Source organism: Clostridium sp. DL-VIII, from assembly GCF_000230835.1.
Lineage (GTDB): Bacteria > Bacillota > Clostridia > Clostridiales > Clostridiaceae > Clostridium.
The window spans coordinates 6,376,279-6,433,949 of the sequence record NZ_CM001240.1 but is presented as its reverse complement, the minus strand read 5'-3'; the positions used below and the strand labels follow the sequence as shown (position 1 = coordinate 6,433,949).

General features: G+C 27.2%; 45 protein-coding genes, 1 pseudogene and 1 riboswitch (2 of these 47 only partly in view). Of the genes and pseudogenes, 40 read left to right on the top strand and 6 right to left on the bottom strand.

What is annotated here, in order from left to right; all coding sequences use genetic code 11:
- A protein-coding gene (locus tag CDLVIII_RS28930; protein ID WP_009173027.1) for a hypothetical protein crosses the window boundary here: on the top strand, positions 1–406 show its 3' portion. 311 nt of this gene lie to the left of the window's left edge; 406 of the gene's 717 nt are visible here — the last part of the coding sequence; the start codon falls outside the window, past its left edge; the stop codon is at positions 404–406.
- A gap of 307 nt (positions 407–713) precedes the next feature.
- The gene (locus CDLVIII_RS28925; RefSeq protein WP_009173026.1) at positions 714–1,787 is read left to right on the top strand and encodes a hypothetical protein; all 1,074 of its coding nucleotides are present in this window, start codon (positions 714–716) and stop codon (positions 1,785–1,787) included.
- 1,814 nt (positions 1,788–3,601) lie between these two features.
- Here CDLVIII_RS28925 and CDLVIII_RS28920 read toward each other — a convergent pair.
- Positions 3,602–3,994, bottom strand: a complete 393-nt coding sequence (locus CDLVIII_RS28920; protein ID WP_009173024.1) for a helix-turn-helix domain-containing protein — start codon at positions 3,992–3,994, stop codon at positions 3,602–3,604.
- A gap of 232 nt (positions 3,995–4,226) precedes the next feature.
- Here CDLVIII_RS28920 and CDLVIII_RS28915 point away from each other — a divergent pair, with 232 nt between their 5' ends.
- The 24 genes from CDLVIII_RS28915 to CDLVIII_RS28800 all read left to right on the top strand — a co-directional run bounded on the left by CDLVIII_RS28915 (position 4,227) and on the right by CDLVIII_RS28800 (position 31,384).
- Positions 4,227–4,424: a helix-turn-helix transcriptional regulator gene (locus CDLVIII_RS28915; protein ID WP_009173023.1), complete on the top strand. Its 198-nt coding sequence runs from the start codon at positions 4,227–4,229 to the stop codon at positions 4,422–4,424.
- Between the two features lie 113 nt (positions 4,425–4,537).
- Positions 4,538–5,251 carry a single-stranded DNA-binding protein gene (locus CDLVIII_RS28910; protein ID WP_009173022.1) on the top strand — a complete coding sequence of 238 codons (714 nt, stop codon included), beginning with the start codon at positions 4,538–4,540 and terminating at the stop codon, positions 5,249–5,251.
- Between the two features lie 234 nt (positions 5,252–5,485).
- Positions 5,486–6,199 (top strand): LytTR family DNA-binding domain-containing protein, encoded by a 714-nt coding sequence (locus tag CDLVIII_RS28905; protein WP_009173021.1) that lies wholly within the window; start codon positions 5,486–5,488, stop codon positions 6,197–6,199.
- A gap of 26 nt (positions 6,200–6,225) precedes the next feature.
- Positions 6,226–7,419: a GHKL domain-containing protein gene (locus CDLVIII_RS28900; protein ID WP_009173020.1), complete on the top strand. Its 1,194-nt coding sequence runs from the start codon at positions 6,226–6,228 to the stop codon at positions 7,417–7,419.
- A 268-nt stretch (positions 7,420–7,687) separates the two neighbouring features.
- A complete protein-coding gene (locus CDLVIII_RS28895; protein WP_009173019.1) occupies positions 7,688–8,425 on the top strand; it encodes a cell wall-binding repeat-containing protein in 738 nt (245 codons plus the stop codon).
- A 41-nt stretch (positions 8,426–8,466) separates the two neighbouring features.
- Positions 8,467–9,342, top strand: coding sequence for a hypothetical protein (locus tag CDLVIII_RS28890; RefSeq protein WP_009173018.1), 876 nt, complete (start codon positions 8,467–8,469; stop codon positions 9,340–9,342).
- 167 nt (positions 9,343–9,509) lie between these two features.
- Positions 9,510–9,797, top strand: a complete 288-nt coding sequence (locus tag CDLVIII_RS28885; protein WP_009173017.1) for a hypothetical protein — start codon at positions 9,510–9,512, stop codon at positions 9,795–9,797.
- Positions 9,798–9,926: 129 nt separating this feature from the next.
- Positions 9,927–10,574: a cell wall-binding repeat-containing protein gene (locus CDLVIII_RS28880; RefSeq protein WP_009173016.1), complete on the top strand. Its 648-nt coding sequence runs from the start codon at positions 9,927–9,929 to the stop codon at positions 10,572–10,574.
- A gap of 362 nt (positions 10,575–10,936) precedes the next feature.
- Entirely contained in the window at positions 10,937–12,436 is a 1,500-nt protein-coding gene (locus CDLVIII_RS28875; RefSeq protein WP_009173015.1) for a DEAD/DEAH box helicase family protein, read from the top strand.
- A gap of 1,299 nt (positions 12,437–13,735) precedes the next feature.
- Positions 13,736–14,368: a recombinase family protein gene (locus CDLVIII_RS28870; protein WP_009173014.1), complete on the top strand. Its 633-nt coding sequence runs from the start codon at positions 13,736–13,738 to the stop codon at positions 14,366–14,368.
- Positions 14,361–15,167, top strand: coding sequence for a heteromeric transposase endonuclease subunit TnsA (locus tag CDLVIII_RS28865; RefSeq protein WP_009173013.1), 807 nt, complete (start codon positions 14,361–14,363; stop codon positions 15,165–15,167). The genes CDLVIII_RS28870 and CDLVIII_RS28865 overlap by 8 nt, the downstream gene beginning before the upstream one ends.
- A 17-nt stretch (positions 15,168–15,184) precedes the next feature.
- A complete protein-coding gene (locus CDLVIII_RS28860) occupies positions 15,185–17,311 on the top strand; it encodes a Mu transposase C-terminal domain-containing protein (RefSeq protein ID WP_009173012.1) in 2,127 nt (708 codons plus the stop codon).
- Complete coding sequence (locus CDLVIII_RS28855; RefSeq protein WP_009173011.1) at positions 17,304–18,932, top strand: ATP-binding protein; 1,629 nt, start codon at positions 17,304–17,306, stop codon at positions 18,930–18,932. Before CDLVIII_RS28860 ends, CDLVIII_RS28855 begins: the two co-directional genes overlap by 8 nt.
- Positions 18,929–20,203, top strand: a complete 1,275-nt coding sequence (locus CDLVIII_RS28850; protein ID WP_009173010.1) for a TnsD family Tn7-like transposition protein — start codon at positions 18,929–18,931, stop codon at positions 20,201–20,203. The genes CDLVIII_RS28855 and CDLVIII_RS28850 overlap by 4 nt, the downstream gene beginning before the upstream one ends.
- 242 nt (positions 20,204–20,445) lie before the next feature.
- Complete coding sequence (locus CDLVIII_RS28845) at positions 20,446–21,510, top strand: DUF262 domain-containing protein (RefSeq protein ID WP_009173009.1); 1,065 nt, start codon at positions 20,446–20,448, stop codon at positions 21,508–21,510.
- A gap of 1 nt (position 21,511) precedes the next feature.
- Positions 21,512–22,267: an MAE_28990/MAE_18760 family HEPN-like nuclease gene (locus CDLVIII_RS28840; protein WP_009173008.1), complete on the top strand. Its 756-nt coding sequence runs from the start codon at positions 21,512–21,514 to the stop codon at positions 22,265–22,267.
- Between the two features lie 32 nt (positions 22,268–22,299).
- A complete protein-coding gene (gene yhdJ / locus CDLVIII_RS28835) occupies positions 22,300–23,058 on the top strand; it encodes an adenine-specific DNA-methyltransferase (RefSeq protein ID WP_009173007.1) in 759 nt (252 codons plus the stop codon).
- Positions 23,059–23,187: 129 nt separating this feature from the next.
- Positions 23,188–24,309 carry a 3'-5' exonuclease gene (locus tag CDLVIII_RS28830; RefSeq protein WP_009173006.1) on the top strand — a complete coding sequence of 374 codons (1,122 nt, stop codon included), beginning with the start codon at positions 23,188–23,190 and terminating at the stop codon, positions 24,307–24,309.
- A gap of 32 nt (positions 24,310–24,341) precedes the next feature.
- Complete coding sequence (locus CDLVIII_RS28825; protein WP_009173005.1) at positions 24,342–25,121, top strand: hypothetical protein; 780 nt, start codon at positions 24,342–24,344, stop codon at positions 25,119–25,121.
- A 43-nt stretch (positions 25,122–25,164) separates the two neighbouring features.
- Entirely contained in the window at positions 25,165–25,599 is a 435-nt protein-coding gene (locus CDLVIII_RS28820) for a hypothetical protein (RefSeq protein ID WP_009173004.1), read from the top strand.
- Between the two features lie 72 nt (positions 25,600–25,671).
- Complete coding sequence (locus tag CDLVIII_RS28815; protein WP_009173003.1) at positions 25,672–27,396, top strand: hypothetical protein; 1,725 nt, start codon at positions 25,672–25,674, stop codon at positions 27,394–27,396.
- 139 nt (positions 27,397–27,535) lie between these two features.
- Positions 27,536–28,264 (top strand): hypothetical protein, encoded by a 729-nt coding sequence (locus CDLVIII_RS28810; protein WP_009173002.1) that lies wholly within the window; start codon positions 27,536–27,538, stop codon positions 28,262–28,264.
- Between the two features lie 205 nt (positions 28,265–28,469).
- On the top strand, positions 28,470–30,419 hold the full coding sequence (locus tag CDLVIII_RS28805) for an AAA family ATPase (RefSeq protein ID WP_009173001.1): 1,950 nt from the start codon (positions 28,470–28,472) through the stop codon (positions 30,417–30,419).
- On the top strand, positions 30,413–31,384 hold the full coding sequence (locus CDLVIII_RS28800) for a hypothetical protein (protein WP_009173000.1): 972 nt from the start codon (positions 30,413–30,415) through the stop codon (positions 31,382–31,384). The genes CDLVIII_RS28805 and CDLVIII_RS28800 overlap by 7 nt, the downstream gene beginning before the upstream one ends.
- Before the next feature lie 603 nt (positions 31,385–31,987).
- Here the strand turns inward: CDLVIII_RS28800 and CDLVIII_RS29590 are convergent.
- Both CDLVIII_RS29590 and CDLVIII_RS28790 read right to left on the bottom strand, forming a co-directional pair.
- Positions 31,988–33,610, bottom strand: a complete 1,623-nt coding sequence (locus CDLVIII_RS29590) for a 3'-5' exonuclease (RefSeq protein ID WP_009172999.1) — start codon at positions 33,608–33,610, stop codon at positions 31,988–31,990.
- Between the two features lie 134 nt (positions 33,611–33,744).
- The gene (locus CDLVIII_RS28790) at positions 33,745–34,476 is read right to left on the bottom strand and encodes a hypothetical protein (RefSeq protein WP_009172998.1); all 732 of its coding nucleotides are present in this window, start codon (positions 34,474–34,476) and stop codon (positions 33,745–33,747) included.
- Between the two features lie 476 nt (positions 34,477–34,952).
- Here CDLVIII_RS28790 and CDLVIII_RS28785 point away from each other — a divergent pair, with 476 nt between their 5' ends.
- The 4 genes from CDLVIII_RS28785 to CDLVIII_RS28770 all read left to right on the top strand — a co-directional run bounded on the left by CDLVIII_RS28785 (position 34,953) and on the right by CDLVIII_RS28770 (position 41,654).
- Positions 34,953–39,359, top strand: a complete 4,407-nt coding sequence (locus CDLVIII_RS28785) for a DUF3883 domain-containing protein (protein ID WP_242836043.1) — start codon at positions 34,953–34,955, stop codon at positions 39,357–39,359.
- An 80-nt stretch (positions 39,360–39,439) separates the two neighbouring features.
- Positions 39,440–40,078, top strand: a complete 639-nt coding sequence (locus CDLVIII_RS28780) for a hypothetical protein (RefSeq protein WP_009172996.1) — start codon at positions 39,440–39,442, stop codon at positions 40,076–40,078.
- A 65-nt stretch (positions 40,079–40,143) separates the two neighbouring features.
- A complete protein-coding gene (locus CDLVIII_RS28775) occupies positions 40,144–41,049 on the top strand; it encodes a hypothetical protein (protein WP_009172995.1) in 906 nt (301 codons plus the stop codon).
- Between the two features lie 116 nt (positions 41,050–41,165).
- Positions 41,166–41,654: a hypothetical protein gene (locus tag CDLVIII_RS28770; protein ID WP_009172994.1), complete on the top strand. Its 489-nt coding sequence runs from the start codon at positions 41,166–41,168 to the stop codon at positions 41,652–41,654.
- A gap of 1,278 nt (positions 41,655–42,932) precedes the next feature.
- Here the strand turns inward: CDLVIII_RS28770 and CDLVIII_RS28765 are convergent.
- Both CDLVIII_RS28765 and CDLVIII_RS28760 read right to left on the bottom strand, forming a co-directional pair.
- Positions 42,933–43,754 (bottom strand): TIGR03943 family protein, encoded by an 822-nt coding sequence (locus tag CDLVIII_RS28765; protein WP_009172993.1) that lies wholly within the window; start codon positions 43,752–43,754, stop codon positions 42,933–42,935.
- A gap of 67 nt (positions 43,755–43,821) precedes the next feature.
- Positions 43,822–45,438, bottom strand: a complete 1,617-nt coding sequence (locus CDLVIII_RS28760; RefSeq protein WP_009172992.1) for a permease — start codon at positions 45,436–45,438, stop codon at positions 43,822–43,824.
- A gap of 175 nt (positions 45,439–45,613) precedes the next feature.
- Between CDLVIII_RS28760 and CDLVIII_RS28755 the strand changes: the two genes are divergently transcribed.
- The 9 genes and pseudogenes from CDLVIII_RS28755 (at position 45,614) to CDLVIII_RS28720 (ending at position 56,240) form a co-directional block, all read left to right on the top strand.
- Positions 45,614–46,516, top strand: coding sequence for a zinc ABC transporter substrate-binding protein (locus CDLVIII_RS28755; protein ID WP_009172991.1), 903 nt, complete (start codon positions 45,614–45,616; stop codon positions 46,514–46,516).
- Positions 46,517–46,690: 174 nt separating this feature from the next.
- The gene (locus CDLVIII_RS32710; RefSeq protein ID WP_009172990.1) at positions 46,691–46,816 is read left to right on the top strand and encodes a hypothetical protein; all 126 of its coding nucleotides are present in this window, start codon (positions 46,691–46,693) and stop codon (positions 46,814–46,816) included.
- Between the two features lie 174 nt (positions 46,817–46,990).
- The gene (locus CDLVIII_RS28750) at positions 46,991–48,043 is read left to right on the top strand and encodes a CobW family GTP-binding protein (protein ID WP_009172989.1); all 1,053 of its coding nucleotides are present in this window, start codon (positions 46,991–46,993) and stop codon (positions 48,041–48,043) included.
- A 459-nt stretch (positions 48,044–48,502) separates the two neighbouring features.
- Positions 48,503–48,702: riboswitch (cobalamin riboswitch) on the top strand.
- A 152-nt stretch (positions 48,703–48,854) separates the two neighbouring features.
- On the top strand, positions 48,855–49,757 hold the full coding sequence (gene cbiQ, locus CDLVIII_RS28745) for a cobalt ECF transporter T component CbiQ (protein WP_009172988.1): 903 nt from the start codon (positions 48,855–48,857) through the stop codon (positions 49,755–49,757).
- A gap of 12 nt (positions 49,758–49,769) precedes the next feature.
- Positions 49,770–49,967: pseudogene (locus CDLVIII_RS28740) on the top strand (ATP-binding cassette domain-containing protein); the annotation flags it as partial.
- Between the two features lie 115 nt (positions 49,968–50,082).
- Positions 50,083–51,288 carry an IS701 family transposase gene (locus CDLVIII_RS28735; protein WP_009172986.1) on the top strand — a complete coding sequence of 402 codons (1,206 nt, stop codon included), beginning with the start codon at positions 50,083–50,085 and terminating at the stop codon, positions 51,286–51,288.
- Positions 51,289–52,213: 925 nt separating this feature from the next.
- Positions 52,214–52,705, top strand: coding sequence for a GNAT family N-acetyltransferase (locus CDLVIII_RS28730; protein ID WP_009172985.1), 492 nt, complete (start codon positions 52,214–52,216; stop codon positions 52,703–52,705).
- A 407-nt stretch (positions 52,706–53,112) separates the two neighbouring features.
- Positions 53,113–53,931, top strand: coding sequence for a nitroreductase family protein (locus CDLVIII_RS28725; RefSeq protein ID WP_009172984.1), 819 nt, complete (start codon positions 53,113–53,115; stop codon positions 53,929–53,931).
- A 302-nt stretch (positions 53,932–54,233) separates the two neighbouring features.
- A complete protein-coding gene (locus CDLVIII_RS28720; RefSeq protein ID WP_009172983.1) occupies positions 54,234–56,240 on the top strand; it encodes a methyl-accepting chemotaxis protein in 2,007 nt (668 codons plus the stop codon).
- 180 nt (positions 56,241–56,420) lie between these two features.
- Here the strand turns inward: CDLVIII_RS28720 and CDLVIII_RS28715 are convergent, their stop codons facing one another.
- A complete protein-coding gene (locus CDLVIII_RS28715; RefSeq protein WP_009172982.1) occupies positions 56,421–57,113 on the bottom strand; it encodes a 5'-methylthioadenosine/adenosylhomocysteine nucleosidase in 693 nt (230 codons plus the stop codon).
- A 377-nt stretch (positions 57,114–57,490) separates the two neighbouring features.
- Between CDLVIII_RS28715 and CDLVIII_RS28710 the strand changes: the two genes are divergently transcribed.
- A protein-coding gene (locus CDLVIII_RS28710; RefSeq protein ID WP_009172981.1) for a tRNA threonylcarbamoyladenosine dehydratase crosses the window boundary here: on the top strand, positions 57,491–57,671 show its beginning. It continues 581 nt past the right edge of the window; the window shows 181 of its 762 coding nt (coding positions 1–181); the start codon lies at positions 57,491–57,493; the stop codon falls past the right edge of the window.

Genomic DNA, 57,671 nt, shown 5'->3' with positions numbered 1-57,671 from the left:
TAAAGTAATAAAGAAATATATTCTTCATAGAGGTGTAGTAAATCAAGACTATTCAGAAATTAATAAAAAGTTTCTCACAGAAATATTTAATATCAAAAATGGACAAGATTCGTATTATAGAATTAATAATTATATCGAATTCGAAGTGAATAATGAATTTATGAATAAGAGTTTGCTAAATTACTTCGAAGAAGATGTAATAAAAATAAATGAACCATATGAAATTAGTTCCGTAGATGATTTTGTAAACATAAAAATAGATTCTACACGGGTAAAAGAAATTTTAAAAGAGGAAGATGACATTAAAATGACTATAAATTTATATTCAAAGGTATCTGTAAATATAGATAAAGAGATGGAAAATAATGAAATTTATAATTTGAAGATGAATGTAATTAATATTTAATGACATTTGAAAAATTGCTAACAGCAATCATAAATAGATATTTTTGAAGAAAATATGGAGTGAGCTTTAGTATGCTTAGTGATTAATATTGAGAATTTGTGATGAGGTTAATGTTATTAATTCAGGATTTGAGGATAAGGAATGATAAATATAATTATATCAAATATCAATAATTTGCTACACTAACTAGTTATAGGTAAAAGTTTTTCAATAAAAATAAAATGAGTGATTATTAAATATTTTAGTAGAAGAAGATGACAGTAGAAATATAAATGAAAAATAAATAAGTTAATGGAGGAATTAAATTATGGAAAATCAGAATAATTTACATTACTTTGATACAGTGCCTCATCTTGCAGAGTTAGTATCAAGAAAAGAAAGACTTTATAAAATAGTTGATTTAATCTTTAAAGGAAATGAAATAGAATATAATAGATATGGGAAAGAAAGTAAATTCTATGATCATCCATTTGGAAATAGAGGTAATATTAATCAAAAAAAATACTATAATAGAGTTATAGCAATAACAAGTGACCCTAACAAAGGTAAAGAAAATATGTGTATTCTAATAGATGAGTTAAAGAAAGAATTTCCTTACGCATATGATGCTGTAGCAGTGAGAAAAATAAAAAAACTTGGTGAATATCGCTTGGCACTCTACAAAAAATCTGGATATAGAAATGGATCAAATAATGATACTCACGATAATATGTTAATGTTCTTTATATTTTCAATATATTTGGAGAATAAATATGATGAAACAGACCTATTTTTTCAGCTTTTTGTTAAAAATTGCAATGATATAATAGAAATGTATGGTGAAAAAAGTTATGTTAAGATTAATAAAGAGGATTTGAAAATTCTTAATAATAGATATAAGGAAATGGATAAAAAACTAGATTTCAATATAAGTGCAAGTATGAAATTATATAATATATATGATAAGCAAAAAATTAATAAAGATTGGATAATTAGATATGTAATAGGATTAAATGAGGCGTTTTTTAGACAACAATTAGATTTAGATAATGTTGTAGATAAGTTTTTAACTAAAAAAGAGATTATGGAATTGATGCACATATGTTATTGTATAAATGAGGAAGATTTTTATGATGATGAAAAATTAAGTTTATGGTTAATTTCAGCAGGAGAAATGGTATATCTAGCAAAAGCATATAATGAAGCAAAAAAAATTATTGATGAAAATGATAATGAAGATTTATTAAATGAACTTCGAATAGAGAAAGATAAGTATACTGATATTAGAAACAAATTAATTGCTCAAGAAAAAATAATGTATAACTTGGGAGAAGAGAATAAAAAATTATATAAAGAAAATGAAAGACTTAAGTCAGAAGTAGAAGAATTAAAAAATAGCTAAATTTTATCTATAAATAGTTAAAATCATAAGACATAAAAGTTAGATTATTTAATAAATTATAAAAAAACTTGGAAAATAATAGGTGACTTATAAATAATATAAATAGAGTAGTTAATATTATTACAAGCAGGAATTAATGTGTAGGATAAATTTGAAGATTGCTTCGAAGTAGTATTATCTATGATGCCATCTTTAAAAAGTTTAATAATAATAATTTTTTGTGGATAAGAACATAGCAATATGTTCTTATTTGCATTTTTAGATTATATAAAAATTTGGTCATTAGGAGTGAGTAAACTTTTTTGATAAGTAACAATATGATTGTCTAAGTTTTGCGATACTTTTATTATAAGTCTATTTCTTATAGGTAAAAATAAGAGCAGCGTATTTAATAAAATTTTTCTTAATAATATCTTTCGCTTGATTCTAAGCGTAGAAAAATAACGCATATTATCACCTCTTTTAACTAAAATTTACTTTAAATTACAATATTATTATGAATTATGCATAATTATTTGTCAATATGAATTGATAGGAAATTGATTTTATATAGTTTATGAAATTGTATAATAAAATGATTAAATAAAAAAATGCTTGAAATATGTACATCAGGGTTTAACATCCAGAAAAAGCCAATTACTGTTTGCTTTCTTATTTATTATTGGTTTGCTAAATAAGAAAAGTAGGATACCTGAAATGTTAACAAGGAAAAGTTTTATATGATTTAATGTTGAGGGAAGAGAAGAAGAAACAATAATATCCATAAAAAGGCAGCCAGTTATTGCTTTCTTATATACTACTGGTTTGCTAAATAAGAAAAGTAGAATATATGAAATGTTAATAAGAAAAAGTTTTATATGAGTTAATATTGAGGAAGAGAAGAAGAAATAATAATATCCATAAAAAGGTAACCGATTATTGCTTTCTTATATACTATTGGTTTGCTAAATAAGAAAAAGTAGAATCTAAGAAATATTAATAAAGAAAAGTTTTATAAGGTTTAAGCTTTATTGAAGAGCGCAGAAATAATAGTATCCATAAAAAGGTAACCAGTTTTTGCTTTCTTATATATTTCTAATCTGCAAATAAGAGTTGTGACGTAGAAGTAAAGTCATTATATAGTAATATACAATATATGAGATAATAGAGAAATCTATCCTAAAAAAATAGATAATTATTACTATCTCTTATATATTCCTAGTTTGTTAAACAAGAAATAAACAACCTAAAAAGCAAACCAAAAAATGCTTTCCTTATAGGGAAGCAAATAAGGCATGCTCTACCGAATTGCAAGGTTGCTCCCTTCAAATCACTACAAAATGGCTATTTAACTTCAAAAAATCGAAAATAATTGGACTTTTTCGCAAATAAAGTGGGTTTTTTCGAAAAAAAGAATTTATATATGAGAAAATAATATGAAGTTATCGTGATAGCAAGGTTAAATGTTCTTATATATTATTGGTTTGCTAAATAAGAACTAATCCGTATTGACTTAAGAAAGTTTTTAGAAGAATTATCTATTATAAGTTTAAATTTATAAAAAAACTAAATAATTATAAATTTTTTAGAATAATTCTAGAAATTTATATAAAATTAAATTGATTTTAAAATTATATAATATCTTGAGAAAAGATTCAAAAATATAAATAATTTCTTTAAAAGTTCTAATTATTTAAAAAATATTAGAAAAAATTTTTATTTGTTAAGAAGTATTAAAAAATATTCTAAAGTTTATTAAAAGTTTTAAAAAAATGAAATATGCACAATAAAGTGACGGAAAATCGTATCAAAATAAGCCAAAAAATAAAAAGAAGTTATTTTTTTAAAGTATCATATTCGGATAATTTAAGTTCTAACATGCCTTCTATTTTTAGTTTGTCGTCATTTTTTAATTTTCTAAATAAATTAATTAATTCTATCTCTCTATTAGATAGCACCATGCTGTTGTTATGTGGATTGTAAATATTAGTTTTAGAATTGAGAGATTCTTTCCCAGTAAGAAGCCAATCAGTAGATACATTAAAATAGTTTGCAATAGCAAGAATAGCATCCGATGCAGGCTTAAACCTATCCTTTTCATAATTGCTCAAATTTCCTCTACTAATTCCAGTAGCATCTGCTAATTCCTGTTGGGTAACTTTATGAATTACTTGTCTTAGAAATCTAATTCTTTCGCCAATAGTAGTAACATTCTCTAATTTATGCATAAAAGGTTCTCCTTCATTATAGTTATTAAAAAAAGTATTAGTTAGAAAATATTTTGCTTGATATAAAGCAAAATACACGTGACAATGTTTGAAAACAAGCGTATAATATATTTAATAAAGATACGAAGTTACAGCATTATTTTAACACAAAAAATGTTGATAGTAACAAATATTGAACAAATAGTTTTGGTAATATTGATTAGGAAATAAGTAATGGAGGAATTTTTATACAATGAGATGTGAAAATAAATCTGTATCTAAATTTGGGCTTGAAGTTAGAAAAAGGCTTTTAGAGTTAAATATGACTCAAAGACAGTTGGCAGCAGAACTTAAGATGAATGAACACTATCTTACAGATATATTGAATGGAAGACGTTCAGGGAAGAAATATAAAGCAAAAATAATAGAAGTATTGAATATCGATTTATAAGAAAGATTCAGTAATAAGTTTAAAAAGTGTAAAACTGAATTAGTATTATAAGTATCTTATTATCAAAGAAGAATATAAAAAACTTAAAGATATAAAAGAAGGATGTGTTAATTATGGCTAAGAAAAACTGTGTTCATATTATGGGATATGTGGACAGGCTCGTTCAAGAAAATGAAGGAAAATTATACTTTACAGTGAAAATAAGAAAGAATAAGAATAAGTTTGTATACCCAACTGTAGAAATATATACAAAAAAATTTCCAAATTGGATTGAATTAGCCAAAGAGAAGATGGTTATTATAGAAGGGTCAATTAAAACTGATAGTAAAGAAGTTATAGTGGATTGTCCTAAATGTGCAAGAAGATATAAAGACAGACAAGTAATTACGACTATTGTTGCTCAAAAAATGTTTATTGTAGATGCAAAAACTGAAGAATCTTATATTAATAAAGTAATGATACTTGGAGCTGTGTGTAAAGAAGTGGATTTTAAATATATGGAAAGTACTTATTCGAAAGTTGCAAACATGAAATATCAAATTGCAGTAAACGGAAAAGAAGCAACTGATTCTAATTATCCTTGGATTTCTACCTTTGCCAAGCAAGCAGAAGAAGATAAAAAAAGAATACAAGTGGGTTCTCAAATAATGGTGGAAGGGGAACTAATAACAAGGTATATAAATAAAGAATATTCATGTGAATGTGGGCAAATAGTAAAGAGTTCGTATGGTCAGACAGAAGTTTCAGGAACTGCAGTTGAATATTTAAATAATTGCAAATTTGATGAGGAAGAAGGGAACAGATTAAAGAAAGCTATTAGTCTGTAAAAATAAATTAAAATTATTTTAGTTGGTGAAAGAATGGTGAGAATGTATTGAGTAATAAGGAAACTAATAATAAGGCAAATGTATAGTTCGAATTGTTCTTATAAGTAAATATGAACAAAAACATAAATTTAATACTCTTATGATAAATCTGTTTTGTGATATAATACTTGTAGTAATAATTGGATAATATGTATTATTACTGTTACAAATGAAAGCATTTTATGGGGGTATACAATGGTAATAGCAATTTGTGACGATGAACCAATCATATTAAATGACATAATGCTTAAGGTTGAGGAAATCATTGATGAGTATGGCTATATTGGAGAATTTTATAGTTTTAATAATGGGGAAGAACTATTAAAAAATTTAGAGAATAATTTAGTATCTTTTGATATTTATATTTTAGATATTAGCATGAAGCATATTAATGGAATAGAAGTAGCAAGGAGAATCAGAGATTTTGATAAAAATGCAATTATAATATTTCTAACAAGCCATCAAGAATGGATGCCAGAAGCATTTGATGTACAAGCATTTCATTATTTGTTAAAGCCAATTAATGAAGTAAAGTTAGAAGCTGTTTTCAAAAAGATTGTGAATTATTTTACTGATAGAAAAGTATTGTATTATTTTAAGCAAGGAAAAAAGTTACATAGTATTCCATATAAAAATATTTATTATTTTGAGAGCGACAAACGGAAAATAAAGATTGTTACTGATAATGATGCATACTATTATTATGATACTATTTCTAATGTACAAAAGATTGTAGGGGAAGAATTGTTTACTCGTACACATGTAGCTTATTTTGTAAATATGGACTATGTACGAAAGTTTGATGGTAAAGATGTGACTTTAGAAAATGGGGTTAGTATTCCTGTTAGCAAGAAATATGTAGAAGAATTTAATAAGAACTTTATGAAGTATTTGAAGAAAAGAGTTTAAATCTTTTATTATGGGAGATTAACAATATGGAAATTAATAAAATAGGAATACTAGAAGAATATTATGTTAAAGTAACTAGGTTAGTAATAAATATTATTATAATAAGTATTTGTATTGGCTCTATATTATTTCCTTCTTTTAAAGTTTTAGGATGCTTTAACACAATGAAATGGAGTAGTGTTATAATCTTTAATTTAGTGATAGCATTCCCGGAAATATTTATATTTAGATGGTTATATAGAAATGTAGTGGTTGATGGCAGGTTAGTATCTAAAATATTTATAAGGGTGAAACAAGTTTTATCTATTGTTATTTTTATAAATTATTATGGATTTACGTTATTGCTTCCAACAGGAGAGTTTTGGTATGTATCATTTTATTTTATTATTTTGGCAGCGTTTTTTCTTGATATAAAAATGGCTGTAAGAATTACTGTAGGTTTAATTATATCTATGTTTTTAGTTTGTATTATTAACCCACTTAATGTGCCTAGCCAAGAAATCTTATTACAAGAAATGCTTATGCGTATTTCCATAATTGGTTTAACTACAGTTGGAATAATGTATTTAGTACATTTTGCAGGTAATATTCTACTAAATGTGAAAATGGAAGAGGCAAAATATAAAGAAGATTATTATGAGAAAGTTGAAGAGAATCAAAAAAACATAAGGGAAATTAGACATAATCTTATAAATCAAATCATCGTATTAAAGAGTCAGGTCAATGAAGGTAATGTAAGTGAAGCAAATAAAATAATGGATGACATTATTTTTGAAACTCAACAAAATGGATGGGGGATATACACAGAGAATGTTCCGATAAATGCTATATTAAATGCTAAAATTAATCAGGGAGAATTATATGGAGTACAGTGGGAATTAGATGTAAAAGTTCCGAAGGATTTAAATATTGATATGAGAGATATTGGTACAGTGTTAGGTAACACGCTAGACAATGCCATTGAGGCTTGTAGTATGCTTGAAAATGATGATAAATTAATTAATGTTAATATATATTGCAAAAACAGTAATATGACTATCTATATTAAAAATCCAAAGAATGTAACTGGAACAGCAATTAATACATGGAAGAAGGATAAAGATAATCATGGATTAGGGTTAAAAAGTGTTAGAAAAATTGTTAGCAAGTATAATGGGATTATTACAAATGAAGATAAAAACACTTATTATGAAGTAAATATTATGATGTGGAACGTTTAAATTAATTGTTACAATAAATAGACTAATTGTTACAATTCGACTAAATTTTATGGAAAATATTATACATTGTTTTATGTAAAGAAAATACGTAAAACAATGTATTTTTTTATATAAAATACAATTTTAATTTCATTTATATTAGTGATAACAGAAATTTAATGAAATCTTTATAAAAGATAGATTATAAATTAAAAAAGTATATAAATATAAAACCAAAAAAATTGAAGGTATCTAATACATGAAAGTGGATTTGAAGGAGGAAATAATAATGAGTAAAACTTTAAGAAGAATATCAAGAGGCTTAGCAATTATGATTCTTACAATAGCATCTGCATCAGTGACAGTATTTGCAGCAAATCAAGAAGGTTGGATACAAAACTCTGACGGAACTTGGAGTTATAACAATAATGGAAGTCTTTATAAATACACATGGCTGCATTTAAATGGACAGAAATGGTATTACTTTGATGGAAGTGGGAAAATGACAACTGGGTGGTTTAAAAACAATGGTGAGTGGTATTATTTTTATTCAGATGGTTCTATGGCCAGTAATACAATAATCGATGGATATAGATTAAATGCTAGTGGGCAGTGGGCAAATGATAGTGGCAATGTAGTTGAAGACAGCAAAAAGATAGATCCTGTTGGAACTGCTCCCGGACATGGAACGCTAGCAATAAATTATGACAATGTACAAGTCTTTAGAGATGAAGCAACGACAGAGGTATGGATGTGGATTCCGGGAGGACCTTGGACTTTAGATACAAGTTTAAGCACTGTACCTAAAAAAGAAGAAGGTAAAAGTGATGATCTTTTAAATGGAGTAGCCAGCTCTATAGATTATACCAATTATTCATATACGACTACAGCAATGGCACTAAAAGGGCATGAATATGTGATTGCTGTTAAATGGAAGCCAAGATACAGAGGGGTTACAGTTGAATTCTATAAGGATAATTATTCAATTGGTAAAGAAAACGAGTTGCTTTTTACGAAAGATATTTAGATTAGTAAAGCAAAAAGATAATTTAAAGGGAGAAAGTAATAATGAAAAGGAAGCAAATAATAAGTAATTTATTAAGTATTACATTAGCATTATCTGTTGTAGGATGTGGGAATGTAATAAATAAGGGGGAAGAAAGTGTAAGTCAACGAATAGAAGCAGATGCAATAAAAGAAGAAGCCTTTACTACTATACCAGAAGAAAAATTAGTTACAGATTATATGAAAAAACAATTAGCACATGATGTATCTTTTATAGAAGATGGGAATCAGTTTATCAATCTATATTTTTTTGATAAGCAGCCTACAGATTCTACTTTAATTTCTAGGTATGGCTTAGAATATAATACACAAACAATATATAAGGCTAAAGATCTACATTTTAAATATGCTGACTTATATGATGCTGGAATGACTACTTTGTATACACAGCTACACATTAAGAATGAAACAGGAGATAAGTTTGTTAATAATAAATTGCTCAAACAAATAGTCGGTTATTTATCTGATATTTGGAATAGCCAAAAAAATGATGATTATGTTTTAGCAGAAGAATTTCAAGAAAAAAATTCAAATGAAGCTTTTCAAAAGTATTTAAAAGAAAATGATATAGAGATAAAAGATATAACTTATCCTACATTTGTTACAGGGTTTAATTATGTTGTGGGAGCAGATGTTGCCACAGTAAAAGTTAATATAAAAGGAACGCAAAATAAAAAGGAGTTTGAAAAAACTTTGGCTTTAGATTTTTATTTTGCTCCAAGCAAAGATATTAGAACTTGTGTGAAATTAGATGATGAATTAAGTGATAAAGATTTCGAGATAATGGCAGTGTCAACTGGAACAGTTCCAGCAGATCAGTTCGATACTTTTTTTAAATATGATATAAACAAGGCAAAGGAGAAATTTGGAATAAGTTAGATATCATTATATTCAAGGTATATTTTGATTAGTAAGAAAAAGAAAATTAAAAGTGTAGATAAAAAATTATATTACATGAACGAACATGATGTGATGTTACATGCTACTTATGTAATTAAGCACCATATTAATAAAAATTAAATTGAGTTATATGAGGAGAAATGCTTATGATGAAAACAAATAAAATATTTCTAGGATTATCAACATTAATAGTTGCAGGGCTGTTGTCTACTGCCATACAGTCGTATGCTTATGAGAAAAAGAAGATAACAATACATCCAGTAAATGAATTGGGAGAGCAAATCCACAATAATATTGAAACAGCAGCGATGAAAACAGATTATGGGGTTAGATGGAATAATAAATGGTACTATATAAAATCAGATGGCACAATGGCAACAAACACTTATATAGGTGAGTACTATGTAGATGCCAATGGTGAGTGGGTAGGATAATGTGCAATATATTCTATTTAATTAAGGTACAATTGCAAAATTGTAAATGGCTATTATGGCGAATTGAAGGCAGATTTAGTATGAGTATAAAAAAAAATATGAAAATCTAATTTTTGAGGAGGAATAAAAATGATAAAAAAAACAAATAAGTTAATTGCAAGTTTACTAATAACTTTATCTATAGTTTCATTATTTCCAACAATAAATGCTTTTGCTGAAACAAAGTTTTCACAATCAGAAAACGACCAGTATAAAAATTTTTTAGACACAGAATGCACCAAAACCGATAATTTAGGTGTCTACATAAGAAAGTCAGATGGAAAGTATTTCGGAAGATGTACTGTGTCTGGTTCAGATGATGTAAAAGTGTCAAATGAAACAGTAGATGGAGATAACTACTATGCTTCTTCTGACGGAAGCTTAGTTAAGAACACATGGGAATCGCTTTATAACGGATACGTTTATAAGTGGCATTACTATGGATCTGATTATCAAGAAGTAAAATATCAATATAAAACAATTGATGGTAAAAAATACTACTTTGATAAAAATGGGTATTTAAGTACTGGATGGAAAAAAAGAACTGCAGACGAAAATATCAAAGCTAATGCAAATGATAAGCATTGGTACTATTTTGGAGAAGATGGTTCAATAACAGAAGGTTGGATTCAAAGTGGGGGTAAGTGGTATTACATTTATTCTGATGGTCTAATGGCCTATGATACAACAACACCTGATGGATATTATGTAAATAAAAATGGTGTTTTTGTTAATTGAAATTTACGCTCATAACTTAGGAGATATTTAACTTTATAGATATAGTGAAAAATATTATTTTTAAAATTTATTTTAATAAAAAACTTTGTTAATACTGGTGTAAGTGATTGAAGATAATTACTTACACCAGTATTTTTTGATAAGTTGCTAAAAGTTAAGTAAATATGACTTTGTTTGCAAATTATCAATAATAATTGATGTATATTAATAATTTGATAAAAAATATTCGGAAAAAATATTTAAATAATTTCTCGGAAGAAATAAAAAATCAAGATACTCTTTAATTAAGAAATAAAATAAGTATTTGTTAAATTCACTTATTTGAATTTCTAATAAGATTATAAAGAAAGAGTGATTCTTTTATGAGAAAAAAAATTACAGTAAGTGATATTATATCAATATATGAAATTTCGAAATGGAGAAAGATGGATATATCATTTATAGAAGCAGGAACAGGACAAGGAAAAAGCTATTTTGTTATAAATACATTATATGAGTTTGCTAAAAGCAATAACAAAAAAATATTATTTCTAATTAATAGATCAAGTTCGTATGAACAATTTTTGTATGAAATTATGACACAATGCAAGAAGGATATTATAGATATAGCCACGTATCAAAAATTGGAATATATGAGTTTATTTCAAAAAATAGATTATGATATGACAAAATATGATTACATTGTATGTGATGAATTTCATTACTTCTTAAATGATGCAACATTTAATGACAGAACAGATATAGCATTTGAGCAAATAATGAAACAGAGAAATGCTGTTAAAATATTTATGAGTGCAACTGGGGAAAATATGGAGCGATATATAAAAGAAAATATTAAACTATATGTAAATACTGAAGGCATAACAATAAAAAATTATAATTTACCAATAAATTATGATTTTATAAAAAAGCTATCATTCTTCTATAAAGATGAGACTTATGAAGAGTTGATTGAACAATTTATTAAGGACGGAACTAAGGCGATATTTTTTATGCAAAATTTAGAAAAAGCATGTGATTTATATAAAAAATATAAAGCTTTTTGTCTATTTAATTGCAGTAAAAAGGAAAAAAAATATTATAGGCATGTGAATGAAAAGAAAATTAAAAAAATGTTAGAAGAAGAAAAGTTTGAAGAATTAATTTTAATAACAACTCCATGTATGGATTCTGGTGTAAATATTAAAGATATAAATTTAAAAAATATAGTAGTATCTATATATGATTTAGACACACTAATACAGTGTATTGGTAGAAAAAGATCAGTTGACTATTTAGATATAATAAATTTATATGTTAGATGTTTAGATAATTGTACGTTAGGTGGGATTCAAATAGAAACAATCAATAAACTAGAGCGCTTAGAATATTTAAAAAAGCACACCGATGAAGAATATATAGATAAATATCCTAGATCTAGTGGATTTGATAGGGCTATATATGATAATTATCGAAAAAATAAAAATAGTATTGGTAAAGAAATAAATCCATTAATTGAATTTAAGTATAAACTAATTCTAAAAGAGGTAGGCATAATTAAGTCCTATAGAGAACTTGGATATGGGAAATTTGCATATATCAAATATTTATCAGATAAATTTAAGATAAATAATTATGTATTATTCGAAGACGAAAAGAAAGAAGCAAAAATTCAAGAGTATTTTCATAAAATGGAAGGAGAACCAATAGATAAAGAGGAACGAAAAAATTTAATTGAGGTTTGCAACAAAAAAGATTCTTTTGGAAGAAAATATGCATCAATTGGAAAATTAAATAAATATTTATTGGAAAATAATTTTGGCTATGAGATTAAGGCTAAAATTATAAAGAACAAAACTTATTGGATCATAGTTAAAAGATAAGCGGTATTTATAATTTAAGTGAAATAAGCTATGCATGTATATTGAATTCATATATATGCATAGTTTTAAGTTGAATATATAAATCATTTTGAAAGAAAGCTTGTGAAAAATATTTAAATAACTATATGATTAAAACACAAAAGCTATAAATCAATTTTCAGTATGTGATTGTATATATATTGTGGTTTGAATATGTTGCTCGACATTTTGGAGTATAATCACCATATTTGATGTTAGAAGTTTTTTGAAATTTTTATTCTTCTAATGCAATAAATAAGCACTAATAAAGTTATTAGATTGATACTTTAAAGTTAAGAAATATTTTTTGCCTTAGAAAGCAGTTAGTAAACATAAAAAATATGCAATATATGTTTATAAAGGGGGTTGCAGATTTTTTAGATGTAATTTTAATTCTTAATTGAATTAGCACCTTCCCTGCGGTCAGTTGTACTGCTTATGAAAACTAAAAATTTAGAGAAATAGTAAGCATTTGAAGTGTTTTCTTAATATTTAAAGTACTTCATAATAAAACATTTTTTATTCTAAAGAAGTATAAACTGTTGCTGAAAGCAGAAGATTACTAAAATAATGGATTTCCAAGGAGGAACTATTTATTCTAAAAAAATTGCAATATATTATATAAAGGGGTTTGCAGATTTTTTAGATGTGATTTTAATTCTTAATTGGATTAGCATCTTCCCTACGGTCAGTTGCACTGCTTCTGAGAACTAAACTTTTAAGAGAATAGTGAATATTTTAAATACGGTCTAAATATTAAACCTACTTCATAAGAAAAAGAAAACAAGTTTCTATTTCTAAAGCAGTAAGAAATATTGTTGAGAGAAGAAATTTTTAAGATTATAAAGTTACTAAACAATAATGATTCTTCAAATAATGTCTTATTCAAGCCTAAAAAATATGCAAAGATAGTTTATAAAGGGTATTGCAGATTTTTTAGATATTGTGTTAATTATATTGAATAATTTTCATATATTTTGAAAGCGCAAAATTTCTGTAGAATCATAACCTTTATGTATTAAGAAAATTACTCAAGAATGCTCTAGAGAATAAAGTTTTTTAGTATAATGTGTATATAAGATATTAATATCTAAATTATAAATTCTATGAAATTTGGACTAACAGATAATTGCAAAATGTAGTAAGTAATTTTGCAATATTTCATAAGCTAAAATATGGACTTTTGGAACAAATGCATGCGTATAAAAGTGCAATTATTATATAATTCATAATGTACACTTTTTGCAATGCTATAAAATTTTGAAGGAGGTAAGTTTTTTTATGGGGATAAGAAATTACTTTTATGGAAGGGTATCTTCTAAAGATCAAAATGAAAATAGACAATTGGATGCAATTAAAAAGTTGGACATTGACTCCCGGGATGTGTATATGGATAAAGCCAGCGGTAAAGATTTTGATAGACCAGAATGGAATGCATTAAAAAGATCAATCAGAAGTGGAGATGTTTTGTTTATAAAATCTATTGATAGGCTCGGAAGAAATAAAACAAGCATTTTAGAGCAATGGAAGTGGCTTAGTGATAATGATATCGATATTGTAGTTTTAGATATGGAAATCTTAGATACACGTAAGTATAAAGATTTAAAAGGGGTAGGGCAATTAATTACGGATCTAGTTCTTCAAATATTAGCGTGGCTGGCAGAAGAAGAACGTATAAATATAAAGCAGCGACAAATGGAAGGCATAGAATCTGCGAAACTAAGAAATGTTAAATTTGGTAGACCTAAAATACAAGTAAGTGATAATTTCAAAACTATTTATATGCAGTGGAAGAATGGAAATTTCACTGCAAAAAAAGCCATGAAAATGCTTGATATCAAACCAAATACCTTTTATAGGAGGGTTTCAGAGTTTGAAAATGATACAATAAGGGAGCGAATGGATAATGTCTAAAAGAAATAACACTTGGAGTAAGCAAAAATTAGAAAGATATTTAAGAGAAGGAAGAGGTAAAGGAAATTTGGCTTCATATAAGCCTTGGTTAACAGTTCAAGATTTTCCTTCCACAGGTAGAGCAAGTAGAATTCTAGGAAACAAGACAAAGAGAGTACATCATTTTTTCAGTGATTTGGAAACACAATGTTTTTATTTATGGGATTGGGATCAAAAGGTTATAGATATTAAAGAACATTATCCATTATTGAATCTGTATGATGTTGTAGATGTTGAGGATATAAATGTTAATGCTTTCAAAGATAAATATACAAATGAACAATATGTTATAACAACAACTTTTTTAATACTGGTGAGAACTGCAGAAGGAGGAATTGATTGTTTTGCAAGAAGTGTTAAATATAAATCAGTGTTAGAAAAATCAACAACTATGGAGAAGTTAGAACTGGAACGTAGGTATTGGAAAGCACAAGATATAGATTGGGCTATAGTGACAGAAGATGATATTCCTAAAGAAAAGGTTAAAAATATTCAATGGTTTCATGCAGTACTCAATGAATATAAAAATTATGATATTGATGAAAAATCTATGGTTAGATTATGTGGAGAATTCTTGGATTATGCTAACTCAAGTGATTTATCAATCAGAAAATTAGCCAAGGATTTTGAAGTTAAAAATTCTTTAAAGGAAGGAACCGGAATATTTATATTCAAATATCTTTTAGCAGCAAGAGTTGTAGAGATTCATATGGATAAGAGTATTGATTTGAATCTTACTTTTTCAGAAATCACTAAATAAGCAAGGGGTGGATCTTAGTGATACAAGTTAACAATTTACTAAAATGGTTAAATGGAGACGAGCGAGTTGACAGGATTCTATGGTTTGATAAAGAAGAAGATATTATTTTTCTGATAGATGTAAAGGAAAATAAGATGCCTATAAAATACAGAATGTCTTATATAGAAGATATGCTCAAGTTAGAAAATATAGCGTTTGAACCAAGTGACAAATATATAAATATATTAAAGGAAGAAGAAATTCCTACATTATATATACAGTATAGAGATAAAGCATGGGATGTTATAAAATCGATAGTTGACAAAGAACCTTATGTTTATATTTCTAAAGAAAGAAGAAAACTAATTTTATATATATCAGAAAATCTGAATATTAGCGAAAGTACCATAAACAGATACCTTAAAAGATATTGGTGCAGAGGTAAGAATAAGAATGCTCTAGTTCCAGAATTTAAAAATTCAGGTGGAAGGGGTAAAGAAAAGAGTATTTCAGAAGACACAAAGAGAGGAAGACCAAGAAATAACAGTCAACTTTTAGGAAAAGGTATAAATGTGGATGATAATATTAAGAGAATTTTTAAACTATCCATTAATAAATATTACAATACCAGCAGCAAGAATCCGTTAACTACAACATATCAGTTGATGATAAAAGAGTATTTTAGAAATAAAGACAATCAACAAGATGTTTTATCAAATGATCAATTACCAACCTACGAACAATTTAAGTATTGGTTTTACAAAAATAGAAATTATAAGAAAGAAGTAGTAAGTAGATTCGGTTCTAAAAAATATGAGCAGAAGCATAGAGCCATTTTGGGGAATACTAATAATGATGTATTAGGGCCGGGAAGTTTATATCAAATAGATGCAACGGTTGCAGATGTGTATGTGGTGAGTGAATTCAATAGAAATTGGATTATTGGAAGACCAGTATTATATATGGTATTAGATTCTTTCAGCAGAATGATTGTAGGTTTTTATGTTGGATTAGAAGGACCAAGTTTTATTGGAGCAGCAATGGCATTGGCTAGTGTTGTAGAAGATAAAGTTAAGTTATGCAAAGAATATGATATTGAAATAGCACCAGAAGAATGGCCGGTCAATAATTTACCAGATCACATAATTGCGGATAGAGGTGAAATGGAAGGCAAAAATATTGAAAGTTTAGTGCAGGCATTAGGCATTGGAATAAAGGTTACACCCCCATTTAGAGCAGATTGGAAAGGTTGTGTAGAGCAAAACTTTAGAGTTTTAAATACTTATACTAAGCCTTTTTTAGTAGGAAAAGTGGATGGCAATTTCAAAGAACGTGGAGATAAAGATTATAGGCTAGATGCTAAACTAACAATAAAGGAATTCACTAAAATTATAATAAAAACAATACTTTATCATAATAACAGCCATGTTTTGAGGGAATATGATAGAAGTCAATTCCAGATAGAAGATGATGTAAAAGCAGTTCCTATTGAATTATGGAATTGGGGTATAGAGAATATTTCTGGAAGATTAAAAAGTTTGCCTAAAGATATTGTTCTATTAAACCTTATGCCGACAGGAAGTGCAACAGTAACAAGCAAGGGAATAAGATTCAATGGTGCATATTATGCTTCAAAAGAATCGCTAGAGGAACACTGGTTTGAAAAGTCTAGAAATAGTGGTAGCTGGAAAATAAATATTTCGTATGATTTAAGAAAGATGGATTATATCTATATAAAAAAAGATAATGGTAGAGATTATGAAAAATGCTTTTTGTTAGAACATCAAAATAAGTATAAAAATAAATGTTTTGATGATGTTCAATATTTAATAAGCAGAGAAAAACTAGATGTTAATTTAATGAAGGAATCAGAACTACAAGCAAAAGTAAATCTAATGGATGATATAGAAAGAATTGTAGATTCTGCAAAGCAAGATTATCAGTATACCAATGAAAGTAATACTGAAAGATTAAAAGGTATAGATGAAAATAGAAAAATAGAAAAACAAATAAATAGAGGAAACGAGTATTTTGAGATAGGGGAAGAGGGTGAAATTGCTAGAAAAGATAATATAGAAGAGTATGATTTCAACAGTAATGTAATGAATGAATTATCGTTGTTAAAGCAAAGACAAAGGGAAAGGAGAGAAAATTTAAATGGATAAAAAGATTGTTTTGTGTAATGGTGCAATAGCATATAGAGCGGAATATAAGGAGCAAGTAATAGAAGAATATAAAGGAAATCCTTTTTTAGAAGCATTACCTGATATAAGTAATAAAGAAAAAGTAATAGATTCTTTAGGAATGTATCCCTATTATAATGATGACGAACGAAAACTACCAGATCACATAAGAATTCACATAATATCAGAAAGGTTATTTAAAGTTTTTCAACCGCTTCCAAGGCATATAGATTTAGAAAGTAGAATATCAACAATGATTAGAACAGGCTATATTTCAAGGAATCCATTAAGCAAAGAATATACAGAATCTTTTATTAGTGGTTTTATAAAGTTACATTATGAAGAGATAGATAATATAAATGGTTTTTGTAATACTGCAAATTCGTTATCTATTATTGGTGCATCAGGATTAGGGAAGAGTAGTAGTTTAAATAGAGTTCTTAGTAATTTTCCACAGGTTATAGCGCATTATCAATATAAAGATAAAAAAGTTTCTATTTATCAAGTTGTTTGGTTAAAAATCGATTGTCCATTCGATGGAAGTGTTAAAGGTCTTTGCATAGATTTTTTTAGTAGGATAGATCAAGTTTTAGGAACAAATTATTTTGAGAAATATGCAACATCAAAAAGAACAGTTGATACATTGTTAAGCGTCTTAGGACAAGTAGCGAGAAATAGTGGGCTGGGGTTGCTTATAATAGATGAAATACAACATTTAAGTCAAGCAAAATCTGGTGGAGTAGATAAAATGCTAAATTTCTTTACTACACTAGTAAATACAGTTGGAATTCCAGTAGTTTTAGTGGGAACGATGAAGGCGAAGAATCTGCTTCAAAATGATTTTAGGATGGCAAGAAGAACATTAGGAACAGGTGGAAACATAATATGGGAAAGATTAAAAAATGATGAAAGTTTCAGTTTGCTAATGGACACAATCTGGGAATACCAATTTACTAAAAAGAAAACACCATTAACAGAAGAATTGATTAATCTATTATATGAAGAATCTCAAGGAATAATAGATATAGCAGTAAAGATATATGCGATGGCACAAATAAAAGCAATATCCACAGGAAAAGAAGAAATCACTGTGGATATAATAAAGGAAGTTGTGGATAAAAATTTAAATGCAGTAAAGCCAATGATAGATGCAATGAAAAGTAATGATATACGAAGAATTGCTAAGTATGAAGATATTTCTACGATTGATTATGAAGATTTTCTATCCAAAACTAATACAGATGTTAATTTAAATTCTAGAATACAAGATTATAAGATTGCTAAAAGAAAAAAGCAGTTAAGTAAAAAAGAAGAGGCGCTTATAAGATTAATGGAGTTGGATATAGATAGGAAGAAGGCTGTTTCTGCTATAGAAAAGGTACTATCAGAAGATGAGGAAATTGGAATTAATAAATTGGTAGTTGAAGCAATAAAGGTAGTTGATACAATAAAAGCAACAAGAAATAAAAGTTCAAATTTAAAAGAAGATGATATTAGATTTATAATAAAGTCTGCAAAGGAAGAAGATAAATCACCTTATCTGGCTTTAAAAGAAAAGGGGTATATAACAAGTGCAGACTTTGAAAGCAGGGAGATTGTATGATCTCCTTTTTTCCTGCTCCTTATGAGGATGAAATACTTTATTCTATTTTAGCAAGATACCATTTAAGAAGTGGAAACACTAGTTATGTAACAACTAATCAAGATTTATACAATGAAGGAATTATTACTTCCAGCCTTGATTTGCCATCAAATAATGATAGATTGGTTGAGAATATGCCTAAGTCATTTGGATATACTTCGGAAGAAATTATAAAAAATTATACTTTATTTAATTACTATACAGCATTCATTGATGCTCATGAAAAACAAGTTGTATCGGAAATGCTAAAAGGAAACGATGGTAGAGGTGTGCATTCTATAGTTGGAGCAGCACAAGTTAGTGTAAAGCAACAGGGATATTTTAAAATATGTCCTATATGCTATAAAGAAGAAATAGAGGATTATGGAGAAGCATATTTACATAGAATACACCAAATTCCAGAAGTATTTATATGCAATAAGCATCAAGTTCCTTTAAAGATAAGTAAGCAACCAATTCATTATTATGGAAAAAATTCGTATGTACCATTGTTAGAAATAGAGTTTAAAGAAAACATTATAAATGATTTGTTTATTAATAATTTAGAGCATTTCCTAGCAATTAATAAATATATTCAATCTTTATTATGTAATGAAGTTAATAATAAAGACTATCTATGGATTACGGATCAATATAAAAATAGGTTAAGAGAATTAGGCTTGTGTACACCATCTGGAAGAGTAAATATAGATGAAGTAGAAAATAGATTTATTAAGTTCTATGGAGAGGAATTTTTAAAATTATTTGATTTAAATATCTATAGTAACAATATTACAAACTGGATTAAATACATGCTCAGAATAAGCAGATCAAATGTAAATCCAATAAAGCATTTGCTGCTAATAAGATTTTTAGGAATAGATTTAGAAGAATTTTTTAATAAGAAGAAAGAGTACAAGCCTTTTGGAGATGGTCCTTGGATTTGCTTAAATAAAATCTGTGATAACTATTGTAAGCCAGTAATAGATAGCGTTGAAATAAATTATAATTGCAGTAAGAAGAAGCCTGTTGGTAAGTTTAAATGTGAATGTTGTGGATTCACGTATGCTAGATGTGGACCAGATATATGTGAAGAAGATAAGTATAAGATTGGGAGGGTTATTACTATTGGGGAGAGGTATAAAGAAGAGATAGAAAGCCTTACAAGGAAAGGTGTAAGCATAAGGTATATATCTAGAGAACTTGGTTTGGGTCAGAAGACTGTAAAAAAGTATTATTTTAGTGAACAATAACATTAAATAAGTGAAAAATACTATATTACTATTTGTAAATTCAAATATATTAGTTTTTATTTTAAATAAAGGATATTTTAGGATTTTATAAATTCAGATGTACATTAAAGCGTAGACAATAATTATAAAAACAATTAAAATAAGTATAAGTTGTTATTTAGTTGAAATAAAATTTTACTTTAAAGTTAATTGTAATAGTTTAATAAAAAATTTTTATTAAATTTTAAGAGAGAGGGATATTAATGACTAAGATAGATGAACAAGTTAAAGAAAATAGAAAAAAATTTAGAGTAGACCATTTTGATATGGTTGTTTCGGAATATATACAAAGAAAAGAAAATAAAGAATTAATATTAAATCCACCATATCAAAGGTTATTTAGATGGGGGATCGAAAGCCAATCAGAATTAATTGAGTCTATTTTAATAGGAATACCTATACCACCAATATTTGTATTTCAAAATGGAGAGGCTAAGTGGGAAATAATTGATGGTTTACAAAGAACAACATCATTGATAAATTTTTTAAAAGAAGGTTCAGAACAAAAATTTACTGGATGTCAGATAATAACAGAACTAAATGATAAAACATTTAGTCAGTTACCTGAGAATATACAAAGAATTGTAAAAAATACAAGAATTAGAATAGAGTTGGTTGAAGAAACTGATGATATTTTTAGTCAATATCTTTTATTTAATAGGCTTAATGCAAATGGTGAAAAGTTAGAAGCACAAGAAATTAGAAATTTTTTAATATATAAATTGAATAATGCTTTTTATGCAAATATTCAGATTTTAGGAAATTCCAAAGAATTTAAAGAAACTTTAGGTTTAAAATTAGATAGAATTAAAAAGCAGGAAAACGTAGAATATGTTTTAAAATTCTTCCTAGGGAGAGATATAAGTAATAGTACTGAAGCACCTAAGTATGATAGAATTGAGGATTTGATAACGAACGAAACGGAACAATTTCTGAAAAAGAATAACCAAGAGTTTTTGAATAATGAAATAGAGGTATTTAAAAAAACATTTAATATAATTTATTCAATTTTTGGAGCAAATTCATTTAGATGGCATCATCCTAAAATAAATAATATAGCCAATACATTTTCAATAGCAATAGGAATAAGTTGTATACTAGATAAAGTTAATCAAAGTAATCAGGAGACTTTAATAAAAGATATCACGAGACAATATTTTGAAAGCGATGAATATAAAAAAATCACAGCAAGAGGATATTCACCTACTAAAAGAATGTATGAATTAAATAGATATAGTGCGAAATTTTTTAAAGGGGCTATAAAATAAAATGGAGGATAAATTTATTCAATTTGATGAATATAAGTTAGAAAAAAGAAGTAAAATAAGTACTATGGATACAATTATAAGTAATAATGAAGACTTTAAAGAAAGTGAAATAGATGTTCTTTTTAGGGGATACATAGTTCTTATTTATGCATTTTGGGAAGGGATTTATAAGAAAATAGGCGATTTATTTTATGAGTTTTTTATAAATAGGCAAATTAAAGAATTGCCATATGGAATAAGAAATTTAGTAATTATAGAGTTATCCACTGATAGAAATGATAGAAATTGCAAAATAGGAGAAATACCGGATTATAGAAAGATTGTTAACATTAACAAAAAAATAAATGAGTTGCTGAATAAAAAAATGTTAGACTGCTCAGATTATGAAAGATCACAACGTCATTTTAAGGAACAAACAAGTAATCCTAATTATGATAAATTAGAGAAGTTTTTAGGGAAATATAACATATCTTTAAAAAAGGTGATTAATGAACTTTTAGAAGGAGAAACTATACCAGAAAATTTTATAGAGAGGCTTGAATTTATAGTTGAAGCAAGAAATAATATAGCACACGGAAACGAGAATTTGGGAAGACATAGCAATTATAAAGATTATATAACTGAAAGGTTTCTTGAAAATAGAAGTTCAACGGCAATAGAGGTAAGTGAATTTTTAAGGTATACTGCATTTTACATAGATACACTATATAGAAGTATAATAGATACTTTTAAAGATAAGTATATGCATCACGAGTAAAAAATGCTATAATAATTTCTTGGAGGTGTAGAATGAGTATAGAAATTATTGAAGCAGATATAATTGAGGGACTTAGTCAGATAGAAGATAGTTCAATAGATCTGATATTTATAGATCCTCCATATAATTTAGGAAAAAAATATGCTAATAACATTGAAGATTCATGGAATACAGAAGATAAGTACATAGAATGGTTAAGTTGTTGGCTAGAGATGGCGATAAAAAAATTAAAACGTTATGGAAGTTTATATATTATGAATTCTGTTCAGAATATGCCTTATATTGATATATATTTGAGAAAGAAGATGCATATTAAATCTAGAATAATATGGAGTTATGATAGTTCAGGAGTACAAGCCAAAAATCATTATGGTTGTTTATATGAGCCAATATTATTTGCAGTTAAGAATAAAAGTATATATACTTTTAATAATGAGGATATAGCGATTGAAGCAAAAACTGGTTCAAAGAGGAAACTAATGGATTATAGGAAAGACCCACCTCAGCAATATAATTCACTTAAAGTTCCGGGGAATGTATGGTATTTTCCTAGAGTTAGATATAAAATGGAAGAATACGTAAAACATCCATCTCAAAAACCTGAATCATTATTAAAAAGGATTGTGCTGGCAAGTTCAAATGAGAATGATACCGTACTTGATTTGTTTGCAGGAACTTTTTCGATGGGACGAGTTTGCAAAATGCTAAATAGAAAGTATATTGGGATAGAAAAAAGTATTGAATATTGTGAAATTGGAAAAGAAAGATTAAATAATATTGATAATAAATAAAATAGTTTAAACTAAAGTTGTATGATTTGATGAATTCATGTAATAAAATACCAAATTGTGTTAAATATATGATAAAATAGTAGAGTGGAAAATAATCACTCTACTATTATTTTTTTGGAGGAAATTTTAATGGGAATATTAAATAAAATGATTCAAAGTTTATTTGGCAATAATAAAGAGAATAAATTAAGTAATAATATTAATGTGGAAATAGATAAAGTAAAAAATTATATAGATACTGAACCCTATGATAAATATATGTTTTATAAGAATAGCAGTGAATTTCCCAATGATTTTGTAGTATTTGATTTTGAAACTACAGGATTAGATGCAAAAACAGAAAATATAATTCAAATAGGTGCATTAAGATATAGAAATAATGAAAGGGTTGATGAATTTGTTACATATGTAAATCCTCAAAAGGCCATTCCAAGTAATATAACTAGTTTAACTGGAATTGATAATAGTGATGTTAAGAATGCACCTATAATATCACAAATATTTCCTAGATTTATTAATTTTATTGGAGAAGATGTTCTTATTGCTCATAATGCAGATTTTGATATGAAGTTTTTAATTAATAATGCATTTAATCTAAGAATAAAAAAGCCACAAAATGAAGTGATTGATACATTGTCGCTATCAAGGAAATATATAAAAGGTGCAAATGGAGCAAAGTTAGAAAATTATAAACTTCCAACATTAAAAGCAATCTTAAATATCAATGTTGGTTCTCATAATTCAGCCGATGATTGTTTTGTTTGTGCTGAAGTTTATAAGAAATGCAAGGAGAAGATAAATTCTTCATCCAAGCTAAAGAAAAATGAAAATACAGTGATTGATGATAAGTTTTTTAAGATTGAGCAGCAATGTTTCAAAATCGTAAAAGAGATATTGTTAAAAAACAACAAAAGTCTTGAATTTTTAAAATCTACTCATGTAGGTAATTATTATGACATTGTTACGTTTTATACATTGGTTAGGATTAAATTAAAAGGTAAAAAGCAATATATATTATCAAGATATAATGAAGATGAAATAAAGAGAGTATGGAAAGATGCAGTATGTGAGCCTGCTACTAAAAGTGAGACAGGCACTACAAGAATAATATTTAATGCTCCAGATGATTTATTTAAACTAGAGACTTTTATAATAAAGGATTTTGATCATAATATGGAAAGTTTAGAGATTTACAGGACTAATGTTGGGTGTGGAGAAAGAAATGTTCAAGAATATTTAAATTCATTATAAATAAATGTTTATTTTAAAAGGAGAGTAAATGGATGGAGAAAATATTAGATTGTGAAACTATAGAAAGTACATATTTTTCCCTCAGTAATATACTTGAATTAGATAAAAATGAAATTGAACATTTTTTGAGAAAAATAGATATACAAGATTATTACAATAAGCATCTGTATTGTGATTATAGATCATATGAGTTGTTGTTAAATAAGATTGTTAGGGATTATAAAATCAAAATTCAGATTGATAAAGTGTGTTGGTTTCATCTCGCAAGGACTATGGATATTAATGCGTATAATGATGGAATTTATCCATTAGGTAATTATATTAATGACTTATGGAGAACTTTATATTCATTAGTAAAAGAAAAAATTGATGAATATGAATGGCAAAAATTTAGAAAGAGAATAGAATCAGATTATGATAATCACTTTGCTAATTTATATAGAATGAAAGTGAGAAATGAATTTCATTGGGGTCCTTATGCAATGTTAGTTAGAGATGCTGCTTTTAGCAGCAAAGAAATAGGAAATTATGATTATCTCAAAGTTCCAGAGATTGTGGAAAATATAAGTGCATGTTTTGAAAAAATTTATGGTATCAATCTTACTGAAAATTATATAAAGAGTTCCAAATCAATTATTGTAAAATTTATTTCAGATAATGTGAAAGATTATTATGTAGGAGTAGCTCTTAATTATTTATATAATAAAATTCATAATTATAAAATGGCATTGGATTGTAATACTTGCTATGATGGGAAAGCAATGATTGTTTCTAAAAAAGAAATTCTTAATATTAAAGAGATAGGATATTAATTTAACGGCACAGAAGACTTTTAAAGTGATTTGGAGGGATATTATGGCAGGAGATCATACAAAAACAAGCAATAATAATATTGGGATATTAAAAAATGAAATTGGGTTAAAACAGTATAGGAATACTACAATATTTACTAAGGAGGGGAAATTTATATTATCACCATCTATAGGAAATGAATCAAATTGGTTTGATATTAGAAAAGTAAATTTAGATAAGTTTACTTCAGACTATTCTAATGGGTATTTAATAATAAGATTTAAAGGAAAATTATTGTTTACAGACTTGAGAGATTTTATAGAAAAAATGATAGATAAAAATAAATTTTCTGATACTAAGAATAGTGGAGTGCACTGGCAATTTACAGTTAAGGAACCACTTAGAGAGAATGATTCTTATAAAGTGATTGGTAGATTATCAAAAAGAGAAATTTTTATAGAATTAGTTAATAAAGAGTATTTGATTAAAATTATATGAAATTGTGCAGAAAAGTATATTTATAAAATTACAAAGTATGGCTTTAAAAGAGATAATTTGGTGAGTCAATAAATGAATTTTACACAAAATGAGGTGGCAATAGTGTTTAAAGCAGAGGCATTTATAGAATATGAATGGAAGGAAGTTTATCCAGAATTTTGGATTATGAGTAATAGCGGTGATTTATCTGATTACTTGCATGAGACACCCTTAAATAAAATTAAATTAAGATGTATAGAATGCAAAAAGGAAGTACATATATGTGCACTGGGAGATGGAATGAAGAAAGAGCCTTACTTTGCACATAAAAAAACTGATAAGGATGAAATTATACCTGATTGTAGTTTGCGTACAGAAAATGAAGAATATAAAGAAATTTTCAAGTTTGATAAGCCTAGAGCCAATACTTTTGAAAGTGTATTACATAAAGAAATGAAAAAATTTGCAGTAACAAAGTTTTGGAGCAAAGAGAATAAATATATTGTTATGAAAGATGAAGATGTACTAACTTATAATCGATTTGAGAATACAAAATTTCGATCAGACTTATTAGTTCAACCAATTTATAATCAGATAGAAAGAAAAATACAAAGAAATGAACAATATATTTTCGAGGGGCAAACAAGCAAAAATCCACTAACTATAAAACATGTAGAAAAAGCAATAGAGTATAAAAAAGTTGGATTTCTAGAAGAGAATATTATCAATGCTTACTCGTTGGATCATTTAAATAGAGCAACTTTTATATCAGACAATTATATAGATGTTATGAGATTGAAAGAAGAAGGTAGAACAGCACTGGAAGATGAGGTGACTAAAAACAAGGAAATCAGAGGATCAATTATTGATATGTTAGAATTTACTGCTGTAGAAAAGTTAAGTGGCTACTATGCATTTCATGCTGATACTGAGTTTTTATTTGCATTAAAAAATTATAGCAATAATCAATTATTATTTATGCATATTCCAATAACAGAATATACAAATCCAAAAGGTGAAAAATTAATAGGGTTAGAAGAGAAAAACAGACATAAGAGAAAATTAATTATTGCTAGTGTACTTGATACTATTACTATAAAAGGTGATTATTGTGTGGTTGCTTATTTGTATTTTAACGATATTACTAATATAAGTGATATATCAGAGTATCACAATAGAGTTGTGATGCATAAAAATAAAACTATAGAATTTTGCCAAAAATCACTTAATGATTTATATGAAAGATATATCTATGACATTGATGCATTAAAAAATGAGAATATAAATATAAAAAGAAATAGAGATGTATTAGAACAAAGATTAGAAAGCATCATAGAACAGTTAACAGATGAAAAAGAGATGTTAGAGATAAAAGAAAAAGAAATAGGAAAGTTGGAGGAAAAGAATAGTTTATTAAGTAATGAAGTTGCTAAAAGTAACCAAGAAATATCGGATAGAGTTCACTTAAAATTAGAAGAAGAACTGGAGAAGGAATATAAAAAAATTGAATTAATAAAACAAGAATATGTCAGGAAGCATGAAGAATTAAAAGAGCAAGTAGTAAATGAAGTAAAGAAAATGCTTGAAAAAGAATATAATGATAAGTATTTGTCATTGACTGATGGTCATACAAACATGAGCAGACGGTTGACGTGTGAAAAAATACACATGAAATATCTATTGACTATTAAAAATATTGAACAAGCAACTATCGAAGAAAAGATAAAATGTCCTAAGATTGAAAAAACATCGTTAGTTCAATATCTGAGAGAATATGAAACGATACCAACCTATGGATGTGGGGCATGCAAATTATAAATGTATAGTATCATGGAGCTGAGTAAAATATAGTAATTTTCATATATACTTTCATTATGTTTATGATGGATAAATAGGAATTATATAAAGAAAAACAATAGTTAACTCTTAATTAGGTGAAAAAGAGCGGAGATGTATAATGATGGATATGGATTTATATATAGAAAAATATATACAAAAGCAAATTCAAAAAAAATATCAGAATGGTAAGGAAATGGTTGCAAGATCCATTTCGGATTATGAATTTTATATTTTAAATAAATACAAAAAGGAATATCCTTTAAGGCTGTTGTCGATTTATCATTTGATGAAGTTTAGAAATGAATTACGAAAATTAGTATTATTGCCAAGAGAAGATGAATACGAGAAAATCAGTAAAATAAATGAATTGATTGATACAAGTATTTTCTTATCAATTCATATAGGTAAGGATGATTTAGCATTAAAATTTCCGTTGATAGTAAATGTAAGTAAATTATCGAATTATATAGAGAATCGAAATTATAGTAAGGCATCATTCAACATAGACGAGTTACTCTCTATTATGGTAGAAGGATATCAGGAAGATTATGAAATAGACAATCAGATTAGGATTAACAAAAGGGATATCCTTTATAAGGAAAAAGAAAAAAATCCAATTATAATAATGCAAGAAAGTAGAGCAACCCAATATACCATAATTAATGGTAATCATAGAATTATGCATTATTCTAAGACTGGAGAAAGTGTAGTAAATGGATATTATGTTACATCTGAAGAATGTTGTAAATTTGCACTAACTAAAGATTATGAAAAACTTTATAAGATGATATTACATTTGATAGATAAAGTTAATGGTAGCATCGATATTGAAAAAAATATAAATTAAACATCTCGCTATGCTCAATACATATTTGTGTATTTAGTTTTTAAGATAGTGCGATAGTTTATAATCTGTAAAGAAAGTAAACTTTATGGATAAAGGTAAAAGTATAAAGGATAATTTGTAGGGATAATTGGAAAATGACAAATCAGAAGTTGAGTTTATTGTAATAAAATATAATAGAAAACAATAAATCGGAGGAGTAGAACATATGAAGTTATTATACTTGTGGGTAGAAAATCATTACAACATGATTAAGAATCAATCATTTAATATCTCAAGTTCTTATCACATTGATTTTGATATAGAGTTTAACGTACTTAATGTATCTAAAAATAGAGACTATATAGATAACTTTTATGGAAATAATATCCTTGATATAACAGCGATAGTAGGAAGAAATGGGGTAGGAAAGACAACAATAACGAGATTTTTATATGATAAATGTGATAGTGTACATCCATGTGATGAAAATAAAGAATATGTATCTATTGATACGAAGAGAATTTTAGTTTATGAGAGAGGTAGTAATCAGAAAGGCGAACGAAGCAAACTCATCATACACTACTATTTATCTGATGAACCAATAATTAATAACCCGGAAGGCATAGAAATTGAACTCATAGATTTAAAGACAGTACAAAAAGAAGAATTTATTAAAGCAGAGCAGGAGCATGACATAACAACAGTATATTTTACAAATGCTTTTGAGATAAGTAATGTAATGAATAATCAAGGTCTATCAGAGTTTAGTTCATGGGGAGTACATAAGTCTCTTTGCTATACACCAATGCTTTCATTACAGAAAGCATTTACAAAACTGAAAAGTCATTACGGAGCTGATAAGGCTGATGGTGGATTCATATTGTTAGATGTAATTAATCAATATGCTCAAAATATGACTACAGATTTTAAAACACCATATGCTACATCTATAAGTTATAATTTTTTAATTGCAGTAAGATACTTTCCAAACTCAATAGCAAAACTATTACCTATTATGAAAGATTTTAAGTTAAATATAACAGAATTTGGGGAATACATTAAGTTTCAGGAAGACTTTTTTAGACAAAGCCAATTTAATCAGACAGTTATGTTTATCAGAAAAAATATCTATGAGTTTTTAGCGGATAAATTTAAAAAGGATCATTGGCAGCAAATGTATTTAAATATACTCTGTGAAATTGTGTTGTGCCTAATAAATATGTTTACCTCAAGATATAAAAATGTTAACTTTGAAGTACTTGAAAAAGATCATATTAGGATTAACAGTGAAGAAGCATTTGAGAAAATATTAGGACAAATAGCAAATAATGATGAAAACGCACCTAAGAAAGAGTTAATTAGAAGGATAAGAAATGTACAAGGTGTTGATCTTAATGTCATAAGAGGCTTTATTGATTTACAAGACGGAAATATGCAGGCGCTACGAGAGTCGAGGTGGTATAGACAGGTTCAAAACTTCTTAGATGATTATAACATAATTGCAAATATAGAGATTGCTCAGACAATCAACTTTGGATTTATGCAACTCATTGAATTAATAATTGATCACTATAATAACAAAGAGACTGTATACGGAAGAATGCTTAGTATTATACCTCAGCCTATGTCTTCTGGTGAAGCAGCAATGATAAACCTATTTGCTACTGTCTATTCAGCACTAAAAAAGAAAACAAGCGGAAGTATATTATTGATAATAGATGAGATAGATGCATTTCTACACCCTAAATGGCAGCAGGACATATTAACACATATTACTAGGTGGATAAATGAATCTAAGGAATTTAATAAAAAGAAGGTTCAATTGGTAATAGCCACACATTCACCAATTATTTTATCAGATATACCGAAAGATAACATCATTTATTTACAAAAGTCATTTGAAACGACATCTAAGGACAAGTTTACTTTTGGAGCAAATATTAGTACATTATTCTATGATTCATTTTTCATGGAACAAGGAAGCATAGGAGCGATAGCAAGGAAACAGATTCAATGGGCAATAGATAACATAAGGAACACTAATTTAGGTATAGAGGACCGGAAAAAGCTGGTATATATCATTGATAATATAGGAGATAAATTCCTTAGAGAAAAGCTGAAGTCATATTCTATTTATATTGCAGCAAAAGATGAGGGAAGGGATAGTAAATGGTAAAGATTGAAGTATCTACGGCAACGAGAAAACATATAAACGATAGTCATAAAGAATATATTGAACAAACATCTTTACCGAAGTTGGAGGCAATGATAAAGGGAAAAAGGATGACTAAAAAGCGTAAGTTGCTTATGAGTTTATTTGGAGATATGCCAGAAAATAGAAAATCTTCTTTAATAAACTATTGCTTATCAGCTGAATTAAAAGATATAGTAGATAAATTTAACAATACTTTTTTAATGATATATGGATTTGAGTTTAGTGATTTAGAAAAACATGGGGCAACAATTGAAGCTATTCGTAAAGAGTTAAACTTCATATTTAATTATGTGGGATTCAACGTAGGAACAAAGTTGGGTAATGGTGAAAAATGGAATAGGCATGAGTTTATTACGAGTTTAGGGATTAAAGTATGTCCATATTGCAATAGGCAATACATAACATCATATGAAGGTGAATCAGATAACAGAAAAACTACTGCCGATGCAGACCATTATTACCCTAAGGTAGAATATCCAATATTACAAATGAATATTTTTAATTTAATACCAAGTTGTGGTGTATGTAATTCAAGGATGAAAGGAACAAAAAATAAAAAGCACTTATACCCATATGAGGATCCAAGTGATAGCTTAATCTTTAAGATACCATTGGAGGTAGGCGAACGAGTATCAGAGATAATAATAGATACAAAAAGTATAGAAAGAGCTGAAGCTTCTGTAGAGGTATTTAAACTTAATAAGGTATACCAAGCTCATTTAGATGAAGTTTCTGAAGTAAAGAAATATATAGAAGAGTACTTTGAATTTGGTGATAAAGTATATGAAGCAACACATGGTTTAAGCGTGCCATTTGACATATTCAGTATATGGTTTAGTTTCATGGGAAAGAATATATCATCAGAGCCGTTAATAAAACTAAGACAAGATATATTTAAACAACTAAAAGAGGAACATAAAAAGTAAGAAATTTGTGGTAAAGTTGAGAAAGAAAGTGCTAAAGGTTGCCTCGATAGCAATAATATTCAAAGAAACTCTACGTTAAAAGCAATGTTATTTGAAAATGATCCATGAGAATGAGGTTATTCCCAAGTATATCTGGGTGATTCGATAAATTTAAATTTGTGTGAGAAATTATATATTTACTCTGATAGCATAAATACAAAAAATTGTAATTGCTGTACCAAAGTAACTTAAGACGTAGCAATTGAAAACTTATATTTGCTACAACAATTATGATATTGTAACTCAGCATTATAAATTATATAGATGGAATGATGGATATATATGCAAGTATGTAATGTTATTATTGTATACAATCATGATTTAGAAAAGATACTTATATGTAAAAGGTTAAAAAATCCATATAAATTGATTAAGTATTTTGTATTTATACACATCAAAAAATAGAATGGCTATGTCATTCTATTTTTTCAGGAGGCAGTTTAAAAAGGGAACTAAATAAGTTTGAATCATAAGTATTTCTAAGGGGATTTATGAAGCGAATGTTTATAATACTTGAATGAGACTTATAGACATATATTCATCATCAGTTTCATTGGCTGCATCTCAATAACCATATCCAATCACTTCGTCAGCAATCTTTTCTAGGATTTTGTTGCCAACATCTTTTATTTTTTTTAATGCTACAATATTTAACCTCGGATTACAAATCCCAATCTGTTTTATTTCTTTAAATTCATCTTTAGCGGATACTTTACCCATTACATAATAAATCAACAACTGTAATGTATTTTCTTTTGTTGGTAAGTTTTTAGATACTTTGAAATCCCAAATTGTATCATTACTGATGTAATCTCCATCCCCGCTTGTAATGATTCTTGAATATCCCCCTTCAAAAGTAAATCCACTTTGAAGTATAGGTCCGTACTTTTCAAAAAAAACAGTACATCTATGTATCATGCATTTTATATTTTCTAATGTATATTCATTGGGAGCAAGATGCCAGTTTAATTCGCTCATCCCTCCTCTGCCCCATGAGTCATACTGAACCAAACGGCAGGTGTATTTTATAGATTCATTATCTATGGAATTTATTTTTTTTAGAATTCTCATTGCACGTTTGGTTTGTGTTTTTTGATCATCGCTTTCCTTTTCATCTATAATTGCTGCTCCTTTTAAAGCAATATGGAAGATGCTTTTTTTCTCTTCTCCTAATATCATACGAGCTAAATAATCAACTACTAATCCAATTAGTGAAGGTGATATATTTTCATCTGAAATATCGCAAAATCTATCATCGCTTTCATCTATTATTTCAATTACCATATTCTTAGGATTTACATAACCACCAGTAGGTTGCTTAACCTTTTTAACACGATCTGTTACTGATAATCCTCTTATAGAATAGAAAATAATACGCCATATATTTAATAATTCTTTATCAGACATATTTTTATGAAATAACCCTATCATCTGTTTAGTGTCTTTTTCATCAATGATCTTACATGCTAATTTTAGAGCACTTTCTAAGTTACCTTCATAACCTTTGTTATTTCCTTCAAAATACTCAATTAGTTCCTGTTTATATTTATCTATTAAATCAGAGAATAAAGTTTTATGACCTACTACATTATTGTTTATACATTTATAGCAATGTAATGTTGATTTGGCATCTTCTAAACTCCTATGATTTGCTGATTCATAATTGTAATTGTAATAGGCTGCACATGTAGATAGTTTTTGATTTCTCCAATTTCCAGTATCTTTCTTATAAATAGGCACAAACATTTTCATTACATCATCAACTTTGCCAGTCCATTTAATTCCAATACTTTCGAGAACACGTAAATCAAATGAAATATTATACCCCACTATGACCTTTGCTGTATTTAATATTCCTAACAATATTGGGAGTATTTCATGTGGATACGGCATTTCAGATACCATATCAGGTGTTATGTTATGTATCCATACTGCTTCAGGCCAATCTTTCTTATTATATGGTTTCAACAAGGTATTCAAAAGAACATTTCCTTCCCCATTAATTATTGAAATTTCTAAAATTTCATCTTTGCCATAACACCCTATATCCAAGCCTGTAGTTTCACAATCTAAAACTATTATTTCAGATGTATTATTACAACGAACCGGCTCAATTTGCATACTATCTTTTAAATAATGCCATCTTTTCTTTGATATTTTATCTAGTAACAAATATTCTTTATTCATGTTATACACCTACCTCAAACTATATATAGTATTATACTACTCATTAACACATTATATATAGTGAAGTTATTAATGAGTCTATTATAATTCAAGGAAAAAAGCCACATATATCAGCATTATGTGCATATATTTAGTTATTTTTTCTTATTTTCTAAAAGTTTAGGTCGCTGTCTTTTTAGGTATTCATCTGCTCCAATTGCCATTATATCTTCATAAATTTCATGTGTTGTTTTTTTATATTCTCTTTCAAACTTCAAACCACTACCTTTTCTTTTTTTATTCTTACTTAAATACCTTAGCAAATAAAGTTGTATTAAATTATTTTTCGATAGTCCTAGTTTTTCAGCGTCTTCTGTTAATTCCTTATCTAAAGGTTCTATTAATATACACTCTTCCTTTATGCACTTTTCTCCAAAACAATTATAGTTTTCTTCTTTCCAATAATCTCTATCCTTATATCGTTCCATTATCAATATTTGTGTTTCTTCGAGACAATCGGCAGAAGTTCTAAGCACATCAAACTCTTCTAAACCAAATTCTTTTCTATACATTTTGGGTACAAAACATTTGTCAGCAAAACTCCAACAATATTCTTTTTCTACTCGCTTTCTGAATGTACTACTTTCCAAACCTATATCTTTTGCTATATCCTTAAAACTTTCGCTTTTATTTAGTCTTTTGGTTACAATTTCATGTAGACTAAACCAATGTTTATTTGATTTGCTATAGTAGTATGTTTTTTGTATTTCCCCCAATAATTCAATTGGATTATAACTTATTAGTAGTGCTATATCTTCTATACGCTCATTATTGTTTAATCTTTTAACAATTTCTTTTGTGTTTAATATTTCGTTTTTATTAATCATAGTTTATTCCACCTTTTTATATTTGTTTTAACGTCTTTTTTTATTATAAGAGTTTCTTTCTAAGAAATGTTGGATTTATTGAGTTTTTCTACTTGAGTATAAGTGGAAACAAAATATGCAATTAAACGTCTTATGAAAAAACTTAGGCATTTATTATTTTTTGATAATACCAATTCATTTACGCTACAGTATTTTAATCAATATTAAAAAATTAGATAACAACAAATAATGTCGAAAATTTTTTCTAGAATATTGAAATAAAAGACATAATTTAGATTTAAATTAATATATAATTTTTAGTAGTGCATTAAATGAAATTTCAAGTAATGTAATAAACATACATTGCTCGTGCTAATAAGAAATTTATTTTAGAGGGTTGAGTATTACAAAGAAAAACTTGGTTGCTAAGTGATTAAAAATTTTTTTTGGACAAGTTATTGAAATGTAAAATAAGATGGGAGAGATATTTAGTGGAAATGAATGATTGGGAAACGTGGATTTCTAATTTTAGAGAAACGATGATAAAAACATATACGTATGATCCAAAGAGAATTAGAGAAGATTTTGGATCAGAAACAAGAGTAAAAGATGATTATAAGGGGCGTGTAATATTAGAATTACTTCAGAATGCAGATGATGCTCAGGTTACAAATGATACCGAGAATATGAGAATAGGTGATAAAAATGTTATATTATATCTTAAAAAGGATGCATTTTATTGTGTAAATGGTGGGTATCCTGTAACTCAGAATGGTTTAGAAGCCATTTGTAGACTTTCACATAGTCCTAAGAAAGACAGAAAATTATACATAGGAGAAAAAGGATTGGGTTTTAAATCGGTTTTGTGTTTTACTGATAGACCTGAAATTCATAGTGGAGACTTACATTGTAAATTTAATAGAAATGATGCTATGAAGTTTCTTTATGAATCAAATATTAATGGAATTGATAATTTTGATTCGGATAATATAGCATTGTTTAGGTTTCCGCAATATCTAAGTCAAGAAATATGGATGCAAGATAAAATATTGACTGAGTTTGTTAAAGAAAACGCTACAGTAATAAAACTGAAAATAACAGATAACAATTATATAGTATTAAAAGAGAAATTATTAGAGATCAAATCTACTATATTATTGTTTTTAAATTCTTTAAATAAGATTTCAATTAGAATTGAAGAAGATGATAGTTCATTAATAGAGAAAGATTTTATTATACATAGATCTGAGAGTCAGGAATTAGATAATCAATGTACGTTAGAAGATGGAAATAATAAATCAATTTGGCAAGTATATAATGAAACATTTGAAATTGAAAAAAATTTTATTGGGGATACTGATGAACAGGTTTTTCAAGATATTAATGCTTGTAAGGTTTCTTTTGCGTTGCAGAAAGAAGAACTAAATTATAAACCTTTAGATAATTTGGATGAAAATTATATTAGAGTATACTTTCCAACTTGTGAGGAATTTTCTTTACCATTTTTATTTCATGCATCCTATTATACTGACAGTTCAAGAAAAAATATAAATCTTGAGCATGAATATAATAGAAATCTTACTAAAAAAGCAGTCGATATATTTATAGATATTGTATTGCCTAAAATAATGAATAACAAAACTAATATATGCAATCACATAGATTTGCTTGTAAGTAATCTTGGTAAAGAAAAAATTTCAAATTTATTAGGTGATGATTATTTACCTAAAACTGTAGGGGAATTATTTTGTCAATTAGTTTATAAAAAACTTAGTAAAATGAAATTTATACCCAATTCAGATGGAATGGTTAAATTACCAATGAAAGTTAGTCGATTTTTTTTCCCATATTCTGAATGGGCGAATTGGTACTCGGATTTTACAAATCAAGTATTTGCTGAATTGAATTTAGTTAACATCGAGTTTACTAAATTAAAAAGATGCGAGTTATTAGATATAATGGGAGTTAAAGATATAAGTATTGATGAAATACTTAATTGTATAGAGAAAAATTATAGAAAAGAAGTGGAGTGGTTTAGAAAAGCATATATTTTGATACAAGAATTAAAATCCAAATTAGATTATTATGAAAGAAAAAAATATGAAGAAACTCTAAAAATGAGAAAAATACTATTAACTTCTGATAATGAAATTGTATGTTCAAATGATATAAAGGTATTCATGAATCCGGGAAGAACTGAATTTGCTAAATTACCAAGTTGGATAAATATTAAATTTATTAATTCTGACTTAGTTAAAAGTTTGGCTCCTAATAGAGAAAAGGCTTGGGAAGAATATCTAGATGATCTAGGTGTAAAAAGATTTCAAGCAAGAGAAGTATTAAGAGAAGTATTATCAGTCAATATTAAAAAGTATTGGGAAGTTGATAAAAATAATATTAATGAAATAGAAATGATCAAGTTTACATATCAACTATTTAGAAGTGACGATAAGGAGATGAATTATGATTTCAACAGACCTGAAAAGGAAACACTTAGAATTTTAAAAGAAATTCCCATACCATGTAAAGGAAATGAAGAAAATATAAAATGGGTTAAAGCAGGAGAATGTTATTTTAGCGAAGATTGGATAGGGAGTAATCTATTAGAACTGCTATATAGCGGGATTGGGGAGTTTATATGTGATAGAAAATATTATATAGAGAACATTGGATTAAATGAAAATGAATTATATAGTTTTTTATACTTTATTGGGGTTGAAAATAAACCAAGAATAATCGAATTAAGAAATAAATATTTAGACAAAACTGCTTATAGTAGGGAATATTGGAGGTATATCACCAAAAAATATGAGAGTTATGTAAATGTAAGCAATCAAGAAGAGCGGTTTGAACTTATATCGGATTTTATAATAGACAAAATATATTATATAGTTAGGAATAGTTATAGAGCAAAAGTTTTATTAAATTATCTAGCGCAAAATATTAATATTATAAATGGATTATCTGCAACAATTTCATATAAACCATATAGAAGTGCTTATACATATCCTACTCAAATATCGGATAGTTATATAATGTGGCTATTTAGAAATATTAAATGGCTATATGATAAAGAAGGGAATGCATTAGAACCTAAAGATATATTTTTTATTGATAAGGGAGGAATAAATAAAAATTTAATAGGTTATGTACCACAAGTGTCTTATAAAAATCAAAAAATTGTGGCTAATGTTGAGAGCATAAAAGTTTTTTTGATCAATATTGGTGTAAAGAATGATTTGCATTCATTAGATGCACGACATTGGTATAATATTCTTTATAAAGTGGCAGAAAAATATGAGAATCAAGAAATTAGCGGTGATGACGCTGAAAAAATTAGAAGTATCTATCGTGCATTTATTAGAAGTGATGCCAAAATAAATAATGAAATTTTGCTGAAAGCAAAAAATGAATTTATTAAAAGTGGAAAGTTGATGGCAACTTATCAGGGAAAATATAAGTTTTATTCTGTAAGTGAAATATTATATGCAGACAAATTAGAATTATTAAATGAATCAAAATTATTTGTGCCATGTTTTCAAGTTGATGTGAATAGAGAATCTAGAATTAAACATTTATTTGACATACCATCATTATCGAAATCATTAACAGAGTTTCCTGAGTTCGGTTCAACTGATGAAACATTAGTTGGAATAGTAAATAAATTTATTGATGATGCTAAGCCTTACATATTAGCAAGGATGTCAAAACAAGAAGATATAAAAAAAGAAATTATCGATATTTTACAAAAGATCAAAGTAAAACCAGTAACTCATATATATGTAGAATCTATAATTACAGATATAAGGAATGACTTAAAAATAAAAATTCCCAAAAGAGAAGTCGAATCATATGTTCACAAAGAAAATAATAGTGATGTTAACATAATATATATATGTTCAAGAATCCTTTCCTCAGGAGAGCAAATAAAGATGCAAAGCGAAGTTGAATTTATTCTTAATATATCAAATAGATTATGTGAATTGTTTAATGTCGATTTAAATGAAGCGTTTTTTACATTGCTAAGCAAAGGAAGTAGAACGAGAATGAAAATACTCAAAAGTATAGATATAGATGAGGAAAAAATAGATGAATTTGTAAATGAACTTATAATTGATGAAAGTATTGAAGTTGAAGATGATAAACAAGAATTTATTTCTAAAGACATTGATGTGGAAAATAAACATGAGAGAAATAGTACAAGCGTAGTGGAAACCATTTATAATTCCAGTACAGATATAACTACTTATGAAAAACGAAAAGTTATAAATTTAGATTTTAATAATGTTGTATATAGTGAAGAACACATAGAAGGAAGTCGTGATTATATAGAGCCAGTATCTGACACTCCAGCAAGAACTGTAGGGTATTCTAGTTTTAGTGTAGGAAATAATAGTAGTTCAATTGGTAGAGTGAATGATTCAGACCAAAGAAAAACAATAGAAGAACAAAGTATGAAAATTGCTATGGACTATGAGAGAAAACACGGTAGGAAACCAGATGATTCTCCAAGCAAGCAGAGAAGAAGTAAAAATAATTATGGTCCGGGATGTGATATTCAATCAGTAGAATCAGATGGAAAAATACGAAAAATAGAAGTTAAAGCATCATTAGATGATATATATAATATTGAGTTAACACAATCTGAACTAGACAACGCTAGATCAAATTCTACTGGAACCAATTATTATATTTATAGAGTAGTTAAACTAGATATGAAAAAATATCCTGATGGACCAGAAATATATATATTTAGAGATCCTTATTTAAAGTGTCCAATTCACCCTATAAAAGTAAGAATGGAATTACTAAATGCGGAATATACTCGTGTTAAGATAAATACAGATAGTAATCATGAAGAAATTTATGATGAAGTTGCAGTAACTGTAAAAGAAAATAGTTAATCATAAAAATGAAAAAGCAGAGTATTTATTCTAAGTATTCTAGATTTAATTAAAAAAATTTAATTTATAAGGTGATAACAATGCTGAAAAAAGATTATGAATATATTATGAAACAAATAGATTATGCAATTAAAATGTCATGGTATAATGATATATCTAGTGATTATTCTAATGGTCATTTGTTGAAAGAAGATTCGCTTAAAAATGCTTTATATTTTCATATAAGAAAGCGCTTGGATAATTTATTTCAAATGTTAAATATTAGAATGTATACTGAATATAATGAAGGCTACTTGAAAGTTAATAAAATGAGAGCAGATATAGCAATTGTTGAGATAGATAAAAGTTCAGATAATTATTATTTAGGTAATAGAATAGAAAATGTACTTGCAATCATTGAACTTAAATATCATGCTTCACCAGAGTATATGTATACAGATGTAGAAAAAATAAAAAAATATAAAGAAATTAAAGAATTAGAGAATTGCCAATATTATTTGGGATTTTTAAATGAAAATGTATATACTCAAAGGCAGTATTGGCTTGATAAGCGTCAAACTAATAACTGGGCGAGAAATTGTGTGACTGAATTAGATGCTTGCAGATATGATAATTATAGGGAAGGTGAAATGGCATTTTCTATATATTCGTATAATTCATATAATTCAAATTTAAATACAGAAAAAGTAGAAGAAATGAAATATGTAAAATTGATTTAAGGAAAGTAATTAATAATTAATTCAAAATAGTTATTATTAATTTATAATTTAGTGAGGTGACTTGTATGATGATTTCTCCTAATCTTGCGTGTGATTATAGTGAGATAATTAAAACTTATCAAGATAAATATAAAATTAATATTGAAGAATTAATACAAGATGATTTACCATCTGAATTAATTCTTAAGGATTATAGCAATAAATCAAGTTTTTTGGTTTTAAAGTCAATATTGGCAATAAATATAATGGAATATAAACAACTTTTAATTACAGGTAATGTAGATAAAAGAATACTTTTTTTGTATAAGTTGATAATATATGATTATTATGATTATTGCCAAGCATGTAATACATTTTGTGGAGTTCAATTGTATTCAGTGGCACGCTCACTTTGTGATCATTCCAGAATATTTCTCCTTTCCCTATGTAGTGAGGAATTCTGTGATTATTTATATACTGAATATACTGATGATGAAAAAAAGGAAAGATATTATAGGAAAAGAGAAAAAAATATAAGCCAAAAGTTAAAAGAAATTGCTGAAAAAGCAAAAAAAATGAATAATAATAAAGAATTTTATGTAGAATCATCTGTTTTTAATCTTACAACTGATTTATACGATGATTTAACTAATAAATTAGGTGAATTATCACATTTATCAGAAATAACTCTGGCAAAAGAATTTTTTTCTGTAGATGAAAAACTGATTTTTACTTTTTCTGATAAACAGAAAACTATGAAATTTGAAGATAAACTTATAGAATATTTTGTTTCAACAACTTTATCAACAATCGCTATTTTTATAGGAGAAGATATTAAGCAAACAAACAAGATAATAAAATTATATAATTTCTTAAATTTTCTTAGTGATGAATTATATAAGTTTAGAAATATTGATAAATTATTAATAGAATTAAAAAATCAGATGAAGGATATACTTAATTCAGAAGATATAATAGATAATAATGAATAGTTGTATTGAAATTTTATGCGCAAAACAAGAATAATGACTGCTTAGTTAATGCATAGTTTTAAACAATCATGAATTTAGTTAGGTAGAAACGTAAATTATATTTTAGATGTGATTATATGAGTAGGTATTCGTTTATAGCAACTGATTATGAAATACCAGAAGTAAAAAATTCAAAGGAAAGAATTATTACTGTGCAAGAAGCCATTGAATTAGGAATAAAAGCACATAAATTCATGCCTTGGGAGAAAAGGAATCCAGATGATAAGATAGTGTTCTTTGAAAAAGAAAGTGATTTAGGTGAACTGGTTATTAAAAAAGGTACTAACTTTGAGAAGAATGTGAGATGGTATACTCATAAACCACTCATTTATTCAATATATTTTCAGTATTCAAAACTAAGGGTAAAACAATTATTAGAATACCTAAAAGAAAATATTAGTGAAGGACACCAATTAGAACTTTGGTTAATATGGCTTGACGATAAGCAAAGTATTAAACCTAATATATTTAATTATGAAGAACTTTGTATAGGTGATCTTAAGCAAATGTATGATTATCAGGATAAAAAATATGTACATCATAATAATATAATAATAGGAAGATAAAATTACATTTAATTATAGTAGATAAGTTTCCATAGTTCTTAAAAGTTGTAAAAGATAAACGGTAGATATTAAGGATGTTATTATTGTTATCTATGTCCCCGTCAAAAAAAGATCGCCCAAGAAATAAAAAAGATTGACTACGTGGCGGAGCAGTACAGAAAAGAGAATAGAATAGAGAGCATAAAAGCGAGTAGAACACAGCCTTCGGGTCGGTTTTCTTAATTCGAATTTATGCTCTTTTTTCGTTCATTTTATAGGCTCTTTTTAGTTTTTATTCAATTTTCCTTCATTATATATAGTCATACTTTTTTTAACGGCTCCTTCCTGGCTACTGCCCTTGTAATAGTAATGGTGAGCCTTTAGAGTTTTATTACCAGTTTCTTGCTTTATGCAATCTTTTTTTTACAGGAACAATAAATGTCCCCGTCAAAAAAAGATTAACCAAGAAATAAAAAAGATTGACTACGTGGCGGAGCAGTAAAAAAACAGAATAAAATAGAGAGCATAAAAGCGAGTAGAACAAAGCCTTCGGGTCGGTTTTCTTAATTCGAATTTATGCTCTTTTTTTCGTTCATTTTATAGGCTCTTTTTAGTTTTTATTCAATTTTCCTTCATTATATATAGTCATACTTTTTTTAACGGCTCCTTCCTGGCTACTGCCCTTGTAGTAGTAATCGCAAGCCTTCAGAGTCATATTACCAGTTTATTGCTTTATGCAATCTTTTTTTTACAGGAACATAGTTAGAACTTAAATTATGAATTAAAAAATGATTAGAGATAATAAAGATTGAATAAGAGAAAAATAGTTATTGCTATAACTAGTGCTGAGAACCGTTCATATAAGGGATGTAGTGGATTTTATATCATCAAATAGATGGAGTTATTATTTGGAATTGAGAAGTATAAAATAAAAAAGACTGACTATAAGAAAATATAGATTGAATATCGCAAAACAAAGTTTAAATATTGTAAAAAATAGATTGATTATTAGATAAAAAAAGATTAGATGCAGTAAAAAAATGATTAACTAAAAATAATAAAGATTGCATAAGTAAAAATAAAGTTTGATTAAGAATTAAAATAGTTTGAATCAAATTTGATTTTTTTACATTTAATAAAGATTGATTCTAGACCATTCCGTATAAATGCCAATATGGTGTACAGATTCATTTAGTTAAATAAATATAAATTATTAAAAGCATCTAATAAAAAAATAGATGCTTTTAATAATAATATTGTTAATTTTCATTCTATTATTAAATATAAAATTAGTAAAATTTAAAATGGATATACATAAGAAGTATCTGGATTAAGATCTCTTTCTATATGCTCAACAATTATAAGGGGATCTACTTGACCTTCATAGGTATCTTTTTTAATTTTCCCTTTTATTTTAACCCAAGTATCGCTACTATAAGATTCTAGATTATTACTATCACATCTAATGCCAGCAACTTGCATATCAGCTGCACAACATACCATCATAAATCGTCCTATTATAAAGTCATTTTCTTTTAAGTTTTTATCTTTATATACAAACCCTGTTATTTCAATCTCTTTTCCATCATATTTATCTGGATTTCCTATAATTTCATCGAGAGAAAATACAAAATTTTTTGAATTTACTTGTATAATATTATTTTTAATATCTAATTCCTTTTTTTCAACATTGCCTTGTCCATCACTTTCAACTTTTCCACCGTATAATTCATAAGTTGACGATGTAGAATTTGAATTATTATATCCATTATTATTCTGGTTAGTATCTGAGGACGAATTAGAATTACTAATTGAGTTTAAATCACTAGTTTTTATTGCAGAATTTGCATTAGTATTTTGCATAAAAAATATCATAACTAAAGGAATGATAAAAATAATATAATTTTTAATTTTAAGTTTTTTCTTATTAATGTTAAAACTGTTTGTAACTAAGAATAAAGCTATTATTAACATAGATATCATTCCAAAGATTGCAAAGGGAATAATTCTAGGGTGTACATACATCATTATCTCATTACTAACAATAATTTTAAGATAGAATTCTGAAAATCTTAATAATATTAATATTTTAATGATTATGTCGAAATTTAATTTTTTCATTTTCTCATCTCCAAATTCAAGTTAAAATATATTAAGAGAAATATATTAACATATAAAATCTTACATTCTAGGTTAATTTAAGATTAATAAGAACACTAAATGATACTACAAGAATAAAAAATATTAGTTTCAGAACAAACTTCATTTTGAAATTACCAAAAAGCATAATTGTATTTTTTATATCAAGCATAGGTCCCACTACTAGAAATCCCATTACAGAATTTACTGAAAATTGTTTTAAAAAGCTTTTAGCAATGAATGCATCAGAAGTAGAGCAAACTGAAAGTAAAAAGGACAATAATATCATTACTATAAGTGAGCTTCTATTATCATTTGGAATATATATACTATTATTTATAGATACTATACTTTGAAAAATACTAGATAAAAATGTACCAATAATCATGAACTTTCCTGTATTAAAAAATTCATCACCAGTATGGATAAATACTGCCTTAAGCTTTTCAAATTTACTTTTTGAATAATCATATTCATCATTGCAAAAACCACAGTTGCATACCATATCACTATCTTCATTTCTCAAAATCTCTTCGTCTTTCTTTGTGAAAAATTGCATAATTAAACCCACTGAAATTGAAATTATTATTCCAGAAAGAACTCTGCAAATTACAACAGATCTCATTCCTTGAAACGCATATATAGTTGAAACAATTGCAATTGGATTTACTATAGGTGCTGCTAGCATAAAAGTGACACCAGCAGCTATAGGTATTTTTTTCTTCATAAGGCCTTTAACAACAGGGACTGTCCCACAATCGCAGATTGGAAATAATAATCCTGCAAAAGCTGCAATTATACAAGATAAGAAAATGTTTTTTGGAAATATTTTGATAAACATCTTTCCTGATATATAAATTTGAATTATTGCAGATATAAAGCTTCCAACTAAAATAAATGGAATACCTTGAATTAATATACTTATAAACACGGTATAAAACTTTTGGAATTTACTTAAGTATTCAGAATAAATGCTTATATCTGAGAAGGATAAAGTAATTAAATAAGTAAATAAAAACATAAGAAAAAATATAAAAAATAGACTTTTTAGAATAAAAAAGTTGTGGTGATTATTAAGCTCACGGTACTCTTCTTGAGAAATTTCTTTAATATTAAGTGAAGAAACATGTTCTATAAGATTGGCTGTTTCATTAATTTTCTTTATTTCTTTTTGAATATTTAAGAAATCTTTTTTATTTAAATCAGTTATGTTATTGAAGATTATTGTATTACTATTAAAAATTTGGTTAACCAATATGCTTTTCATATTTCTAAAATACATAAAGAATTTTTTTGCATCTATTATAGCTACTATATCCTCAACTTCACAAAACTTCTTTATATTTTTATCATTAAATATGTTAATGATAGAATTAGAATTTTTCATACCATTTACTTCAATAAATATTCTATTAGGAGAGTATTTTGTTAAAATTCTTTTAATATAAGTTTCGTTAAGTTCTCCATTTGAGTCATTTATTATGTTTATGACTTTAATGTTTTCGTTTGAATTAAGATATTTATCTTTTATTTCAGTTTGTCCAAATTCATCTTGGATAATAACAATAGTTTCATTTTGCAACTCATCATCTTTAAGCATAGAATTTATAAAACTAGTTTTTCCGGATTCTAAAAATCCTAATATTATTTCGATTTTTGTTTTCATAAATATTCTCCTTATTGCAATTGGTTTGCATTTAAGTAAATTATATTCCTATAGTTGTAAGATGACAAGTTCGGTATTTATATGCGTATTAACCATTATTGACATATTTAAACTTAAAGAGTAATATTATTAAATGAAATGCAAATGCAAATCATATGCATATGGAGGTGCGAATATGAAAAAGAAAATTATTTCGGGAGTTTTAACTATGTTAATAGGTATTATGTTGATAGGATGTGGAGCTAATACCAATACTAAAACTACTACGGAAAACACAAATGATAAAAAATTAAGTATTACAGTTTCAATATATCCGTTGAAAGAATTTACAGAAGAAATTGCAGGAGATAAAGCAGAGGTTACTTGCTTGGTTCCTAACAATGTGGAACCACATGAGTATGAACCAAAGGCTCAAGATCTTAAAGGGTTAACTGAAAGTGATGCTTTCATCTATAATGGACTTGGAATGGAGAGCTGGGTAGATAAAGTTAACGAGGTAATTAAAGATAAGAATATACCTGTTGTGAATTCAAGTGAAGGTGTAGAATCTAGACAAGAAGAAGATGCTATTGATCCACATAGTTGGTTAAGCTTAAAAAATGCAGAAATACAGTCTGAAAATATAAAAAATACTCTTATTAAGTTAGATGAAAAAAACAAAGATTATTATGAAGCAAACTATAATAAATTTAAAGAGGAATTAGAAAGCTTATCCAATGAATATAAACCTAAGTTTGACGCATTAAGTAAAAAGGATTTCGTAACAGGACATGCTGCTTTTGGTTATTTATGTAGAGATTTCGGATTAACGCAAAAATCAGTAGAAAATCTATTTGCTGAAGGTGAGCCAACACCAAAACAATTAGAGGATTTGGTGAATTTTTGTAAAGAAAACAATATAAAAACTGTTTTCTCAGAATCACTTGCAAGTCCTAAGGTTTCAGAAGCTTTAGCAAATGAAGTAGGAGCAAAAGTGGTACCAATTTTAACATTAGAATCTAAAGAAGATGATAAGAATTATATAGAATCAATGAGATACAATCTAGACGAAATCTATAAATGCTTAGAAAATGAATAAAAGAGTTATTAATATAACATATTAGAAATTTAAATTTTTACTATTGGCTAAAATGTTATTATAAAAGTAGACTTAGCATTAGAATTATTAATGTTTAAAGTCTATTTTTATAAAGGTAAATATTTTTGGTCAAGAGTTATGAAATTAATTTTGTTTTAAGTGAGAGGTTTTTAGATGAAAATGGAAGTAGTACCAATTACGATATCAGTAAGACTTCAAGAAGCAAGAAAAGAATTTGTAGATAGAAATGGAAAGGAACAAACAGAAAGGGAGATGCATACATTTTTTATTGCAAATTAAAATTATTAAATAAAAAACAATTAGAAAAAATGATAATTATCTCACTAGAAATACAATAAGATATACCAATATTTATTGCTTTCTAAATAACAGGAATATGAATTATGTAAAAACTTCTATGAAGAAGGCACAAATTAATAATAAGAAAAATAAGTATATGGAGATGAATTTTATATGACAAAAGTAGATATAATTTCAGGTTTTCTTGGAGCAGGGAAGACAACACTTATAAAGAAGCTTATTAAAGAAGCGTTAAAAAATGAGAAAGTTTTATTGATTGAAAATGAGTTTGGAGAAATAGGAATAGATGGTGGTTTTCTTAAGAATTCAGGAATTGAAATTAAGGAAATGAATTCAGGGTGTATATGTTGTTCTTTAGTTGGAGATTTTAAAAATGCGTTAAAAGATGCTTTAGAAAAATATAAACCAGACCGTATTATAATAGAGCCATCTGGGGTAGGAAAGTTATCTGATGTAATAGAAGCAGTTGCAAATATAAAAGAGCATGATAATATTTCATTAAATAGTTTTGCAACAGTAGTGGATTCGATTAAGTATAAAACATATATGGATAATTTTGGAGAATTTTTTAATAATCAAATTGAAAATGCAAGAACTATTATTTTAAGCCGCTCGCAGAAATTATCAGATGAGGAACTAAATATATGTGTTAAAGAAATAAAGAAGCATAATAATAAAGCCAATATTATTACTACTCCATGGGATGAATTAAGTGGAAAACAAGTCTTAAGTGCAATTGAAGGCAGAAATTCTTTTGAAAAAGAATTTCTTAATAAGGAAAATTTAAATAATCATAGTTGTCATTGTAATCATCATGAGAAGCATGAACATAGTGATAAATCTAATAAATGCCACTGTCATCATAATGAAGAAGATAATAATGAAATTCATGAATGTCATTGTCACCATCATCATGAGCACCATAACGCAGATGATGTGTTTGTAACATGGGGTATAGAGACGCCTAAGAAATACAAGCGTAGTGAATTGGATAATATATTAAAGAAATTAACACAATCGAAAGAATATGGAGAAGTTTTACGAGCAAAAGGAATTGTTCAAGATATTGATGGAAAGTGGATTAATTTTGACTTGGTTTCAGAAGAATACGAAATTCGTTATGGTAATCCTGATTATACAGGCAAGATTTGTGTAATAGGAAGAAAGTTGAATAATGATAAATTAGAAAAGTTATTCTCTTTTTAGATAAACTTATCTCTAATTCTCTTTTTTAATAATAAAAAGAACTTTTTATATTCTATGAGAATGGTGTCAAGGAAATAGATTAAATTTTTAAGTACAAGTAGTAATATGAATTTAATTAAAGTGAAAACAAGAAGAATTAACTAAAATATGAATTTTAAATTGCATAAATTACTATTGAAAAAAATATTTTATTAGTAGAATCTTTCATTTGCGTATAAATAAATTATATCTAACTATATATAGAATTACAAGAATAATACTTACATAGATTATTCTTGTAATAAATCTTAATATATATTACACATTTTATTTCATATATTTCAACTATCAAGCATTATATTCTAAATACGATATTAAAGTTAGTGATTTACTTTTGCAAAATATAAATATATTTTGAAAATATACTAATTGCTTTTCCGAATTAATAATGCTATTGTATATATTGATATGAGAAATAAAATTTAATAATAAAATATAGGTTTAATCAAATTTTATTATATTTTAAATTGATTAATTAAAAGGGAATCAGGTAAGATTCCTGAACTATCCCGTAGCTGTATTAGAGGAATTTAAGTACATTATGTCACTTTTAATTAGGGAAGACGTACTTAAATGATGATTCTTAAGTCAGAAGACCTGCCTATATTTTGCACCATTAACTCTACGAGTGATAGAGGGGGCGTTTTGATGAAAGATTTATTTACTGTTTTTATATTAGTAAGTATGTTTTGTTATTATGTCTTTTTAACACTTTAGTTAAAAGGACTTTTTTTTGTAGAAAAACCATATAAAAATTTAAAGGAGATGTGATATGGAGGAAATTGTTATTTTATGTGCTATTTTTTTAATGATTGTTTTTTTCTTTATATGGAAATATCTAAGTGAGCATATTCATAGTGATGGCATACATCATAATAAACATAAAATAGGTCATAAGCATGGAGAGGGATATTCAATTGACTTTTATGCTTATGTTTCAAAAAACAGGCAGTGGAATGCTGCATTTAAAGTATATCTATCAATCTTGACACTGATTCTTTGTATTGTATTGGACAATCCATATGTATCTGCTGCAGTGATAATTGTGATGGCTTATCTGACAGTTATAAAAGGAAAGATTCCAGCAATTGAATATTTGTCAATACTGGCAATTCCGATTACTTTTATTTTACTCAGCACTGTTACTATTGCTATTGATTTTTTCAAGCAGCCTATAGGGCAGTATAACGTATCTCTTGGATTTTGCTATGTTTTTACTTCAACTATGCAACTTAAGAAGATGATATTTTTGATTTTGAAAATTTTTGCAGCTATTAGTGCTCTACAAATGATGACATTGTCAACGCCAACTTCTGAGATTATTTATGTGTTACGCAAGGCATGTGTACCAAAGATTATTGTAGAATTGATGAGTCTAATTTATCGTTATATATTTATTTTAATGGATGTCTCTACTAAAATGAAAAATTCTGCAAAGTCACGTCAAGGTTATTGTGATTTTAAAACTTCTTGTTATACATTTGGAAGTATAGCAAGTAATATGCTTATTATTTCACTTAAGAAAGCAAACGCTTATTATGATGCTATGGAAGCTAGATGTTATGATGGAGATCTTGTATTTTTAGAGGAAGATAAAAATGTAGAAACAATACAAATTATTATCGCAGCAGTATTCTTGTTTTTTTTAATTTTGCTTTGGAGCTTTACAAGATAGAAAGGAACTATTATGAGAAAATTAATATTAAAAATTGAAGATCTCCAATATACTTATGGAAATGGAAAGTCTGCATTAGATGGAGTATGTGTGGATATATATGAAGGTGAGAAGATTGCTGTTATTGGGTCCAATGGCTCAGGAAAATCAACTTTTTTCTTGAATATAGATGGGGTACTTATACCAGAACATGGGAAAATTATTTATAGACTATAAACGAGCGTTTTTACATCCAATAACTTACCAATAATAAAAAATAGAACATTTATAAAATCATTTGTTATAATTAAGTTCTCACACAAAAAATAACAAGGAGATAACATAAATGTTCATAGGCTCAATTATAACAAATTCATCATCTATAATCAAATTCTTAAAAGAATCAAGATTTGCAATTTATTTTACTAAGCCGCAGCTTCATATTATAGCTCTTATTATGAGTGCTATGATAAAAAAAGGATTTGTAGGTAAAGTTACTGACGTAGCCGACCTTATGCCTTTCAGGCATAGGACGAATGTAGGAAAATTCTTATCTAAAAGTCCTTGGAATAAAGACTTTGTTGAAAGAGCACTCCGTAATTTGGTTATAAAAAAGATTTGGGAAATTTCTAAAGCAACTGGAAAACCAATCTATGTCGCTATAGATGATACTATCTCGGAAAGGACTGTGCCCTCGTCAAAGGCAGTAAAACCTATTGAAAAGTGTAGTTTTCACAATTCTCATTTAAAACATAAAACTGTTTACGGACATCAATTAGTAACTGTTATGCTTATTTGTGATGATGTTGTTATGCCATACTCAATATCTATTTACGACAAAAAGATTAAGAGTAAAATTCAAATGGCTATTGAGCTTATAAATTCCTTACCATCTCCAAAAAATGAAGGATATGTTTTGTGTGATAGCTGGTATAGTTGTAAAAAGATTTTTAATGCTTCTAAAAAAGCTGGTTTCAAATATGTAGGTGGATTACGTACTAACAGAGTAATTTATCCTACTAATCATGAAAGACTTGGTATTAAGCTTAACGCTTTCGGGAAAACACTAACTAAAGAGGATGTCGACCTAGTTAAAGTTGGCAACTCAGAGTATTATGTATATTCCTATAAAGGAAAGTTAAATGATTTAAAAGAAGCCTTAATAATTCTAAGTTGGCCTAAAGAAGCTCTTTTTAAAGATGGCTGTTTAAGAGCTTTTATAAGTCCTGATTCTAATATGTCATTATTGGAATTGCTAAACCACTACAAACATAGGTGGCCGATCGAAATTTTCTTTAGAGAATCTAAGAAAAAACTAGGATTAGATGATTATCAAATTCGCAGTGAAAAAAGTATAAAAAGATATCTGCTTATTATGATGATTACATATGTTTATTATGGATTAGAAGTATCCGAAGATACTTTAAAATTTAGTGATGGATTAAAAAATGCTAGAGTTCAATTAGAGGCCGAAAAAATAACTTTCATTTATGAAAAAACTCAAGCTGGAGAGCCTATTGATACCATTTTAGAGCTTTTCAATGTTGCATAAGTATCTTTTTAGTTATTCAATTGGAAATATTTGTTTGCGATTTCGCTCGTTTATAGTTTTAAATAAAATTATTCACTGATAAAAGCATAAGGATTATAGAAATTGAATATATTACGATTGTTATCTATGTCCCCGTCAAAAAAAGATTAACCAAGAAATAAAAAAGATTGACTACGTGGCGGAGCAGTAAAAAAACAGAATAAAATAGAGAGCATAAAAGCGAGTAGAACAAAGCCTTCGGGTCGGTTTTCTTAATTCGAATTTATGCTCTTTTTTTCGTTCATTTTATAGGCTCTTTTTAGTTTTTATTCAATTTTCCTTCATTATATATAGTCATACTTTTTTTAACGGCTCCTTCCTGGCTACTGCCCTTGTAGTAGTAATCGCAAGCCTTCAGAGTCATATTACCAGTTTATTGCTTTATGCAATCTTTTTTTTACAGGAACAATAAATTGTCCTCCAATAAAAATCTTTGACGACATAATAAAAAAGATTGCTTACGTGATAAAAAAGATTGACTAAATCAGGTCAAAGAGACAAGAAAAAAGAATCGAGAATATTGATTTTTATATTGAAATTTAAATAGAAAAAAATTAGAGGGATAGGATTGAAGTATTGATTTTCAAGGCTTGAGAGAGTGTTGAAATACGATGTTGACAAGTCCTATTCCTTTTCTTATATCATTTTTCTATTTAGTGGATTAAGTACTTAATAAGGAATGTTATATTAAAGTTGTATTTACCACTGAAATACAGGCAATGGATGGTTTGAGAGAAGATTATAAATTATAGAATAGTTTTTTGACAATGTATAGCTGTTGTATTAAAATAATTTATTATTCGCAATAAAAAATAATTTTTAAAAATAAGTTTTTTTGTATTGTTAAGAAATATAAATGTGAATTATTTAAGGGAGAGGTGATTAGATGAATAGTCTTTTAATTAGACCAGTAGTAAGAGAAGATATAAAATATGTTGCAGATATCGAGAATTTGTGTTTCCCAAAGGCTGAAGGGGCATCTTTAAAAAGTTTTTATGAGAGATTTGATGCCTTTCCAGAAAGCTTTTTCGTTGCAGAAATTGATAATAAAATTGTTGGATATATTAACGGATGTATAACAGATAAACCAAGCCTCCCAGATGAATTATATCATGATGCATCGCTGCATAATCCAAGTGGAGACTATCAAACTGTATTTGGATTAGCTGTGGCTCCTGATTATCAGCATGAAGGTATTGCAGGAAAATTAATGAATTACTTAATAAATATTTCTCGTGATAGAGGTAAGAAGGGGATTATTTTGACCTGTAAAGAACATCTAATTCATTTTTATGAGGGATTTGGATATGTACATAAAGGAATTGCTGATTCAACTCATGGGAATGCAGTATGGAATAATATGCTCCTAGAGTTTTAAAGCTTACAAATAAACTTATTTAGGAAAATTTAAAGATAAAGATTAGAGGAATTTTACTGATGCAATGGTGATGGCATATGTCGTTGCATCAGTATTTTTGCTCTAAAAATATTTATAAGATTTCATTAAATTAAGTAGCACTAAATGATTTTAGAATATTTATATAATAATTTGATATCATTCTATGCTCCTAAATAGTATCTGTATCTTTATTAATATATTCAATACAATGGATTAAGTGATTGATTGTATTAGTAGAATAACTATTTGACTTGACAGAGATAAACTGAGTGATATACTGTATGGTATATATTTTGAAGGTAAGGACAAGCTAATTCTGCTTATAAAAATATTATGAGTTGTACAGCGAGGATGCTTGAAAATAACATAAAAAGGAGTTATATATTATGATGATTGTAGATAATGAAAAATGCGTGGGCTGTGGACTTTGTGTTAAAGATTGTTTTGCCAATGATATTAAGATAGCTGATGGAAAGGCTAAAGTTAGAAATATTGCATGTTTTAAATGTGGTCATTGTATTGCAGTATGTCCTAAAGGTGCTGTATCTACAGATGAGTATAATATGGAAGAGGTAAAAACTTATAATGAAACTGAATTTAAAATAGATTCAGAAACATTATTAAATTTCATAAAATTTAGAAGGACTACAAGACAATTTAAAGATAAAGATGTGGAGACAGAAAAAATTGCTAAGATTATTGAAGCAGGCAGATTTACTCAAACAGGTAGTAATAGTCAAAATGTTTCCTATGTAGTAGTAAAAGATAAGATAGATGAACTTAAGAAATTGGTTTTTGAGAGCCTTAAGATCAAAGGTGAAGAAATACTTAATAACTTAAATGAACAAACTAGACCATTTAAAAGATATGCACAGATGTGGATAAAGATGTATGAAGGATATAAAGAAAATCCTAAAAATGATAGGCTATTTTTTAATGCTCCAGCAGTAATTCTTGTAGTGTCTGATTCACAAGTAAATGCATCGCTAGCATCTTCTAATATGGAACTTATGACTAATGCTCTAGGACTTGGAACATTTTTTAGCGGGTTCTTTACATTTGCAGCACAAGGGAATGAAAAGATTAGAGAATTAGTTGAACTAGAGGAAAATAAAGAAGTTGTAACTTGCATGATAGTTGGATATCCAAATGTAAAGTATGTTAGAACAGTTCCAAGAAAAGCTGCAAGTATATTATGGAAGTAAAATTTTAATAACTTATATTGAGTTTTGGGCTGTTTATTAAAGCAGATGAAATTCTGCTTAATGGACAGCTTTTATAGTGATATTTAGAAAAAAAAGAAGAATAAGAGATAAGAAAACGTTATCTAGACAAATTACAGCTAATAATGTATAAGAAAATATAATATTTTTATAGTAATATTATATTATTTAATTGAATAAATGGTATAATGCTACAATACTATGCATTGTTGTTAATATTTCCTTAAAGATAAGTTATAAGATGATTAGTTAGTTAATTTGCCATGATGAGGGGTGCGTAAGAGATGAAAAAAAATAGTAAACTATTTCGAAAAATTGTTATAGGAATTGCATTGTTTATTATAGTACCTATATTATTAATAGGAGAAATTTCGATTTATAAATTAAAATCAGCATTAGAAAGTAGCTTAAAAACAACTAGTATACAAACGATTAAAGAAGTTGATAAAGGATTTTCTGAGTATCTGCAGGTGTTAGGTACGCAAATGGATGTAGCAGCAAAAAACATATATATTAAAGATCTGACTAATTCAGGTGCAGATCATAAGCTTACAGTAAACTATGTTCAAGGAATGTTTAAGGATACTAAAACATCAGTTGATGGAATCATAAATGCAGGTTTTGCTGGAGAAAATGGCGAACTAGTATTAGATAGTGGAGTCTTAACCTTAAATGATTTGAATTTTAAGGAAAGAGAATGGTATGTAAAAGCAAAAGCAGCTAATGGTAAGATAGTATATATTAAACCATATAAAGATGCTGTATCAGGAAAGCAGGTTATGACAGTTGCTCAAGCAGTTAAAGATGATAATGGACAGTTTATAGGAGTTATAGTAATTGATATGTCCCTTGATGCGATGCAGAAATACATAGGTGGAATACAATTATTAAATACAGGCTATGTTTTACTTGCAGATGGTGATGGAGATATTATAGTAAATAATGATAAAAACACTGTAGCAGAAGATAATGTTACTGGTTTATCGTTCTGGAACTCAGCCAAAGGGGAAGACCTTGGAGTATACACTTTTGAAAGTAATAAAAAATCATTTTATGTATGCCAGGAAACTGATGAAAAGACTGGATGGAAGCTCATTGGAATCATTGATGGCAAAGAAGTTGAAGATGGTGTAATGGCTATACATGGAACAATGCTTATAATTTCAATAGTATTAGTTATTATAGGAGTTTCCATAGGAGTTATTGCAGCATTGTATCTTATGAAAGAAATAAATAGATTGAAGAGTGTAATTAACAAAGCTTCAAAGGGAGATCTTACAGGAAGAATTACTGTTAAAGCAAAGGATGAATTTAAGGAACTTGGAGATGACTTTAACACTATGTTGGACAGCTTATCTGATTTGCTGGACAATGTTCAAAATACATCTGCAAATTTAATTGAGGCATCTGCCAATATAGCAAGTATGTCAGAGGAAACTACATCGTCAGTATCAGAGGTGACAAATGCTATACAAGAAGTATCAACTGGAGCTACAAGTCAAGCACAATTTGCTACTGAGATTGCAGCTAATGCAGAAGAATTATCAGATAGAATAGATGAAGTTGATAAGCATACAAGTAATATTAATAATTTATCAAATGTAACTAAAGATTTAAGTAAGCAGGGAATTTTTATAATCCAAGATTTAATAGATAAGGCTGCAAGTGCTAAAACAAATGCTATTAAGTCCGCAGGTATGGTTGCAGAAATGATAGAAAGTATAAATAAAATTAATTACATATCAAATGTAATTGAAGAAATTACTGAGCAGACAAATCTTTTAGCATTAAATGCTAGTATAGAAGCAGCAAGAGCAGGGGAAGCAGGAAAAGGATTTGCAGTGGTTGCTGAAGAAATAAGAAAGCTTGCAGAGGAATCTAAGAAATCTACTGATGAAATAAAAACTATTGTTACAGAGATAGGCGTTAATGGAAATAACACTAAAGCTGCAATGGAAGCAAGCAGAGAAATGTCTCAGGCACAAGGTCAGGTTATAAAAGAAACAGAAGATATATTCGCTAAAATAGTTGAATCAATAATACCTTTAACAGATGCAATTAAAGAGATCAAAGATTTAAATGAAAAAATGCATATAAATAAGGAAAAAGTAAAATCACAAATAGAAAATATAGCAGCAGTATCAGAAGAATCAGCATCTATATCAGAAGAAGTTACAGCATCAGCAGAAGAAGTAAGCGCAACAATGGATGAACTTACACAGTATGCAAGTAACCTTGAAGATATTGCGGGTAACTTAAAGGAAAAGATGAGCAAATTTACTTTAAAGTAAAATAATAAAGATCATACTTTCATTGAGCATATATGTTATATAGCTTATACAAAGTATGATCTTTATTTATGTAGAGGAAATTAACGTTAGGCATATTAAAGAAAATAACAAGTTCAAATATGCTGAAAATATTTTTCATCAGACAAAGAAATAAATTGACTTGCTATTTTTGATAATGCCTTACATCATTTCAAGCATTTGCTTTAATATTCTAGTTGAATTCTTAACTGCAATTGGAACAAACTTTTGATAATCCATGTGTGCTCCGTTATTTGCATTATCAGAAATTGATCTTATAACTACAAATGGAATTGAATTTAAGTAGCAGACTTGTGCTATACTAGCACCTTCCATTTCGCAGGATATTGCTCCAAATTCCTTATCTAGCCATTGAATTTTTTCAATATTAGCAACAAATTGATCACCAGAAGCGATTCTTCCAACAAAGCTGTTTAACTCTGAGATTTCTTCGCAAGCTTTTTTAGCTAAAGTGACCATCTCTTTATCACATTTGAAATCAAAAGTATCAAGTCTTGGAATTTGTCCCATCTTATCTCCAAAAGCTGTAGTATCCATATCGTGTTGCACTAAGTTTTCAGCAACAACTATGTCTCCTGGATAAATTTCTTTACCAATTCCACCAGCAACACCAACATTGATAATCTTATCTACATTGTATTCTGATGCTAATATCTGAGTACAAATAGCTGAATTTACTTTACCAATTCCGCAAACTACAGCTACTACATCTTTGCCATATAATTTACCCTTGTGAAAAGTCATGTTAGCTTTTTCTTTCTTTGTTTCAAGATTTAAGTCTTGTAATAGAATCTCTAATTCCTCTGCCATAGCAGCAATTATTCCAATAGTCATATAATAATTGTCCTCCTAAAATAATATAATTAAGTACAAAATAATGTACATTTATAGATATCCAACTTTAAAATTGAACTTATGTGATTTCGAGTATAGATACACACAAAGGTCTAGCTTAAATAGGTAATTATTCTATACATGCGTAAAGATTATAATTTGGATATCTATATAACCAGATAAATAAAACTGGTTAAATATACATAATACTAAATTATATTATAAGCATAAGTTGACAAATTTAACAGAGAAAATGCTAAAATTATATATCTAATTTTAGCTTATTTTTATGATATAATAGCTATTGACGATTAAAAATATAGGATAACAGGATTTTATTATACAAAAAATAACTATTTAATAAGGAGAGAAAATATATGACAGCACAACATTCTTTATCAAGAACAGAATTATTAATAGGTAAAGATGGATTAGATAAATTAAGAAATAGTAAAGTAATTGTTTTTGGTGTAGGCGGAGTAGGAAGTTATACCATTGAGGCACTTGCAAGAGCTGGAGTTGGAGAGTTAATTATAGTTGATGATGATACTGTATGTC

Bases quoted from the DNA above. Each gene is read 5' to 3' on its own strand.
- CDLVIII_RS28925 (WP_009173026.1), top strand. From the start codon at position 714: ATGGAAAATCAGAATAATTTACATTACTTTGATACAGTGCCTCATCTT.
- CDLVIII_RS28920 (WP_009173024.1), bottom strand. From the start codon at position 3,994: ATGCATAAATTAGAGAATGTTACTACTATTGGCGAAAGAATTAGATTT.
- CDLVIII_RS28915 (WP_009173023.1), top strand. From the start codon at position 4,227: ATGAGATGTGAAAATAAATCTGTATCTAAATTTGGGCTTGAAGTTAGA.
- CDLVIII_RS28910 (WP_009173022.1), top strand. From the start codon at position 4,538: ATGGCTAAGAAAAACTGTGTTCATATTATGGGATATGTGGACAGGCTC.
- CDLVIII_RS28905 (WP_009173021.1), top strand. From the start codon at position 5,486: ATGGTAATAGCAATTTGTGACGATGAACCAATCATATTAAATGACATA.
- CDLVIII_RS28900 (WP_009173020.1), top strand. From the start codon at position 6,226: ATGGAAATTAATAAAATAGGAATACTAGAAGAATATTATGTTAAAGTA.
- CDLVIII_RS28895 (WP_009173019.1), top strand. From the start codon at position 7,688: ATGAGTAAAACTTTAAGAAGAATATCAAGAGGCTTAGCAATTATGATT.
- CDLVIII_RS28890 (WP_009173018.1), top strand. From the start codon at position 8,467: ATGAAAAGGAAGCAAATAATAAGTAATTTATTAAGTATTACATTAGCA.
- CDLVIII_RS28885 (WP_009173017.1), top strand. From the start codon at position 9,510: ATGATGAAAACAAATAAAATATTTCTAGGATTATCAACATTAATAGTT.
- CDLVIII_RS28880 (WP_009173016.1), top strand. From the start codon at position 9,927: ATGATAAAAAAAACAAATAAGTTAATTGCAAGTTTACTAATAACTTTA.
- CDLVIII_RS28875 (WP_009173015.1), top strand. From the start codon at position 10,937: ATGAGAAAAAAAATTACAGTAAGTGATATTATATCAATATATGAAATT.
- CDLVIII_RS28870 (WP_009173014.1), top strand. From the start codon at position 13,736: ATGGGGATAAGAAATTACTTTTATGGAAGGGTATCTTCTAAAGATCAA.
- CDLVIII_RS28865 (WP_009173013.1), top strand. From the start codon at position 14,361: ATGTCTAAAAGAAATAACACTTGGAGTAAGCAAAAATTAGAAAGATAT.
- CDLVIII_RS28855 (WP_009173011.1), top strand. From the start codon at position 17,304: ATGGATAAAAAGATTGTTTTGTGTAATGGTGCAATAGCATATAGAGCG.
- CDLVIII_RS28850 (WP_009173010.1), top strand. From the start codon at position 18,929: ATGATCTCCTTTTTTCCTGCTCCTTATGAGGATGAAATACTTTATTCT.
- CDLVIII_RS28845 (WP_009173009.1), top strand. From the start codon at position 20,446: ATGACTAAGATAGATGAACAAGTTAAAGAAAATAGAAAAAAATTTAGA.
- CDLVIII_RS28840 (WP_009173008.1), top strand. From the start codon at position 21,512: ATGGAGGATAAATTTATTCAATTTGATGAATATAAGTTAGAAAAAAGA.
- yhdJ (WP_009173007.1), top strand. From the start codon at position 22,300: ATGAGTATAGAAATTATTGAAGCAGATATAATTGAGGGACTTAGTCAG.
- CDLVIII_RS28830 (WP_009173006.1), top strand. From the start codon at position 23,188: ATGGGAATATTAAATAAAATGATTCAAAGTTTATTTGGCAATAATAAA.
- CDLVIII_RS28825 (WP_009173005.1), top strand. From the start codon at position 24,342: ATGGAGAAAATATTAGATTGTGAAACTATAGAAAGTACATATTTTTCC.
- CDLVIII_RS28820 (WP_009173004.1), top strand. From the start codon at position 25,165: ATGGCAGGAGATCATACAAAAACAAGCAATAATAATATTGGGATATTA.
- CDLVIII_RS28815 (WP_009173003.1), top strand. From the start codon at position 25,672: ATGAATTTTACACAAAATGAGGTGGCAATAGTGTTTAAAGCAGAGGCA.
- CDLVIII_RS28810 (WP_009173002.1), top strand. From the start codon at position 27,536: ATGATGGATATGGATTTATATATAGAAAAATATATACAAAAGCAAATT.
- CDLVIII_RS28805 (WP_009173001.1), top strand. From the start codon at position 28,470: ATGAAGTTATTATACTTGTGGGTAGAAAATCATTACAACATGATTAAG.
- CDLVIII_RS28800 (WP_009173000.1), top strand. From the start codon at position 30,413: ATGGTAAAGATTGAAGTATCTACGGCAACGAGAAAACATATAAACGAT.
- CDLVIII_RS29590 (WP_009172999.1), bottom strand. From the start codon at position 33,610: ATGAATAAAGAATATTTGTTACTAGATAAAATATCAAAGAAAAGATGG.
- CDLVIII_RS28790 (WP_009172998.1), bottom strand. From the start codon at position 34,476: ATGATTAATAAAAACGAAATATTAAACACAAAAGAAATTGTTAAAAGA.
- CDLVIII_RS28785 (WP_242836043.1), top strand. From the start codon at position 34,953: ATGAATGATTGGGAAACGTGGATTTCTAATTTTAGAGAAACGATGATA.
- CDLVIII_RS28780 (WP_009172996.1), top strand. From the start codon at position 39,440: ATGCTGAAAAAAGATTATGAATATATTATGAAACAAATAGATTATGCA.
- CDLVIII_RS28775 (WP_009172995.1), top strand. From the start codon at position 40,144: ATGATGATTTCTCCTAATCTTGCGTGTGATTATAGTGAGATAATTAAA.
- CDLVIII_RS28770 (WP_009172994.1), top strand. From the start codon at position 41,166: ATGAGTAGGTATTCGTTTATAGCAACTGATTATGAAATACCAGAAGTA.
- CDLVIII_RS28765 (WP_009172993.1), bottom strand. From the start codon at position 43,754: ATGAAAAAATTAAATTTCGACATAATCATTAAAATATTAATATTATTA.
- CDLVIII_RS28760 (WP_009172992.1), bottom strand. From the start codon at position 45,438: ATGAAAACAAAAATCGAAATAATATTAGGATTTTTAGAATCCGGAAAA.
- CDLVIII_RS28755 (WP_009172991.1), top strand. From the start codon at position 45,614: ATGAAAAAGAAAATTATTTCGGGAGTTTTAACTATGTTAATAGGTATT.
- CDLVIII_RS32710 (WP_009172990.1), top strand. From the start codon at position 46,691: ATGAAAATGGAAGTAGTACCAATTACGATATCAGTAAGACTTCAAGAA.
- CDLVIII_RS28750 (WP_009172989.1), top strand. From the start codon at position 46,991: ATGACAAAAGTAGATATAATTTCAGGTTTTCTTGGAGCAGGGAAGACA.
- cbiQ (WP_009172988.1), top strand. From the start codon at position 48,855: ATGGAGGAAATTGTTATTTTATGTGCTATTTTTTTAATGATTGTTTTT.
- CDLVIII_RS28735 (WP_009172986.1), top strand. From the start codon at position 50,083: ATGTTCATAGGCTCAATTATAACAAATTCATCATCTATAATCAAATTC.
- CDLVIII_RS28730 (WP_009172985.1), top strand. From the start codon at position 52,214: ATGAATAGTCTTTTAATTAGACCAGTAGTAAGAGAAGATATAAAATAT.
- CDLVIII_RS28725 (WP_009172984.1), top strand. From the start codon at position 53,113: ATGATGATTGTAGATAATGAAAAATGCGTGGGCTGTGGACTTTGTGTT.
- CDLVIII_RS28720 (WP_009172983.1), top strand. From the start codon at position 54,234: ATGAAAAAAAATAGTAAACTATTTCGAAAAATTGTTATAGGAATTGCA.
- CDLVIII_RS28715 (WP_009172982.1), bottom strand. From the start codon at position 57,113: ATGACTATTGGAATAATTGCTGCTATGGCAGAGGAATTAGAGATTCTA.